Annotated in this window: 36 protein-coding genes; 29 read left to right on the top strand and 7 right to left on the bottom strand. The window is 61.2% G+C overall.

From position 1 onward, the window contains the following. The first annotated feature begins 137 nt into the window (after positions 1-137). Entirely contained in the window at positions 138-839 is a 702-nt protein-coding gene (locus BN423_RS08570) for a TetR/AcrR family transcriptional regulator (protein ID WP_043359952.1), read from the top strand. Positions 840-864: 25 nt separating this feature from the next. Further along, the gene (locus BN423_RS08565) at positions 865-5,577 is read left to right on the top strand and encodes a 2-hydroxyacyl-CoA dehydratase (RefSeq protein ID WP_019239840.1); all 4,713 of its coding nucleotides are present in this window, start codon (positions 865-867) and stop codon (positions 5,575-5,577) included. 9 nt (positions 5,578-5,586) lie between these two features. Here BN423_RS08565 and BN423_RS08560 read toward each other — a convergent pair whose 3' ends face one another. Further along, positions 5,587-6,381, bottom strand: coding sequence for a type III pantothenate kinase (locus BN423_RS08560; RefSeq protein ID WP_019239839.1), 795 nt, complete (start codon positions 6,379-6,381; stop codon positions 5,587-5,589). Positions 6,382-6,976: 595 nt separating this feature from the next. Here BN423_RS08560 and BN423_RS08555 point away from each other — a divergent pair. From BN423_RS08555 to BN423_RS08505, 11 genes are all read left to right on the top strand, one after another. Beyond that, the gene (locus BN423_RS08555) at positions 6,977-8,710 is read left to right on the top strand and encodes an OPT/YSL family transporter (RefSeq protein WP_019239838.1); all 1,734 of its coding nucleotides are present in this window, start codon (positions 6,977-6,979) and stop codon (positions 8,708-8,710) included. Positions 8,711-8,906: 196 nt separating this feature from the next. Next, positions 8,907-11,069, top strand: coding sequence for a DUF6020 family protein (locus BN423_RS08550; protein ID WP_019239837.1), 2,163 nt, complete (start codon positions 8,907-8,909; stop codon positions 11,067-11,069). Continuing rightward, entirely contained in the window at positions 11,062-12,051 is a 990-nt protein-coding gene (locus BN423_RS08545; protein WP_019239836.1) for a glycosyltransferase, read from the top strand. Before BN423_RS08550 ends, BN423_RS08545 begins: the two co-directional genes overlap by 8 nt. Positions 12,052-12,458: 407 nt before the next feature. Further along, positions 12,459-12,743, top strand: coding sequence for a NifU family protein (locus BN423_RS08540; RefSeq protein ID WP_019239835.1), 285 nt, complete (start codon positions 12,459-12,461; stop codon positions 12,741-12,743). Positions 12,744-12,767: 24 nt separating this feature from the next. After that, the gene (lgt, locus tag BN423_RS08535; RefSeq protein WP_019239834.1) at positions 12,768-13,586 is read left to right on the top strand and encodes a prolipoprotein diacylglyceryl transferase; all 819 of its coding nucleotides are present in this window, start codon (positions 12,768-12,770) and stop codon (positions 13,584-13,586) included. 232 nt (positions 13,587-13,818) lie between these two features. Beyond that, a complete protein-coding gene (gene glmM / locus BN423_RS08530; RefSeq protein ID WP_019239833.1) occupies positions 13,819-15,150 on the top strand; it encodes a phosphoglucosamine mutase in 1,332 nt (443 codons plus the stop codon). 102 nt (positions 15,151-15,252) lie between these two features. Beyond that, positions 15,253-16,365, top strand: coding sequence for an SIS domain-containing protein (locus tag BN423_RS08525; protein WP_019239832.1), 1,113 nt, complete (start codon positions 15,253-15,255; stop codon positions 16,363-16,365). 162 nt (positions 16,366-16,527) lie between these two features. Further along, positions 16,528-17,334 carry a YebC/PmpR family DNA-binding transcriptional regulator gene (locus tag BN423_RS08520; RefSeq protein ID WP_019239831.1) on the top strand — a complete coding sequence of 269 codons (807 nt, stop codon included), beginning with the start codon at positions 16,528-16,530 and terminating at the stop codon, positions 17,332-17,334. 327 nt (positions 17,335-17,661) lie between these two features. Then, positions 17,662-18,216 carry a hypothetical protein gene (locus BN423_RS08515; protein WP_019239830.1) on the top strand — a complete coding sequence of 185 codons (555 nt, stop codon included), beginning with the start codon at positions 17,662-17,664 and terminating at the stop codon, positions 18,214-18,216. Then, positions 18,203-18,631: a DUF2273 domain-containing protein gene (locus BN423_RS08510; RefSeq protein WP_019239829.1), complete on the top strand. Its 429-nt coding sequence runs from the start codon at positions 18,203-18,205 to the stop codon at positions 18,629-18,631. The genes BN423_RS08515 and BN423_RS08510 overlap by 14 nt, the downstream gene beginning before the upstream one ends. A 37-nt stretch (positions 18,632-18,668) precedes the next feature. Beyond that, complete coding sequence (locus tag BN423_RS08505) at positions 18,669-19,277, top strand: Asp23/Gls24 family envelope stress response protein (RefSeq protein WP_019239828.1); 609 nt, start codon at positions 18,669-18,671, stop codon at positions 19,275-19,277. A 150-nt stretch (positions 19,278-19,427) separates the two neighbouring features. Here BN423_RS08505 and BN423_RS11860 read toward each other — a convergent pair whose 3' ends face one another. Then, positions 19,428-19,550, bottom strand: coding sequence for a hypothetical protein (locus BN423_RS11860; protein ID WP_262358997.1), 123 nt, complete (start codon positions 19,548-19,550; stop codon positions 19,428-19,430). A gap of 139 nt (positions 19,551-19,689) precedes the next feature. Between BN423_RS11860 and BN423_RS08500 the strand changes: the two genes are divergently transcribed. The 3 genes from BN423_RS08500 (at position 19,690) to BN423_RS08490 (ending at position 22,073) form a co-directional block, all read left to right on the top strand. After that, positions 19,690-20,439, top strand: a complete 750-nt coding sequence (locus BN423_RS08500; RefSeq protein ID WP_019239827.1) for a methionine ABC transporter ATP-binding protein — start codon at positions 19,690-19,692, stop codon at positions 20,437-20,439. After that, the gene (locus tag BN423_RS08495; protein WP_019239826.1) at positions 20,432-21,121 is read left to right on the top strand and encodes a methionine ABC transporter permease; all 690 of its coding nucleotides are present in this window, start codon (positions 20,432-20,434) and stop codon (positions 21,119-21,121) included. The genes BN423_RS08500 and BN423_RS08495 overlap by 8 nt, the downstream gene beginning before the upstream one ends. Before the next feature lie 94 nt (positions 21,122-21,215). Further along, a complete protein-coding gene (locus BN423_RS08490) occupies positions 21,216-22,073 on the top strand; it encodes a MetQ/NlpA family ABC transporter substrate-binding protein (protein ID WP_019239825.1) in 858 nt (285 codons plus the stop codon). Between the two features lie 205 nt (positions 22,074-22,278). Here BN423_RS08490 and BN423_RS08485 read toward each other — a convergent pair whose 3' ends face one another. Then, a complete protein-coding gene (locus BN423_RS08485) occupies positions 22,279-23,094 on the bottom strand; it encodes an ABC transporter ATP-binding protein (protein WP_019239824.1) in 816 nt (271 codons plus the stop codon). 163 nt (positions 23,095-23,257) lie between these two features. Between BN423_RS08485 and ilvA the strand changes: the two genes are divergently transcribed. The 12 genes from ilvA (at position 23,258) to xerA (ending at position 38,076) form a co-directional block, all read left to right on the top strand. Beyond that, positions 23,258-24,478 (top strand): threonine ammonia-lyase, encoded by a 1,221-nt coding sequence (gene ilvA / locus BN423_RS08480; protein ID WP_019239823.1) that lies wholly within the window; start codon positions 23,258-23,260, stop codon positions 24,476-24,478. A 58-nt stretch (positions 24,479-24,536) separates the two neighbouring features. Beyond that, positions 24,537-25,760: an Mbeg1-like protein gene (locus BN423_RS08475; protein WP_019239822.1), complete on the top strand. Its 1,224-nt coding sequence runs from the start codon at positions 24,537-24,539 to the stop codon at positions 25,758-25,760. Between the two features lie 294 nt (positions 25,761-26,054). After that, positions 26,055-29,438, top strand: a complete 3,384-nt coding sequence (locus tag BN423_RS08470; protein WP_232385549.1) for a type I restriction endonuclease subunit R — start codon at positions 26,055-26,057, stop codon at positions 29,436-29,438. Between the two features lie 5 nt (positions 29,439-29,443). After that, the gene (locus BN423_RS11830; protein WP_232385548.1) at positions 29,444-30,088 is read left to right on the top strand and encodes a hypothetical protein; all 645 of its coding nucleotides are present in this window, start codon (positions 29,444-29,446) and stop codon (positions 30,086-30,088) included. Beyond that, positions 30,085-31,431 (top strand): P-loop NTPase family protein, encoded by a 1,347-nt coding sequence (locus tag BN423_RS11825; RefSeq protein WP_232385547.1) that lies wholly within the window; start codon positions 30,085-30,087, stop codon positions 31,429-31,431. Before BN423_RS11830 ends, BN423_RS11825 begins: the two co-directional genes overlap by 4 nt. Before the next feature lies 1 nt (position 31,432). Further along, on the top strand, positions 31,433-32,794 hold the full coding sequence (locus BN423_RS08450; RefSeq protein WP_019239817.1) for a vWA domain-containing protein: 1,362 nt from the start codon (positions 31,433-31,435) through the stop codon (positions 32,792-32,794). Beyond that, complete coding sequence (locus BN423_RS11705; RefSeq protein ID WP_187367778.1) at positions 32,791-33,438, top strand: HNH endonuclease; 648 nt, start codon at positions 32,791-32,793, stop codon at positions 33,436-33,438. Before BN423_RS08450 ends, BN423_RS11705 begins: the two co-directional genes overlap by 4 nt. Before the next feature lie 33 nt (positions 33,439-33,471). Next, positions 33,472-34,929: a type I restriction-modification system subunit M gene (locus BN423_RS08435; RefSeq protein WP_019239815.1), complete on the top strand. Its 1,458-nt coding sequence runs from the start codon at positions 33,472-33,474 to the stop codon at positions 34,927-34,929. Beyond that, entirely contained in the window at positions 34,929-35,405 is a 477-nt protein-coding gene (locus BN423_RS11700; RefSeq protein WP_332306272.1) for a helix-turn-helix domain-containing protein, read from the top strand. Before BN423_RS08435 ends, BN423_RS11700 begins: the two co-directional genes overlap by 1 nt. Then, entirely contained in the window at positions 35,398-36,534 is a 1,137-nt protein-coding gene (locus tag BN423_RS11240; protein ID WP_081588356.1) for a restriction endonuclease subunit S, read from the top strand. Before BN423_RS11700 ends, BN423_RS11240 begins: the two co-directional genes overlap by 8 nt. After that, positions 36,531-37,046, top strand: coding sequence for a DUF4365 domain-containing protein (locus tag BN423_RS08420; RefSeq protein ID WP_019239813.1), 516 nt, complete (start codon positions 36,531-36,533; stop codon positions 37,044-37,046). The genes BN423_RS11240 and BN423_RS08420 overlap by 4 nt, the downstream gene beginning before the upstream one ends. Positions 37,047-37,083: 37 nt before the next feature. Then, positions 37,084-38,076 carry a site-specific tyrosine recombinase/integron integrase gene (gene xerA / locus BN423_RS08415; RefSeq protein ID WP_019239812.1) on the top strand — a complete coding sequence of 331 codons (993 nt, stop codon included), beginning with the start codon at positions 37,084-37,086 and terminating at the stop codon, positions 38,074-38,076. 25 nt (positions 38,077-38,101) lie between these two features. Here the strand turns inward: xerA and BN423_RS10850 are convergent, their stop codons facing one another. Both BN423_RS10850 and BN423_RS11235 read right to left on the bottom strand, forming a co-directional pair. Then, positions 38,102-39,451 (bottom strand): ATP-binding protein, encoded by a 1,350-nt coding sequence (locus BN423_RS10850; RefSeq protein WP_019239811.1) that lies wholly within the window; start codon positions 39,449-39,451, stop codon positions 38,102-38,104. After that, entirely contained in the window at positions 39,354-40,583 is a 1,230-nt protein-coding gene (locus BN423_RS11235) for a restriction endonuclease subunit S (RefSeq protein WP_071784292.1), read from the bottom strand. The genes BN423_RS10850 and BN423_RS11235 overlap by 98 nt, the downstream gene beginning before the upstream one ends. 366 nt (positions 40,584-40,949) lie before the next feature. Between BN423_RS11235 and BN423_RS08395 the strand changes: the two genes are divergently transcribed. Then, a complete protein-coding gene (locus BN423_RS08395) occupies positions 40,950-41,138 on the top strand; it encodes a hypothetical protein (protein ID WP_019239810.1) in 189 nt (62 codons plus the stop codon). Between the two features lie 68 nt (positions 41,139-41,206). On the opposite strand, the gene BN423_RS08390 is transcribed toward BN423_RS08395, so the two are convergent. Further along, positions 41,207-42,040, bottom strand: coding sequence for a hypothetical protein (locus tag BN423_RS08390; protein ID WP_019239809.1), 834 nt, complete (start codon positions 42,038-42,040; stop codon positions 41,207-41,209). A gap of 172 nt (positions 42,041-42,212) precedes the next feature. After that, positions 42,213-42,854, bottom strand: a complete 642-nt coding sequence (locus tag BN423_RS08385; RefSeq protein ID WP_019239808.1) for a hypothetical protein — start codon at positions 42,852-42,854, stop codon at positions 42,213-42,215. Positions 42,855-43,023 lie beyond the last annotated feature (169 nt).

Below are 43,023 nucleotides of genomic sequence, written 5' to 3'. Positions count from 1 at the left end.
GTCCCCAATGACTCATGTGGACTCCTCGCGAGGGCGGCGGGGATTGGCCTTGCTATTTCACATGGTGTGCAATAATACTCACGAAGTGAAAGAGCGGGCGGTTGCTGCAGGGCGCCGCCGCATATGAGGGGCAGGGCATGCCAACAACCACCGTATGCACCCATGAACTGGGGAAATGCGATCGCCGCAGCCTGCGCTCGCAGCGGTTGCTGCGCCAGGCGCTCGCGGACGAGCTGAACAGCGGCCAGGATCTCTCCGGCGTGACCGTGGCGGCGCTCACGGAGCGCGCGGGTCTCACGCGCCGCACGTTCTACACGCACTACCGCGACATCCCCGATTTCATCGACCACGTCGAAGGCGAGATCCTCGATGAGCTGCGCACGCGCATCGCGCGCATCTCGGCGGCGGACCTGCCGTCGCTCTACCGCAATATCGACGCGCTCGAGCCCGCGCCCGGCTCGGTGGAGCTGCTCGCGTATCTCAAGCGCGACGGCGCGGTGATCGGTGCGCTGCTGAGCCCCCAGGGCGACGCGGCGTTCGTCCAGCGCATCCAGGCCATCGCCCGCGAGACGGTCGCCGAGCGCATGCGGAACGGCATCTTCCCCGGCGTGCTCGACACGTTCTTCGACTACTACCTGTCGTATGTGGTCGCCGCCGAGGTCGGCGTCGTGCAGCGCTGGTTCGCCGGTGGCCTGGCCGAGAGCCCGGAGACCATGGCGCGCATCATGACGGTCATCGCCTTCGTGCGCCCCGGCGACCTGTACGGCCAGCCGATCGACATCAACGTGCCCGCGTACGGCATGAAGCTTATGGGACTGAACGCGTGCGACCCCCGATAGGGGCCATGCGGTAAAGGAGGATTCGATGGTCAAGATTCCCGTGATGGGCGAGCAGGACATGCGCGCCGAGGATATGCAGAACGAGGCGGCTGCGCAGGCCGCCGCGCCCGAGGCACCCGCCGCCCCCGAGGCGACCGCCGTCGAGGGCGCGATCTGGAACCCCGAGGCCGCCACGGGTGCGCTGCACCTGGGCATCGACGTGGGCTCCACCACCGTCAAGCTCGCCGTGCTGAACGACGCCAACCAGATCGTCTACGCCAAGTACCAGCGCCACCACACCGACGTGCGCGCCTGCGCCCGCGACCTCTTCGTGCAGGCGGCCGCGGTGCTTCCCGAGGCGCAGATGACCTGCGCCATTACAGGCTCCGGCGGCTTGCTCCTTTCGCAGTGGCTCGGTCTTGAGTTCGTGCAGGAGGTCATCGCGAGCAAACGCGCCGTGGAGACGCTCATCCCCACCACGGACGTCGCGATCGAGCTCGGCGGCGAGGACGCGAAGATCATCTACTTCGACCAGGGCATCGAGCAGCGCATGAACGGCACGTGCGCCGGCGGCACAGGCGCGTTCATCGACCAGATGGCAACGCTTCTGCACACGGACGCGAGCGGCCTGAACGAGCTCGCGAAGGGCGCCACCACGATCTACCCCATCGCGAGCCGCTGCGGCGTGTTTGCGAAGTCCGACGTGCAGCCGCTGCTCAACGAGGGAGCGCGCCAGGAGGACGTCGCCGCCTCCATCTTCCAGGCCGTCGTGACGCAGACCATCTCCGGCCTTGCGTGTGGCCGTCCCATCCGCGGCAACGTCGCGTTCCTCGGCGGTCCCTTGCAGTACCTTTCTGAGCTGCGCGAGCGCTTCTACATCACGCTCGAGCTTGATGAGGCACATCGCATCGTGCCCCAGAACGCGCACCTGTTCGTGGCGAGCGGTGCCGCGATGGCGCACGAGTCGAACAAGCTCTCCACGTTCCCGCAGCTCATTGAGGCGATTGACGCGCTCGGCGACACGCAGGGCTCCGAGGTTGCCCGCCTCGAGCCGCTCTTCGCCACGCCCGAGGACTACCAGGAGTTCAAGACCCGCCACGACCGGGAAGTCGTGCCGCGCGGCGAGCTCGAGGGCTACGAGGGTCGCGTGTTCATCGGCCTGGACGCCGGTTCCACCACCATGAAAGCCGCAATGGTGGGCGAGGATGGCCAGCTCCTCTACACCTGGTATGGCAACAACAACGGTGACATCTTGGGCACGGCCAAGACCATCATGGCCGATTTCTACGCGCACATTCCCGCGGGCTGCACCATCGGCCATGTGACCACCACGGGTTACGGTGAGGCGCTCCTCATCGAGGCGCTCAAGGCCGACTCGGGCGAGATCGAGACCGTTGCTCACCTGCGCGGTGCGAAGGCCTTCCTGCCGGGCGTGCAGTTCATCTTGGACATCGGTGGTCAGGACATGAAGTGCCTGCGCGTGGCGGACGGCGTCATCGAGCACATCATGCTCAACGAAGCCTGCTCCTCGGGCTGCGGTTCCTTCATCGAGAGCTTCGCCGTGTCCATGGATATGGGTGTCGAGCAATTCGCTCGCGAAGCCATCGGCGCCCTGCAGCCCGTCGACCTGGGCAGCCGCTGCACCGTGTTCATGAACTCCCGCGTGAAGCAGGCGCAGAAGGAAGGCGCCACGGTAGGCGATATCGCCGCCGGCCTCTCGTACTCCGTTATCAAGAACGCGCTCTTCAAGGTTATCAAGCTGCGCGACTCCAAGGAGATCGGCGACCAGGTGATCGTCCAGGGCGGTACCTTCATGAGCGACGCCACCTTGCGCGCTTTCGAGCTCCTTACCGGCGTGAACGCTGTGCGCCCGGACATCGCCGGCTGCATGGGCGCCTATGGTGCGGCCCTGCTCGCGCGCGACCGTGCCGGCGCCGAGGGCACCTCGACCATCCTTTCCGCCGAAGAGATCGCCGCCCTTACCGTGACCCAGCGTCATGCACGCTGCGGTCGTTGCTCCAACAACTGCCAGCTCACCATCAACGACTTCGGTGGCGGCCGTCGTTTCATTACCGGCAACCGCTGCGAGAAGGGCGCGGGCAACCACGCCAAGAAGCAGGAGGTGCCGAACCTCTTCACCCGCAAGAACGAGCTCTTGTTCAACCGCCCCGTGCTCGCGGAGGAGGACGCGCCGCGCGGCACCGTCGGCATCCCGCGCGCGCTCAACATGTACGAGAACTACCCGTTCTGGCACGCGTTCTTCACCAAGCTCGGCTTCCGCGTGGTGCTCTCGGACAACTCGAGCAAGAAGACCTACGAGGCGGGCATCGAGTCCATGCCGAGCGAGAGCGTGTGCTACCCGGCCAAGCTCAGCCACGGGCACGTGATGAACCTCATCGACAAGGACGTCGACTTCATCTGGATGCCGTGCATCCGCTGGGAGCGCAAGGAGGACCCGGCGGCGGGCAACTGCTACAACTGCCCCATCGTCATGAGCTACCCCACGGCGCTCGGCCTGAACATCGACGAGATCGAGAGCAAGCACGTCGAGTTCATGTACCCGTTCGTGCCGTACCACGACAAGGTGGAGCTCAAGCGCCGCCTGTACGAGCTTATCGCCGTCGAGCGCGTGGCCGACGCCGAGGCCGGCCGCGGCCGCGTGCGCGGGCCCAAGATCACGCGCTCCGAGATCGACGTCGCCGTGAACGCGGCCTACGAGGAGGACGCGCGCTTCCACGAGCAGATCCAGACCATGGGCGAGGAGGCCCTCCACTGGATCGAGGAGCACGGTGGCCACGGCATCGTGCTCGCCGGCCGTCCCTACCACAACGACCCGGAGATCAACCACGCCCTGCCCGAGCTCATCACGAGCTTCGGCTTCGCGGTGCTCACGGAGGACTCGGTAGCGCACCTCGTGAAGCCCGACCGCCCCATCCGCGTCGTGGACCAGTGGATGTTCCACAGCCGCCTCTACCGCGCGGCGAAGCTCGTGACGCTCCGCAACGACCTCGACCTCATCCAGCTGAACTCCTTCGGCTGCGGCCTGGACGCGCTCACCACCGACCAGGTGCAGGAGATCCTCGAGGGCTCCGGCAAGATCTACACCGTGCTCAAGATCGACGAGGTGTCGAACCTGGGAGCGGCGCGCATCCGCGTGCGCTCGCTCATGGCCGCGCTCAAGGACCAGGAGGCCGAGCGCGCCGCCGAGGCCGCGGCCGCCGGCGAGGCGTACGAGCAGGGCGACGCCGCTCCCGTGGCGCCGAGCGCGGACGCGCCCGCCTTCGCCACGCATAAGTACGCGCTCGCGGCGCAGCGCCGGGCTGCCAGCGCGGCCTTCCCCAAGGTGCAGTTCACCGAGGAGATGCGCGACGCGGGCTACACCATCCTGTGCCCGCAGATGGCGCCCATCCACTTCGATCTGGTCAAGGAGGTCATGAAGGCGGCGGGCTACAACTTCGTGCTGCTGCCCTCCACCGACCGCGGCGCCGTCGAGGCCGGCCTGCGCTACGTGAACAACGACATCTGCTACCCGTCGATCCTCGTGACCGGCCAGATCATGGAGGCCATCGAGAGCGGCAAGTACGACCTCAACCGCACGGCCGTCATCATCTCGCAGACGGGCGGCGGCTGCCGCGCCACGAACTACATCGCGCTCATCCGCAAGGCGCTGCGCGAGAGCGGCAACCCCCAGGTGCCCGTCATCAGCCTCTCGGCCGTGAAGCTCGACGAGCAGAACCCCGGCTTCAAGCTCACCGTCCCGCTGCTCAAGGCCGCCGTGTACTGCGTGCTCTTCGGCGACGTCATGATGCAGATGCTCTACCGCACGCGTCCCTACGAGGCCGTCCCCGGCTCGGCGAACGCGCTCTTCGAGGAGTACATGGAGCGTGCCCGCGCACTCGCGCCCAACTTCACGCGCCGCTTGTTCACGAAGCTCTCGCGCGAGGCCATCAACGCGTTCGACACGCTGCCGCTCGAGGGCGAGGGCACGAAGCCGCGCGTGGGCGTGGTGGGCGAGATCCTCGTGAAGTTCCACCCCACGGCGAACAACCACGTGGTCGACGTCATCGAGGCCGAGGGCTGCGAGGCCGTGGTGCCGGGCCTTCTGGACTTCTTCCTTTACTCCATGAGCAACGCCAAGGTGCAAAAGGACGAGCTCGGCAGCTCGGCGGCGTCGCGCGGCGCGATGGACGCGGTGATCGGGCTCGTGGACTGGATGCGCAAGCCGGTGGACGAGCTCCTGGAGAAGAGCGCGCGCTTCGAGCGGCCCGAGCCCATCTCGGCCATGGCCGAGAAGGCCACGCGCGTGCTGAGCCTGTGCAACAACATGGGCGAGGGGTGGCTCCTCACGGCGGAGATGCTCGACCTCATCGATCACGGCGCGCCGAACATCATCTGCACGCAGCCGTTCGCGTGCCTGCCGAACCACGTGGTGGGCAAGGCCGTGATCAAGGAGCTGCGCCGCCAGCACCCGGAGAGCAACATCGTGGCCGTGGACTACGACCCGGGCGCGTCCGAGGTGAACCAGCTCAACCGCATCAAGCTCATGATCTCGGTGGCGAAGGAGAACCTGCGCGCCGGCAAGGGCTTCGTGATGGAGAGTGTGAAGCCGCTCGCGATGGATATGGACGACAGCAAGTTCCGCCCGTTCCACGGCGATGACGCGGCGAGCGCGGGCAGCGGTTCCTGCTCGGCCTGCGGCGCGGTGAGCGATGATGCCGTAGCGGCCGTCGCCGAGCGCCTCGGCCACAATGTAAAATAACCCCAGGGGTTATTTTACATTCGCGCGCCAGATGAGCGCGAGGCCGCGCAGCGTGAGCGTGTCGTCGACCGTGACGTCGTGGTGCAGGAGCGCCGCGAGGCTCGAGGCGCCGTCGCCGGTGAGTGCGATCGGCGCCTCATAGCCCAGCTCGGAGAAGATGGCGTCGATGAGCCCGTCGATGCGCACGGCCTCGCCGAGCACCACGCCGGACTGCATGGCGGCGCGCGTGCTGCGCCCGATGACGCGTCTCGGCGCGCGCAGCTCGATGACGGGCAGCCGTGCGGCAGCCTGCTCGAGCGCGCGGGCGCCGAGCGCCACGCCCGGGGCGATGATGCCGCCCGCGAACGCGCCCTGCTCGTCTATGACTTCGAAGTTCGTCGTGGTTCCGAGGTCGATGGCCACGACGGGCGCGCCGTACGTAGCCCGCGCCGCCACCGCGTCGGCGATGCGGTCCGGCCCCACTTCGGCGGGGTCGTCGTAGCTCATGCGGATGCCGGTCTTGATGCCCGGTCCCACGACGAGCACGCGCACGTCGCAGGCGGTTCCGAGCGCGGCGCGCCATGCGCTGGTGAGCGTGGGCACCACGCAGGAGAGCACAACGCCGTCGGGCTCGACGCGCGGCATGAGGGAGCGCGCCTGATTGAGCTGGATGCGCGCCTCGTCGGCCGTGATGCGCTCGCGCGTCGTGAGCGCGCAGGATCCGAGGAGTTCGACGGTGCCGGCTTGGGTCCCCGTGCCCTCGACCGAGAACAGGCCGATATGCGTCATGGTGTTGCCGACGTCGACGGTGAGAACGTGGGACATGGGGGCTCCTTCGCATCGTGTGATGGGGACACTGTACCACGGTCGTTCTGGGTGGCTGGCTGCGCGATGGGGGGCGTCAGGGGAGCGGATGGGGGTGCCAACCGTTCGCGATGGCGCCTTCGGCCGTGCTTCGAGGGGAATTTCACGGCGATCATCGAAAAATGGTGGTGTAGTTCAGATATGCACGATTGCGCGGCGCGATGGCGGGCTACGCGGCCGCATTTCGCATGCCTTCGGCACGTCACATGCTCATTTTCCCAGGATTTCCTCGTCCGATAGGGTTCGAGGGGACGCAGACGGACGCGCAGGGCGTGCCCCCATCGTGCATATCTGAATTTCATCACCACATTTTCGGTTCCGCGCGTGAAAAACGAGGCGGCGCGCGTTTCGTTGGACGTTCGAAGCATGTGCGCGGCTCTGCTGCACCGCCGCCGGAGCACGTTTCATGCATCGTGCATATCTGAACTAACGTGCTAGAAAACGCGTCAGCTTGAGAAAAACGCCTTCGCAGGGCATGCCGCGGGCTATAATCGACCGCATCCGGTCCGTAACCCGACTCCCCGCCGAGGGGGAGCGGATATACGAAGGGACGCATATGAGCGAAACGGGTACCCGCGCGGGGCTGCGCGGGCAGCTGAGCGCTGCCGGCATCGTTATCGGCTGCGTCGGCTGCGTCATCATCACGGCGTCGTCGGTTTACACCGCCCTCAAGATGGGCGCGCTGCCGTGGCCGACCATCTTCACATCCATCACCGCGCTCGTGCTGCTGCGCGCGATGGGGCGAACAAGCCTGAATGAAGCGAATATCACGCAGGTCATCATGTCCGCGGGCTCCATGGTGGCGGGGGGCATCGCGTTCACGGTGCCGGGCATCTGGATCTTGGGGCTCGGCGTGGAGGTGAGCTGGTGGGAGCTGCTCGCGGTGGCGCTTGTGGGCACGCTGCTGGGGCTCGTGTGCACGGCGCTCATACGCAGGCGCTTCGTGGAGGAGAGCGACCTGGAGTACCCCATCGGCACCGCTGCCGCCGAGACCCTGCTCGCGAGCACGGCGGGCGGCTCCACCGGTCGCAAGCTGTTCGGTTCCATGGCGTTCGCGGGCGCGTGGTGCGTGGCGCGCGACGTGCTCGGGTGGATTCCGGCGTTGGTGGCCACGCTGCCGATCCCCGGCGTGAGCTTCGGCATCCAGGCGTCGCCCATGCGCCTCTCCGTGGGGTTCCTCGTGGGCGGCCGCTCCGTTGCCTGGTGGATGGCGGGCGCGGTGCTCGCGGCGTTCGGGATCACCGTGGGCGGAACCGCGCTGGGGCTGTGGGACGTCGCGACGGCGCAGGGCATCGTGAGTAGCCTGGGCATGGGGCTCATGATGGGTTCCGGCCTCGGTGTGGTGGCGAAGGACATCGTTTGGCCGCTTGTGCGCGGCGCGCGGGATCGCGGCGGTCGCGCGGGCGACGCGGCGGAGGGCGCAACCGGGCGTGCGGCGGCGGACGCAACCAGGTGCACGGGCATGCTCGCCGGCGCCCTGCGGCACCTCTCGCGCCTCGATGCGGGCGCGCTCGCGTGTTTCGTCGCCGCAGCTGCGCTCATCTGCTGCATGGGGCTCGGGCTCTCGCCCCTTGTCTCCGTGGCGATCGTTGCGCTCTCGTTCGTGACGGCCATCATGAGCGCGCAGTCCGTGGGCCAGTCCGGCATCGACCCCATGGAGATCTTCGGCCTCATCGTGCTGCTGTTCGTAGCGGCATTCTCGCGAACCACCCAGGTGCAGCTCTTCTTCGTCGCGGGCATTATCGCCGTGGCGTGCGGCCTCGCGGGCGACGTGATGAGCGATTTCAAGACCGGGCAGATCATCGGGACCGACCCGCGCACGCTGTGGATCGGCCAGGCCATCGGCGCGCTCCTGGGCGCCGTGGTGGCGGTCGCGGTGATGCTCGCCATCGTGGCGGCGTACGGCACGGACGCGTTCGGCGCCGATGCGGAGTTCATCGCGGCGCAGGCGAACGTCGTGGCCACGATGGTCGCCGGTATCCCGAGCGTGCCCGCGTTCGTGATCGGCTTGGTGGGAGGGACGCTCCTGTACTGCGCGGGGATTCCCGCCATGATGCTCGGCCTGGGCGTGTACCTGCCGTTTTACATGTCGCTCACCACCGCGGTGGGAGCGCTCGTCCGCGTGGCGTTCGACCGCGTGCGCGCGGCGCGGGCGCAGCGCGCGGGTGCCGCGGCGGCGAAGGAGCTCGACGAGACCGGCGCGGTCGTGGCTTCCGGCGTGCTCGGCGGCGAGTCCATCGTCGGCGTCATCATCGCGTTCGCGAGCGTGGCGAGCGGGCTCGCAGGGTAGGTGTGCGCGCGGGCGCGCTCGGGCGTACCAATGTAAAAATACCCCTGGGGTTATTTTACATGTGGACGTTTCATCGGATGCGCCATCGCGTGGTACCCTAACGCGGTTGCTCCTGTTGCTGCACGGGGGCGTCGGTCTGGCTTGATTCCGTTCTGGTGGTCTTTCCAAGGGGGGAGGATCGACCGGGGGGGGGGTTATGTCAAAAGGGTATTCCGCCCGGGAGCTCCTGCTTCCCGGCGTGCTTGCGGCGTTCTGCGCGCTCGGGGTCTTCACCGACCTCGCGGGCGCGTCATCCTTGGAGATTCGCAACCTGTTCGGTGACGTCCACGGCGCGGCGCGCGTCGTCGCGGAGGTGCTGTGCTCGCTGCCCTCCCGTGACGAGGCGCTCGTCACCGTGCTCTTCGCTGCCCTGCTGTTCATGCCGCTGCGCGCGGTGCATGGCGCGCGCGATGCTGCCGCGCGGCGTGCCGGCGGGCGCGCGGCGTGGGTCGTGGCAGCGCTCTTCGCGGCTGCCATGCTCTTCGGCCGGAGTTTCGACGAAGTGGGTTCGAGTGCCTACGTCACCGGCGGCGTCGCGGAGGCGCTTCGGTCGGCCATCTTCTTCCTGGGCTGGCTCGTGCTGGCGCATGCCGGGATCTGCCTGCTGTTTTCCTGGCTCGATCGCGTGCGGGGGAGCGTCGCTGCCGCCCGGGGGAGCGTTGCGCCCGCACGGGGGAGCGTTGCGCCCGCAGCGGACGCGCAGTCCACGCCGGCCCCGTCCTCCCGCCGCGGCATATGCGCCCGCATCCTCGCCGCCCTCGACCGGCACCCCTTCGCCGTTCCCGTGGCCGTGCTCGCCGCGGCCTGGCTACCGGTGCTCATCGGGTACGCGCCCGCGCTCTTCATGTGGGACACGAACACCCAGATCCTCCAATGGTTCGGCCTGCCCAACCATATCAGCGAATCGGTCGCGCTCATCGACCCCGCCGTCCTCCTCACCCAGCACCATCCGCCGCTGCACACCGCGATGGTCGGCCTCTGCGTGCAGGCGGGGATGGCGCTCTTCGGCAACGAGAACGCAGGCATCTTCCTCTACGCCCTGCTCCAATGGGCGCTCGACATCGCCGCCATCGCGTGGGCGCTCCGCCTGCTCGCGCTCATGGGCGTCCGCTCGCGCGTGCGCCTTGTCGTGCTCGCGTTCATCGCGCTCGTCCCGGCGTTCTCGAACTACAGCGTGATCGTGACGAAGGACGTGTCCTTCGCGGCCGTCCTACTCGTGTTCGCGATGGAGCTCGCGTACCTCGTGTGGCGCGCGCGGGCGTGTGCCGGCCGGTCGGACGGGCAGCAAGGGGAGCCGGCAGGGGAGATGCCCGCGCCCGCAAGCTCGCCTGCGCGAGCCGCCGCATCGTGCCCGCCGCCCTTCGCGCTCCCGCCCCACCACGTCACGCTGCTTCTGCTCTCCGCCCTCGGCACGGCGCTGCTGCGGAGCGGCATGCTCGTGACGGTCGCCCTCGCGTGCCTGGTGGCACTGGTGCTGGTGCGGAGGCAGCCGGGTGCGCGGCGCTACCCGGCGGTCGCCCTCATGGTCGCGGTGCTCGTGTCGCTCGCGCTCTCGAACGTGGTCTACCCGGCGCTCGGCATCTCGCCCTCGAGCAAGCGCGAGGTGCTCTCGATCCCCTTCCAGCAGGTCGCCCGCTTCATGCGCGACCACCCCGGAAGCGTCTCGGCCGAGGAGTTCCGCACGGTCGACGCGGTGCTCGACGCGAACGAGCTCGCCGCCATCTACACCCCCTCGAAGTCCGATCCCGTGAAGGCGACCTTCCGCGAGGATGCGACGCCGGAGGACCTCGCTCGGTTCATGCGGCTCTGGGCACAGTGGTTCGCCGAGGAGCCCGGCTGCTTCCTCGAGGCGCTCGCCGAGAACTACTACGGGTACTTCTACGCGGGGAGGGCGATGGGCTGGATCTACACGCCCGCTTCCAGCGCGGAGGTGATGGCGAGCACCAAGATCGACTGGTTCAGCTCGGGCATCGCACCCTACTTCGATTTCGCCCCCGCGGCGAACCCCGTCTCGCGCGTCCTGAGCGGCGCGTGCGAAGGGTATCGCCTGCTCTTCCAGAGCATCCCCTTCACCACGCTCACCATGCAGGCGGCGCTCTACGACTGGGTGCTCGCGCTCGCGACGGCCTACGCCGCGACGCGCCGGGTGCGCCCGCTCGCCCCGGTGCTCGCCGCCGCGTGGGTGGTGCTCGCGGTGGCGCTCGTGGGGCCGTGCAACGCGACGACCTATTTCCGCTACGCGTATCCGGTGGCGCTTCTGGTGCCGTTCATGTGCGCGCTGCTGTTCACCCGAAGCAACAAGGAGGCCATCGATGCCTGAATGTGCTGCCAACCCCGCCGCGGCCGCCGGGGGCTCCGCTGCCTGCCCGCGCGTCGCGGTGCTCATACCCTGCTATAACGAGGCCGTCACCATCGGGAAGGTCGTGGACGATTTCCGCCGCGTGCTGCCCGATGCCGCGATCTGGGTCTACGACAACAACTCCACGGACGACACCGCGCGCATCGCCCGCGAGCACGGCGCGCTCGTGCGCTTCGAGCCGCGTCAGGGCAAGGGCGTGACGGTGCGCCAGATGCTGCGCGACATCGACGCGGACTGCTACCTGCTCGTGGACGGCGACGACACGTACCCCGCCGAGGCCGCGCCCGCGCTCATCGAGCCCGTGCTCGCCAGCGAAGCGGACATGACCGTGGGCGACCGCCTCTCGAACGGCAGCTACGCGCACGAGAACGACCGCGCCTTCCACGGCTTCGGCAACGACCTGGTGCGCTGGCTCATCCGCCTCATCTACGGCTACGGGTTCCACGACGTCATGAGCGGCTACCGCGCGTTCAGTCGGGTGTTCGCCCGCAGCTTCCCCGTGGTATCGCGCGGTTTCCAGCTCGAATGCGAGATCTCGATCCATGCGGTCGACATGGACTGGCGCATCCGCGAGGTGCCCATCACCTACCGCGACCGCCCCGCGGGCTCGACGTCGAAGCTCTCGACGGTCTCGGACGGCCTGCGCGTGCTCATGGCCATCGGCGCGCTGTTCAAGGACTGCCATCCGTTCAAGTTTTTCTCGCTCGCGGCGCTCGTGTTCATCGTGCTCGGCATCGCCGTGGGCGTGCCGGTGGTGGCCGAGTTCGCCGCCACGGGGTTCGTCTCGAAGCTGCCGTCGGCCGTGCTCGCCACGGGGCTCGTCTTCTGCGGCGCGCTTTCGTTCTGCACAGGCTGCATCCTGGACACGGTGGCGAAGAACCGGCGCAAGCAGTGGGAGCTCGAGGTCTACCGCATCGAGGACGAGAGCCGGCACGACCGCTGACCGGGTGCGGCGCGGGCGAGCAGGGGGTGCGCGGCGGCGTGCGAGGGGGCATTTCGCCGTCGGAGGCGCGTGCCGGGAAGTTCGAGCCTCGATACTGTGTGGGATTTTGAAACAGGCGAGTAGACAAGGCGTTTGCCTCTCGAAATCCTGCGCTTTTGCTGCCGCTCGGGCGCCGCTACTCGAGGCGTCGCGATTCCCACACAGTATCGAGGCTCGAACCCCCGCGCCACGCGCCTCCAGCCCGGTTTTCCCGTGCGCAGCGGCAGCGTACGGCCGTCCGACCCCAGCCCGCGCCGTGCGGCCGCCACATCGCTCGTGCTTGGAGCGGAAAATGCGGGTATACTTCGTGCAGTCAACGCAACGAATGCGAGCCCGCCGCGCGCCGTGCGGGCGTGAAGGGAATCCTCATGGCAGTGAATGAAGACCTCTTGAAGCAGGTGCTCGAGCAGATCCGCCCGAACCTGCAGGCCGATGGCGGCGACATGGAGTACGTGGGCGTCGACGACGACGGCGTCGTCTCGCTCGAGCTGCTCGGCCACTGCGCCGGCTGCCCCATGAGCCAGCTCACCCTCTCCATGGGCATCGAGCGCATCCTGAAGGAGCACGTCCCTGGCGTGACGCGCGTCGTGGCGGTGAACGAGCTGGGCGGCGACGGCATGTCCGACCTGTTCGACGAGTACACCCCGTTCTAACGGCCCGTCTGCTAGCGAGACCCTATGCTCACGGAACTCTATCAAAGCCTCGACCCCGTCGCGCTCTCGGTGGGCCCCATCACCATCTATTGGTACGGTATCGCCTACGTGGTTGGCGCGCTCATCTGCGGCGTCATGATGTGGCGCACGCAGCGGCGCTGGGGGCTCAACATCTCCCAGGACGACCTCATGATGGTCGTGTTCGGCGCGGTGATCGGCCTCGTGGTGGGCGCGCGCCTGTTCTACGTCGTCTTTTATGGCGACGGGTACTACTGGGCGCACCCGCTCGAGATCTTCATGACGAACCACGGCGGCATGAGCTTCCACGGCGGGCTCGTGGGCGGGCTGCTCGGCGGCTACATCGTGTGCCGCATCTACAAGCTCTCCGCGTGGACGATGGCAGACCTCGCGATCATCGGGGTGCCCATCGCGCTCTGCCTGGGGCGCTGCGCGAACTTCGTGAACGGCGAGCTGTGGGGCAAGCCGACCGACCTGCCCTGGGGCGTGGTCTTCGGCGGCGCGGCGGGCGACATGCCGCGGCACCCCTCGCAGCTCTACGAGGCCTTCCTCGAGGGCGTCGTGCTCTTCGCAGTGCTCTACGTGCTGAGCCGCCGCAAGCCGCCGCTGTCGCAGGGCGCCTACCTGGGCGTCTTCGTGCTCGGGTACGGCATCGTGCGCTTCCTCGTGGAGTTCGTGCGCGTGCCGGACGCGCAGCTGGGCTACATTTTCGGCGGTGTCATCACCATGGGCCAGCTGCTGTCGCTACCGCTCATCTTCATCGGCGCGGGGCTCATCGCCTACGCCCTGCATGCCAAGCGCCCGCAGCGCGACTACGTGCGCTAGGTAAAATCATGTAAAAATACCCCAGCGACTTTTTTACATGCCATGCCGAAAAAAGCTATTGAGCTGGAGGGCTGTCAAAGCATGTAAAAAAGTCGCTGGGGTATTTTTACATGGGGTAATTTTGCATGCGCGCGGCGCTGTCCGTAGTTCTCGTGTAAGACGGCCGACTGGTATGGCGCGAGCGTACCATGGTCATGGAACGACACCCGGTTTCTTCCGCAAAGGAGCGACGATGAAATACTTCGGCACCGACGGCTTCCGCGGTGAGGCGAACGTCGGCCTCACGGTCGACCACGCGTTCAAGATCGGCAAGTTCGTGGGCTGGTACTACGGCCTGCGCCAGGGTCGCAAGGCCAAGGCGGTCATCGGCAAGGACACGCGGCGCTCGAGCTACATGTACGAGAACGCCCTGGTCGCCGGCCTCGTGTCGAGCGGCGCGGACGCGTACGTGCTGCGCGTGACTACCACACCGTCGGTGAGCTACGTGGTGCGCCACGGCGATTTCGACTGCGGCATCATGATCACCGCGAGCCACAACCCCTACTGCGACAACGGCATCAAGCTCATCGACTCGGGTGGCTACAAGATGAACCCGGAGGTGCTCCAGAAGGTCGAGGACTACATCGACGGCAAGATCGACGTGCCGCTCGCCACGGGCGAGCACATCGGCCGCGCGGTGGACTACGTTGAGGGGCGCAACCGCTACATCGCCTCGCTCATCGGCTCCGCGAAGTTCTCGCTCAAGGGCTACCGCATCGCGCTCGACTGCGCGAACGGCGCCTCCACGCCCGTCGCGCCCGGCGTGTTCAACGCGCTCGGCGCCGAGGCGCACGTGATCTCGGACGAGCCGGACGGCTTCAACATCAACAAGGGCTGCGGCTCCACGCACATCGAGCGCCTGCAGGCGTACGTGCGCGAGGAGGGGCTCGACGTGGGCTTCGCCTTCGACGGCGACGCGGACCGCTGCATCGCGGTGGACGAGTACGGCAACGTGTGCGACGGCGACACCATCATGTACGTGTGCGGCGCGCACCTGGCCCGCCAGGGCAAGCTCGCCGGCAACACCGTCGTCGCGACCGTCATGAGCAACCTCGGCCTGTTCAAGGCCCTCGACAAGCTGGGCATCTCCTACGAGAAGACCGATGTGGGTGACAAGTACGTGAGCGCGTGCATGACCGAGCACGGCTACTCGCTCGGCGGCGAGCAAAGCGGCCACATCATCTTCTCCGAGTACAGCGCCACGGGCGACGGCGTGAACACGAGCCTGCGCATCATGCAGACCATGATCGAGACGGGCAAGACCCTCGCCGAGCTGGCCGAGCCGCTCACCATCTACCCGCAGCTGCTCAAGAACGTGCGCGTCGAGGACAAGCACGCCGTCATGGAGAACGAGGCCGTGAAGGCCGCGGCGGAAAGCGTCGAGGCGGCGCTCGAGGGCGACGGCCGCGCGCTCATCCGCGCGAGCGGTACCGAGCCGCTCGTGCGCGTGATGGTCGAGGCGCCCACCATGGAGCAGTGCGAGCACTACGTGGACGAGGTCGTGCGCGTCATCGAGTCCCTGTAGCGGCGGCGACCGGGCAGGCTGGTTTCATAGCTCGCGCGGCGGAGGGCGACGTTCGCGGCCGCGGGCGGTATGCTGTAGGTGCTGTCGTTCAAGGGAGGGGCCATGTCAGATACCAAGCCCACGATGCTCACCTATATCGAGCAGACGCCGGAGCAGCTCAAGCGCAACGTCGAGCGCGCCGAGGAGCTGACGGGTGCGCTCGTCGACCTGTACGCCCTAAAGCCGCGCCACGCCATCTGGATCGTGGCGTGCGGCTCGAGCTTCAACGGTGCCCTTTGCGCGCGCTACTTCATGATGAAGTACCTCAAGCGCGAGGTGAAGATCGTGCCGTCCGCCACGTTCATCTTCGGCGAGCACGACCTGCGCGAGGACGACTTCGTGTTCGTGATCTCGCAGAGCGGCTGTTCCACGAACTCGATCCAGGCGCTCGACCTGCTCCGCGAGCTCGGCATCACGGCGATCGGCCTCACGGGCAACGTCGAGTCCGACTTCAAAGACCACGCCGACCTCGTGGTCGATTACGGCGTGGGCGAGGAGACGGTCGGCTACGTCACGAAGGGCGTGGCCACGCTCGCGCAGTTCCTGATGCTCTTCGCCATCGAGGTCGGCGTGCGCACCGGCACCGTCACGCCCGAGCAGCGCACCGCGCTCCTGGACGAGATGGCGGACGCGCCGCGCCGTCACGAGGCCGTCCAGCAGGCAACCTGGGACCTCTACCGCCGCCACATCGCGGACTTTACCTCGATGAGCGTGGTGAACCACGTCGGCTTCCTCCAGGCCTACGGCATCGCCAGTGAGGGCGCGCTCAAGTTCGGCGAGACGATCCAGATCCCGAGCTTCGCGTACGAGGGCGAGGAGTGGATCCACGGCCCGAACCTGCAGCTCACGCCCAGCTACACGGTGGTGTGCGTCGACGACTTCGGCCCCGGCTCCGAGCGCGCCGTCGACATCTACCTGGCCGCGCGCACGGTGACCGACCATGCGTTCATCATCTCGAACTCCGACCGCGTGGACGACGACCACGCCGTCCGCCTGCCGTTCGACATCGCCGAGCCGCTCATGATGCCGCTCTACGTGCTGCCGTTCTACCAGATCATCGCGCACCAGGCGACGACCGACCTGCATCGCTGGGAGAAGCATCCGCTGTTCGAGGAGCGCTTCCGCAAGGCGATCAGCACGAAGACGGACGCGATTGACAAGATCATGCCCAACTAGGTGAAGCCCGGCGCGGGCGAGCCGGCCCGGCGGGTTTCTATCATTTTTACGAGCTCTGTACCGGCGAGCTGCGACGGTATATCATATTGTCGTTTATGGGAACGTGGGCTGATGCGGCGGGACGCTCCGCTGCCGGCCAGAAGCACATAGAAGGGGTCTCGCATGTCCGGACATTCTAAATGGGCAACAACCAAGCATCGCAAGGGCGCGCAGGACGCGAAGCGCTCGGCGCTCTTCTCGAAGCTCAGCCGTAACATCACCGTCGCCGCCCGCCTGGGCAACGACCCGAATCCCGACAACAACGCGTCGCTCGCCGCCGCGGTCGCGAAGGCCAAGGCGCAGTCCATGCCGAAGGACAAGATCAAGAGCGCCATCGACAAGGCGTTCGGCGCCGGTGCCGACGCCGCCGTGTACGAGAACATCGTCTACGAGGGCTACGGCCCGGCGGGCGTGGCCGTGTACGTCGAGTGCCTCACCGACAACCGCAACCGCACCGCGGCCGACGTGCGCTCCGCCTTCAGCCACTCCGGCGGCAGCCTGGGCACCACCGGCTCCGTGTCCTTCCAGTTCGAGCGCAAGGGCCAGATCGTCGTGGCCAAGCAGATCGTCGACCCGAACGACAAGAAGGAGAACCTCATGGCCAACGGCGCTGCCGGCGATGAGGAGGAGTTCATGATGGCCGTGGCCGAGGCCGGCGGCGAGGACTACGAGGACGCCGGCGAGGAGTGGGTCGTGTGGACGAACCCCACCGAGCTCATGGCCGTCTCCAAGGGCCTCGAGGAGCAGGGCATCGAGGTCAAGGGCTCGGAGCTCACCATGGTTCCCACCACGCCGACGGCCGTCTCCGCCGCCGACGCCAAGAAGGTGCAGCGCCTCATCGACCGCCTCGAGGAGCTCGACGACGTGCAGGACGTGTACCACACCATGGACATGACCGACGAGGTGCTCGCCGCCCTCGAGGAGGAGTAGCGCCCGGCACAACCCGGCGTGTTGCCGAATAGTTGCTTTTGGAAGGAGCTCGCAGGTGCGGGCTCCTTTTTTCGTGCGCAGCGGGTGCGGCCGCTGTTGCCCCGCTGCTGCGGCGGAAGCATGGCGAAACCCGGGCAGGCGGGCTGGTTTTCGTTATGCCGGGCTCGGGCGGAACATATGGCGAACTCCTTAAGCCGCCCGCGCGGGGCGCCCGCGCCGCTGCATACGCCGTATAATCTTGCAGAAGCACGCGCCGGCGGCGCTGCGCGCTTGCGGCGCGCGGTGCGGAGGCGTGTGGGACGAGGCAAGGAAGGCGAGGAGGCGAGGATGCGGCTGTTCAAGAAATGCTGCGCGGTGCTCTACCTGGTCGCCGCCGTCGTGGTGGCGGGCGGGTTCGCGGCGCAGGAGTTCGGCAACCCGGGCCTCCGCCTGCGCGTGGGGCAGCTGCTCGATCATCCCGCGGGGCGCATCTCCCTCGTCATCTCGCTCGCGATCCTTGCCCTCGGCACGCTCATCGTGGTGGCTCGGGTGCTCCTCGAGCGCCGCCCGCCCGCGAGCGTCCACCCCGCCGGCAACCCGCACATCGAGGTCAGGCTCGCAGCGGTCTCGTCCGTGGCGCGCGCGGCGGTATCCGGCGAGGACGTGATGATCGAGCGCGTGCGGAGCCGCGTGGCCGGGCACGACGCATCCCAGGTGCGGATCGCGCTCGAGCTCATCGCCTTCACCGACATCGGCCTCGAGAGCCTGGGCAAGCGCATCCAGCTGCGGGTCCAGGAGGCATGCGAGCGCATGCTCGGCGTGCCCGGCGTGACCGTGCAGGTCACGTTCCTTCCCAGCACGACGACAACGGTGACCAAGGAGGTTCCCCGTGAGCAAGCATAGCGGGAGCGGATCGGCTCCGAAGTTGACCATCGAGCAAGACGACCAGCAGGCGCCCGACGCCGTCGTGGACGAGGCGGCCGCCGAGCAGTCCGCTTCGGGCGAGGCATCTGGCGGCGCGTCCACCAAGCGCGGCCGTCGCAAGAAGCGCCTGGACCACGAGGACCTCGAGGAGGCGGTCGGCTTCATCCAGGGGCTCGGCGCCGCCGCGTGGGCGTACGCGCGGAGCCATCCCTACACGGTGGGGTACGGCTTCACGGGGTTCGTGCTCGCGGTCCTCGTGCTCACCATCGGCCTGTGGAGCACCATCATCATCGCCGTCTTCGTGGTGGTGGGCGCCATGATCGGCCAGATCCGCGACGGCGACAACGGCATCGTGAACTTCTTCAGCGGGCTCATCGGCAGCCGCCGTTCCTAAGCCCACCACGCAACCCGGTAACGAAAGGGGATTGACCATGGCAAAGGCAAGCGACAAGCCCATGTCCGAGACAGTCGAGGTTGTGCAGGATGCAGCGCCGGCGGCGACCGAGGTCGCTCCGGAGACGGACGCTGTGGAGGCTGCGCAGGGCGACGCGGTTGAGCCCGTGGCTGCGCCTGCTGCGACCGACGCGCCTGCGCCCGCCGACGACGCCGACGGGGACGAGGCGTACGACGACGAGCTCGAGACCGACGACTCGCTCACCTATTCCAACGGCGTGATCGAGAAGATCGTCGCCATGGCCACGCGCGAGGTGCCGCACGTGCTGGGCATGAAGGGCAACATCGTCCACTTCTTCCAGGAGCAGCTCGGCGCGGAGAACCTCACCAAGGGCGTGACGGTCGAGGTCACCGACGACAACCGCATGATCATCAACATCTCGGTCATCATCGAGTACGGCTGCTACGCGCCGGACATCTTCGAGGACGTGAAGGAGCGCGTGACGGCGCGCCTGGACGAGATGACCGGGCTCGAGGTCGCGGGCATCAACCTGCGCATCGAGGACGTCCTGACGCGCGAGGAGTACGAGGCGAGCCGCAAAAAGCTCATCGACAACCTGAAGCACGACGACGCAGACGAAGCGTAAGCCTCGGCCGCGGGATGTAAAATAACCCCAGGGGTTTTTTAACATGATGTAAAATTACCCCGATGTAAAATAACCCCAGGGGTTTTTTAACATGACCCTTGGGGTTGTTATGTAACCTGGCTCGTCGGTCATGTTAAAAAACCCCTGGGGTTATTTTACATCCCGCGGCTCCTTGCGTTTCGGCTTGATTGCAGGCTTGCCATGCCGCGCGCACGCTGCTACGCTAAAGCACATGAATAGCGCCGTTGCACATATCGCGATGATGATGGTCATGGAGATGCCCTCGCCCGGGCACTTTGCCATGCCGCGCTTCCGTCGCGCGCATGGGGAGACCGGGCGCCTTCGTTAAGTCGTCCCCGGCGGGGGACGGCTCGCCTTCCTTCCAGACCAGAACATCGAGCGGAGCTTTCCCGTGATCGAAATCCAACATCTCACCAAGACCTTCAGCACGGCTGCCGGCCAGGCGCACGCGCTCGACGATGTGTCGCTCACCATCGAGGACGGCGACATCATGGGCATCATCGGCATGAGCGGCGCCGGCAAGTCGACGCTCGTGCGGTGCATCAACCTGCTGGAGCGCCCCACGTCGGGCAAGATCGTCGTCGACGGCCAGGACGTGACCGGCCTCACCGGCGCGGCGCTGCGCGCGTACCGCCGCCGCGTGGCCATGATCTTCCAGAACTTCGGCCTGCTCGCGCAGAAGACCGTGCTCGACAACGTGTGCTTCCCCTACAAGGCGGCATCCGGTCGCGTGACGGCCGAGAACCGCAAGCGCGCGCTCGAGCTGCTCGAGATGGTCGGTCTGGCCGAGAAGGCATCGTCGTATCCGTCCCAGCTCTCGGGCGGCCAGCAGCAGCGCGTGGCCATCGCCCGCGCGCTCGCCTGCGACCCGGAGTACATCCTGTGCGACGAGGCCACGAGCGCGCTCGACCCGGCGAGCACGAACTCGGTGCTCAAGCTGCTGCGCGACATCAACCGCACCACGGGCGTGACGATCATCGTGATCACGCACGCCATGGGCGTGGTCGAGAAGATCTGCCGCAACGTGGCCGTGCTCGAGCACGGGCGCGTCGTGGAGCAGGGGAGCGTGGCGGACGTGTTCGCCGCGCCGCAGAGCCAGGCGGCCAAGGTGCTGCTCGAAAGGGTTGATTGGGATGCCTAGCGTCGTGACCGAATTCATCGAGGAGTACGGCGAGCTGCTCGGCCAGGGCGTCGTCGACACCCTCGTCATGCTCATCGTCTCCACCGCCATCGCGTACGTGATCGGCACGGTGCTCGGCGTGGTGCTCTACCTCACCGCGCCGGGGTCGCTGCGCCCCATGCGCGCGCTCAACGCGGTGCTGGGGTGGGTGGTGAACATCGGCCGGTCGCTGCCGTTCATCATCCTGCTCATCTCGATCATGCCGTTTACCGACGCACTCGTGGGCACCACCTCGGGCGTGCGCGGCGTCATCCCGCCGCTCGTGGTCTCGACGGCGCCCTTCGTGGCGCGCATGATCGAGCAGTCGCTCGCTGAGGTTCCGCGCGCGAGCGTCGAGGCGGCCGAGGCCTGCGGCGCGAGCATCCCGCGCGTCGTCATCTCGGCGCTTTTGCCCGAGGCGCTGCCCTCCATCGTGCGCGGCGTGTCCATCACGCTCATCGCGGAGCTCGGCTATACGGCCATCGCGGGCGCGGTGGGCGCGGGCGGCCTGGGCGACATCGCCATCCGCTACGGTTATTACCGCTATGAGGATGAGGTGATGATCGTCACCGTGGTGCTGCTCATCGTGCTCGTCCAGATCATCCAGAGCGCGTGCGATTTCATCGCGCGCAAGATCGACCATCGTTCGCAGGCCGAGGCGTAAGGGCTGTGCCCGAGGCCCGCGGCTTGCCTGTCCCGTAACCAACCATCCCGCGCGGGGCCGTCCCGCCGGGAACCGAACAAACGAGGAGTTCATCATGTCTCAGGTATTCATTTCCCGTCGTTCCGTCCTTGCCGGTGCCGCCGCACTCGCGGCGACCGCCTCGCTTGCCGCATGCAGCGGCGGCTCCGATGCCGGTGAGGGTTCCGCCGCTGCCGCCACGCAGACGCTCACCGTGGGCGCGAGCCCGAGCCCGCACGCGGTGATCCTGAACGACTATGCGGTGCCGCTGCTGGCCGAACAGGGCATTGAGCTCGAGGTGAAGGAGTACACCGACTACATCCTTCCCAACAAGGACACCTCGAACGGCACGGTGGACGCGAACTACTTCCAGCACATCAACTACCTCAACAACTACAACGAGGAGAACGGCACCGACCTCGTGAACGTGGGCGAGATCCACTTCGAGCCCATGGGCGTGTTCGCGGGCAACTCGGACGACATCGATAACGTCGCCGACGGCGCCACCTTCGCCGTGCCGAACGATCCCACCAACGAGGGGCGCGCACTGCTGCTTCTGCAGAGCCTGGGGCTCATCACGCTCGCCGACGACGCCGGCATCACCGCGACGCCGAACGACATTGTGGATAACCCCAAAAACTTGCAGTTCTCCGAACAAGATGCCGCAGCGGTCGCCCGCACGCTGGGCGATGTGGACTTCGGGGTCATCAACGGCAACTACGCCATCGACGCCGGCCTCAAGCTCGAGGACGCCGTGGCGCAGGAGGACGCGAACTCCGACATCATTCAGAACGAGTACGCGAACGTCATCGTGACGACGCCCGAGCTCGAGGACGACGAGCGCATCGTCGCGCTCGTGGGTGTGCTGCAGACCGATGAGTTCAAGCAGTACCTCGCCGACACCTTCGGCGACGCCGTCCAGGCCGCCTTCTAATGGGTTGATTGGGGACGTGTTCCTTTCAACCCCTTTTTGCTAGCTGAACGCGCGCAGGAGCGCAGCGAGGCACCGATTCCCCAGGTAATCCTCGGGAATCGGCGCCTCGTTTTTTTGCATGGGTCATTTGGGGACGTGTTCCGTTCAACCCATTTTTGAGCGGAATGGGTTGAAAGGAACACGTCCCCAACCAACCCATTTTGGATCAGTACCGTCCTTGGAGGGCGTACCAGCCGTTGCGCTCGCTCACCTCGAGCGGCACGCCGAAGAGCTCGCTCATCGCGTCGCTCGTGAGCAGCTCCTCCTTGGGGCCGTCGGCAAAGACCTGCGCGTCCTTGATGAGTAGCACGCGCTCGATGGCGGGGATGATGTCTTCGGGGTAGTGCGTCACGAGCACCACGGAGCGGCCCTCGGCGGCGAGCAGGCTCATGGTGCTCCGCACGTGGTACATGCCCTCCGGGTCGAGGCCGGTGCACGGCTCGTCGAAGATGAGGACGCGCGGGTCGCTCATGAGCTCGCGCGCCACGAGCACGCGCCGCACCTGGCCGGTGGAGAGCGTCATGACGTCGCGGTCCGCGAGGTCGGCGATGCCCAGCCGCTCGAGGGCGTCGAGGGCCTGCGCACGCTGGTCGGGCGTCGCCTCCACGTGGTTCGGCAGCCCCAGCGTGCCGAAGATGCCGCCGCACACGATGTCGCTCACGGGCAGGTGCACGCGCACCTGGTCGTGCATGGTGGCCGACACGATGCCGAGCGCCTGCTTGATGTCGGTGAGGAGCGGCCGCGCCTGGCCGCGGAAGCGCACGGGCGGCTCGTCGCGGTGCAGGGGGAAGATCTCGCGCGTGAGTAGCTGGATAAACGTCGACTTGCCCGCGCCGTTGGGGCCGAGGAGCGCCACGTGCTCGCCTTCGGCCAGGTCGAACCGGTCGACGGAGAGGATCGTGCGCCCGGCGCGCACCACCTGCGCGTCGCGGAGCGAGAACAGCGGCGGGGCGGGCGTGGCGGATGAGACGGTATCGGGCATGGGGGCCTCGCTTCCACACGGATGATGCTCTGGTGTCGAACGCCATGTTACCACCCGGGGAGCGGCCGGGCTGGCGCTCCGCGCCCGAACACCGCGGTGATACCATGATGACTTATACCAGAGTATCATCGCAGTCCAGATGCCCGTACGGAAAGGATCGCCCATGCCCGACATGCTCACCCTCGACGCCTTCGAGTTGGCGTCCGAGAAGGTCAAGGAGGTCACGCAGAAGACCGAGCTCGTGGAGAGCCCGTATTTCAGCCAGGCGACGGGCAACCGGGTGTTCCTCAAACCGGAGAACATGCAGCGCACGGGCGCGTACAAGGTGCGCGGCGCGTACTTCAAGATCTCGACGCTCTCGGCCGAGGAGCTCGATCGCGGCCTCATCACCGCGAGCGCGGGAAACCACGCGCAGGGAGTGGCGTACGCGGCGAGCCGCGCGGGCGCGCGCTCCATCGTGGTCATGCCCACCACGACGCCGCTCATCAAGGTGGAGCGCACGAAGGGCTACGGCGCGGAGGTCGTGCTGCACGGCGACGTGTACGACGAGGCCTGCGACTACGCCCTCGAGCTCGCCGCGGAGCACGGCTACACCTTCGTCCATCCGTTCAACGACCCCGTGCTCGCCACGGGGCAGGGCACCATCGCGATGGAGATCGTGCAGGAGCTGCCGCTCGTGGACACGATCCTCGTCCCGGTGGGCGGCGGTGGCCTGGCCTGCGGCGTTTCGACCTTCGCGAAGCTCTACAATCCCAAGATCCGCGTGATCGGCGTGGAGCCCGCGGGCGCGCCGAGCCTCACGGCCGCGCTCGAGGCCGGGCACCCCGTGCGCCTGCCCGCGGCGAACACCATCGCCGACGGCACCGCCGTGCTCGAGGTGGGCGACCGCGTCTTCCCGTACCTGCGCGAGAACCTCGACGACGTCATCACCGTGCCGGACGAGGAGCTCATCGTGGCCTTCCTCGACATGGTGGAGAACCACAAGATGATCGTCGAGAACTCCGGGCTGCTCACGGTGGCGGCGCTCAAGCACCTGCCGGCCGAGAACCGGCGCGTGGCGGCGATCCTCTCCGGCGGCAACATGGACGTCATCACCATGAGCTCCGTGGTGCAGCACGGCCTCATCATGCGCGACCGCATCTTCACGGTGAGCGTGCTTCTGCCCGACCGCCCGGGCATGCTCGTGCGCGTGGCGCAGGTGATCGCCGAGCAGAACGGCAACGTCATCAAGCTCGAGCACAACCAGTTCGTGAGCACCAACCGCAACGCCGCCGTGGAGCTGCGCGTGACCATCGAGGCGTACGGCACCGAGCACAAGGAGCAGATCGTGGGCGCGCTCGAGGCGGCGGGGCTCTCGCCGAGCATCGTGCAGACGTCGCTCTAGGCGCAGGGCAGCGCGGGCGCGGGATGGGTATAAGCGACCCGACGACGAAGGGAGACCCATGCCGTACCTGTTCGAATATGTGGAACGCGAGCTCGCGACGTTCGACCAGAAACCGTTCGGGTCGGTCGACGCGGCGGTGCTTTCGCAGGCGTGCATGATCGACGGCGCGCGCGTGGTGCCCGAGCCGCCCACGCGCCCGGCGCTGCTCGACCGCGTGCTCGCCCGGCTTGCGCCCGACGCGCGCGGGGTGACGTTCGCCGAGCTCGCGCGGACGGAGTTCTTCGACGGCATGTTCACCGGGCTCGTGCCGGGCGACATCCAGCGGCTGCTTTTGCTGCTCGCGGCGAGTCCGCGCTACCGCAACCTGCGCATCCACGGGTACCAGGCGGTGTTCGACGAGGCCGTGCCCACGCAGTTCGCGGCGATGACGTTCAGCTGGAAGCGCGCGTTCTCGTTTGTGGGGTTCCGCGGCACGGACATCTCGGCGACCGGCTGGCGCGAGAACTTCGACATGGCCTATGAGGACGAGGTGCCGTCGCAGCGGCTTGCGCGGGAGTACCTGGAGCGCATGATGCCGCGGCTGAGCGGCGCGGTGCACGTGGGCGGCCATTCCAAGGGCGGGAACCTCGCGCTCTACGCGGCGCTCACGTGCCACGAGGACGTGCGCGAGCGTATCGAGCTCGTGTGGTGCCTCGATGCGCCGGGGTTCCGCGCGGGACGGTTCGGGACGGAGGCGTACGCGCACCTGGGCTGGCATGCGGACGCGGGCGGCGCGGGCGCGGGTGACGCTGCGGCGGCCGGAGCCGGGGTGCAGGGCGCGTGCAAGATCGAGCGGTTCGTGCCGCAGGATTCCATCGTGGGCATGCTGCTCGAGTGCCCGGTGCAGCCGCGCGTCGTGCGCAGCAGCGCGCAGGGGGCGATGCAGCACTCCCTGTTCAGCTGGGAGATAGCGGAGGATCGCGACGACTTCGTCACCGTCGAGCATCTGGGCGAAGGATCGCGGGCGCTCCATGACATCCTGATGGAATGGCTCGCCAGCATGGATCCTGAGCGCTGCGCGAAGGTGGTGGACGCGCTCTTCGCGGCGCTCGGCGCAAGCGGTGCGCGCGATGCCCGGGACGTGTTCCTCGGCGGGAAGCCGTTCCCGCAGCTCGTGAGCGATGCCATGCGGAACCTGGACGAGGGCTCGCGTGCCGTGCTCGGGGCTGCCCTCGGCGAGCTCGCCGCCATCACCGCCCGCCGCGTCGGCCGCGACCTCGCCGCCGCGGTGTTCGGCGGGTGAGCGACGGGCACGTGGCGCCCGGAATTGCCCCCGGCGAGACGTTCGGGCCTCGATACTGAGTGGGGTTTCAAATCCTCCGAGTAGACCCCTCGTTGCGTTCAGTGAATCCTGCGGTTTTGTTCGCTGAATCACCCGGCTACTCGGCGGGTCGGCAATCCCACACAGTATCGAGGCTCGAGTGTTTGGGCGAGGGTGCGGGAGCGCGCGAAGCCATCAGGCTCCATTGAACAGCATCTGAATATAGCGGCAATTGCCATATAATTTAAATGTTGACTCTCTGTCGATGGAGTAGACATGAATTTCGATTTTCTCAAAGAGGCCCCCGAACTCGAAGCGTTATTTGAGCGCTGCAATAAGGCAGAGCAGCTTGCCGTTCCATTTCCAGATATGAGCTGCGCGGCAGCTCGAACTGCGCTCGAATACATAGTGGCTCTTGTTTATAAATCCGTAGTCCGTCAAGACGCTTCATCGCAAACGCTGTTCGAAAGGGTCACTGATCCCGCTTTTGTTGAATACATCAACGATGAGACGATAATATCCGCGATTCACACGGTTAGGATAAACGGCAATTGTGGAGCGCATGGCAACGCGGTAACTCCGGCGGTTGCCTGCAAGACGTTGGAACAGCTCCAATATGTCGTTGGCGAAATATGCATGAATTTAAAGGTCATCAAGGATTATCCCGTATTTGTTTCCCCGCTGAAAAAGGCTGCTAAAACGCCAAATAAGTCTTGCGGAGGGCAAGGCGCTTCTGACATTAAACAAACATCTAGTAACGCGCCTATGCCTAAAACAGCTGCTCCGAAGCAGCCAGAACCGTCGATTACTCCAACTGAAGAGGTTGTTTCCCACTTCGCTCCAACCTTGCGTCGAACCAGGTTCAACGTTTTCCGTCGGAGAAACGAAGAAGAAAACAAGCGCTTATTTGTAGAGGCATCCCTTCGCGAGGCGCATTGGCTTATTGCTAACTCAGACAATCAAGCTTATCCTTCGACCGCCTCAATAAACATGACCTTGGGCGATGGCTCGACAATCGACTATGTCCTCTATGGCAAAGACGGTCGTCCTCTCGCCGTGATTGACTTTACGCATTCCGGTAGCAGCCCAATCGAGGGACGTGCAGCGGCGCAACACGCCGCTGAAGTGCTTAAACAGCAATACGGGTATACTCCGACCGCATACTATGTCTTCGGGTACCACATCTTCTGCCTGGATTGCTTGGGCTTCCCCGTTCGTCGCGTCTTCGGGTTCCACTCGCTCGATGAGCTCGAGCTACTTAAGCAACGCGCTGCGTCTCGCAAGCCGATCTTGCATCCCAACATCAGCGATGAAATAACCAACCGCGAGTATCAGAAAAAAGCAATCTCGGCAGTTTGCCAGGCATTTTCGAATAACCGCCGTCGTAGCCTTGTGGTTATGGCAACAGGAACTGGCAAGACGCGTGTCGCAATCTCCACGGTCGACGTTTTGATGCAGGCCGGTTGGGTCAAAAACGTTCTTTTCCTTGCCGATCGTACGAGCCTCGCCCGACAAGCCCATAAGAACTTTAATAAGCTGCTTCCTAATATCACCACATCCATATTCACTGGAACGAGCGACGGTAGGGATAAAAACGCCCGTATTATTTTTGCAACGTATCAAACTATGATTCGCCTTGTTGACGGCGACACAAGAGAGTTCGGAATCGGACGATTCGATCTGATTGTTGTCGACGAGGCGCACCGATCGCTCTTTTCAAAGTATGGAAGACTGTTCCACTACTTCGACGCGCTCATGATCGGTCTTACGGCAACGCCTCGTAGCGATCAGGATAAAAGCACCTATGATGTGTTTCAGCTTCCGAGCGGCGAGCCCGATTTCGCATATGAGCTCGAAGAGGCAATTCAAGATAAGTACCTCGTTGGTTTTGAAGTCTGCGATCGAACAACCGAAGCGCTTCGACGGGGAATCAACTATGACGACCTCTCTGATGAAGAGAAGGCGGCGGTCGAAGAGGAATTTGGAGAGGATCTCGACACGGCCCTCACGGCATCCGATGAGACAAGAAACATCGTTATCAAACCGGGTAGCAACATCATAAATGTGCGCACCATCGATCTCATGCTCGCGGACCTTATGCAAGAGGGGCTTAAGATCAATGCAAACGACACCTTAGGCAAAACCATAATCTTTGCTAAGAATCACAGAGAAGCTGAGATCATCACTAATCGTTTTCAGGCGCTCTATCCAAATCTTGGAACAGATTTCTGCAAGCTCATCGATAGCCAGGTAGAAGATGCGTTGCGACTTGTTGACGTCTTTGGCGAGCGGGGCAAGATGCCGCAAATCGCTGTGAGTGTTGATATGCTCGATACAGGAATAGACGTTCCCGATATTCTCAACCTCGTCTTTTTCAAAACGGTACGTTCTAAAATCAAATTCTTGCAAATGGTTGGCCGAGGCACGCGGTTATCAGAGGGAATCTTTGGTCCCGACGGTGATAAACAAGGGTTTCTTGCTTTTGATTATTTCGACAACTTCCGCTATTTCGGAGCGCGCGATACGTGGTCTACCGTGATGGGGAGCGGCAATGTCGGGAAGACCTCGTCGCAGAACCTTCTTCGAGATAAGCTCAGGCTAGAGATGCTTGTGCAGCTGCAAGAAAAGAAAACCCCCACTACATTTGAAGTTAAATATCGCGACGCCCTTAAACAATATTTTGAGGTGGGAGTTAGCTCGCTCAACAATGATGCGATCGAAGTTGACCGCAACATCGCTTTTGTCAACAAGTATCGGACGGAAGGGGCTTGGAATCGGCTAAATGAGGATAACGTCGCGGAGATTGAAGGCCGTATCCTGCCGCTTTTTTCCCATAGCCCAGAACCTGCCAAAGTCAAAAGTTTCGATATCCTCATGCTTACGGTAGAAGTCAAATGTGACGAGTACCTCGAAAGCGGTAAAGATCCTCGAGCTATTAAGCATGGTTTCAAGCGAGCCGGGGATGACTTTACCTGCCGTATGGAAGCGCTGCTCAAGCTCAAGAGCATCCCAGCTATTCAGAAGAAAGAGAAGCTCCTCATCGATATGATGGATGGTTCGTATCTCTTTGATTGCTACTCTCTTGAACGTGCAGAGTACGTTAGGAACGAGCTTCGAGACTTGATGCAGTACATTCCAGATCGGCAGGAGTACTACGTTGTTGATCTTCCGGATGTCCTGATCAAAGGCGAGGAGGTATACGGGCTTCAAGGAAAGACCTATGCAGACCGCTACGAAGAATACTTGAGGGATGACGATAACATCGCGCTCTCAAAACTGCGCTCGCTCGAGCCCCTTACCGAAGATGAAAAGAAAGAGCTCAAAGACACTTTCACCAAAAGGCTGGGTAGCGAAGCGGAGTATGCGGCATGGTCCAACAATGCGCCCCTCTTTGCGTTTCTAAGGAAAAAGACGGGCATATCCGACGAGGCCATTAAGGCAAAGCTGGGTCACATCCTCAATGCGCCAGAACTGAACGATGAGCAGCGCGCGTTCATGCGACAAGTTGTTGACTACGCTTGCGCCAACGGAGATGTCGAGGCTAGAACACTCTTGAACGAAAGCCCCTTCAATAACTATGATCTTAATGCGCTCTTTGGAGATAGGTTTCCCATGCTAAAAGAGTTGCTGGATTCACTTCATAAGCCGGTAGTTGGCTGATAATCATGGATGTCAAAGGCCTTCTTGAAAAACAGGGCTCCCAGCTCCTTGATATCGATTTAGATGTGCTTGAAGAAGAGCTTTGCACGGGCGAGTATGACTCCTCTTATGCTGGGGACTGCCTGGAGAGGATTTCTGATCTTAGGGCGGCGCGCAAGGCGGCTCGCGAAATGTCATCGAAGCCCTCTTCGACCATAATTCCGCAGCACGACATACCCCCTTGTAAAATAAGGCAAGCATCATCAACGGAAAGCCTTCCCGAAACGCAGCGCTCAGCATTCGCACGCAGGCTTCTGGCAGTAAGAGATGGCGGCAGCTCCGTGAAATCGCTCCGCGATCTACTGGCCATTTGTCCCTATGCCGATGAGAAGTTTATCGATGAAAACATTGATCTTTTTACGCCAGATGAACTCGACACACTCCTTAAAATAAAGCCTTTCAGCGAGGCGTTTCTAGAAAAGTACTTCACGACCCTAGATCATGAAACGCTCGCCAAAAGTCAGAAATTTTCCGAGGAGTTCTTCATCGCGCACTACGCTGATCTTGATGCTCAAACGGTTCTGCGCAAGGGAATTAACGAATGGCGTGACAGGGAGAAAAGATCCACCAAGCTTGACGTGTTTCTGCGCATCAAGGGGGTTCGGCTTTGATTTCGATTAATACCGCAAAGCGACTCGTTAAGAGAGCCCTGCTTGCCAACATAACTACAAATAAGAGCGGTCTTGCCATTACGCCGCTTATTTCGGGTAAGCACGGTATCGGCAAATCCGCCATAGTAAAAAGCATCGCTCAAGAACTAGGCGGCGTTTGTCTCACCATAGAGGGCGGAACGCTCAAAGAAGGGGAGATAACAGGGCTTCCCTATCAGTATGATGATGGCGAAGGCAATGTTGCTTTCCGCTTCCTGCCTTACTACGCAGTTGAGCGCATTCAAGAGGTCGAAAAAAGGCTTTTCGAACAGTCGCATCGCATCCCTCCTGCGGGCGATTCGAACACTCCGCTCGACGAAGCTCTTGCTGGTGATGTAAATCGATATGCCATGAATGACATTTTGCCTGAGGATAAGATACGGCTTCTATCTTCAGGTGAAATTACACCTGTTATTGTTTTTATTGATGAGATAAATCGTACGGAAAATACCGTCTATAAAGAGCTCATGAACATCCTGCTCACCAGAACGGTCAATGGCTATCGTTTTCCTTGGTGGGTGTTTTTCGTAGGTGCCATGAACCCGAGCACGCAGAACAGCATTTACGCAACTAATGAGATGGATCCTGCGCAACTCGACCGTTTTCTTAAGCTCAAGGTGACGAGCAGCGTGAGCGAATGGCTCCGCTACGGTAAACAGGAGGGTGTTTCCCCCTCCATCCTCCGCTTCATCAAAGAGCATCCCAAATGCTTATCGGAAACGTCCGCCGAACTTGAGGATGAAGAAAAGCCAACCCCGTCGCCCCGCGGCTGGGATATGGTCGACACCATCCTCTCAAGCGAGCCATTGCTCAGACCTTTCTTTACTGATGCAGAGAATTCAGAGAAGGTTGTCGCGAAGGACATGAAGACGCTCGTCGCATCGAAGCTCGGCTCCACCGTTGCCACCATGTACTTTGCAAGCCTTGTCGAAGAGGTTCCAGCTCTATCTGCGGAGCAGGTTCTTGGGATCGACAAGAAGCACCTCGATATTGCAGACAAAGTAAAGGGAATGTCTGTGGCGAAGCGCGTTCAGTCCTGTGATTCCGTCCTAACATATTTGACGGATAACATTGAGTTCCTCATGCTCAATAAATCGGGCTTTGAGAAGATGAGGTCGCGGCTTTCCACTTTTGTCGCAGCGCTTGATCCTTCAACAAAATTACTCTTTGCTCAAAAAATCGCCGCAACGACCACCTCAGATGGAAACAACCTAATTGAGTTCATCTTTGATATCTTCGAACAGGACCTCATTGAAATGCTTGACCTATCTGACGAGATTAGAGCGCAAATCGAGGCAAGCTAATATGACGAACAGCGAGGGAATCGTCGAGCTTCACCGTGAAATACGTGAAGCCGTTATCCGGTATGAAAAGACCTCCGACGAGGCGGTTTTAGCCTACATCAACGATGGATTTCGGCGTTTTGCCCAGCTTGTTACGTTGTTTCTCGTTTCGGAACGGGATACCTATTATGGATACTTCTTTATGGCTATGGTGTTTAGGCCAAACCCCAGCATGGATGCCATAGCAGGCATTCTCCTCGACGCTTATCCACCCATTTTTGAGGCGAACCCACTCCGTCTATTCAAGTTCTCGCTCAAAGAGATACTGTATGTGTTCTGCCACGAAGTTGACCATGTTGTCTTTAATCATCCAGCAGAAATGGTTCGATCTAACCCGGAAAAGCGTCCTGATCTATTTAGGCTTTTCAACTACGCTGCCGATGCGTCGGTGAACGACCAACTCAATTACGAGGCGGACCGTGGGAAAAAGTTCCTTTCACCTCCCAGGGGGATAATCACATCTCAATTCATTTCCGAGCAATTCGGCATTGCCCATGTAGCGCCGCGTCAGGACTATTTCTACTACTTCAATCTCATCAAAAATGTCACCCTTCCGGAAAAGGGGAGCGATGACGATGCGTCAGGATCTGAAAGAGGGCTTCTCATAGGTAAGCACAGCTGGGAATCTTCGAATGATGAGGACGAAGAGGCGGTCGACATGTCTGATGAGATGTTCGAATCCGCCACCAAGGCGTTTCTGAATAGCGTTAGCGAGCTTATGGGTGCCGAAACGCGAAGCATGATGCCAGCCCGCTTTACCGAGCGACTTGAACAAATCAATGCGCCGGCCAGGCTTAATTGGAAGCAGCTTCTTAAAAAATATGTCGGTACCATTTCTGCGGAGAAGACCAAAACGAAAACGCGGCTCAATCGTCGACAGCCGCTCCGTTTTGACTTATCCGGCACAAAGGAGAGTAAGACGCTCAAAATCGCTATCGCGATAGACACTTCCGCTTCAATGGATTGTGAGCAACTTCGTCAGATCTTTGCCGAAGTCTTCGCTATCGTTGCCCAACGCCGATGTGAAATCACGGTTATCGAATGCGATACAGAGGTACGAGATGTATACCGCATTACATCGCCTGATGATGCAAGTCTGGAAGTGTCGGGAAGAGGTGGCACGTGTTTTACTCCGGCGATTCGCTACATCAACGAGCACCGTTATTTTAGGGATGCCTTACTAATCTACTTTACGGATGGGTATGGCGAAAGGAGCATTCCTCGACCTCGCACCTATCGCAACCTATGGGTCATCTTAGGCGCTGCGACTCATTTATCTGTGGAACAGCCTTATGGCCTTGTACTTCCCCTGGAGGATGCATGACGGCAGGTAAGTCTCGAAACTATATCGAAAGAAAGCTGTATGTGACCGCAGCGAGAGAATGGTGTCATGAACGCGCTTCGGCCAACAAAGATGTTTCGTATGACGGATCTCAAGATGAGGGAGATCATCTGGTTCGCTGTCTTGTTCGCCCCTTGGGATGGCTGGATATTCAGGTTGGCTTTGATGGCGTGGTTGCTGCTTGCGGGGATGAAGCCTCAGCCATTGCTAACTACAGCTCTGAACGCTTTGATCAACTCGAGTTTCAGGCACGGCTCGATGCGTTTCTTGCCGGCATACTGAGTGGTAACTTCCAAAGCGTCGTTCAACATGAGCTTAGGGAAGGGTCGAGCTGCGAGGTCACGCTCGACCGCTATGAGCGAAGCGAAGTGGCCCGGAAAGCCTGCATAGCTGCCCATGGTGCTACCTGCGCTATTTGCGGCTTCGACTTTTCCCATACCTACGGGGCCGCCTTTGCTGGCATCATTCAAGTCCATCACATAGTTCCCCTACACGTCATCGGCGAAGAACATGAAGTCGATCCCGTGCGCGACCTCATCCCGGTTTGTCCAAATTGCCACGTGGCGCTTCATTCAAAACCGGGTGGCACATATCTTCCTGATGAGCTTCGGGCTCTCATGCAATAATTGGAACGCAAGGCGAAAACGAACGGAGCCCCCATGATCACTGGTGAACTCAAGACAAAGGTCGACGGTATCTGGGACATTTTCTGGTCCAATGGTGTAAGCAACCCCCTCACGGTGATCGAGCAGCTCACCTACCTTATGTTTATCAAGATCCTCGATGATAACGAGACACGCCGCGAGAGAAACGCGGAGCTTCTGGGTGAATCTGTTGCCGATCCCATCTTCGATGCCGACCACCAAAATTGTCGTTGGCACATCTTCCGCAACTACGAACCTGACGCTATGTACGAGAACATGGTTCAAAACGTGTTCCCCTTCATCAAGGACGGAATCGGCTCCAGCAAGGACACTGCCTTCGCAAAGTATATGAAGGACGCCATTCTCGTGGTGAGCAACGCGCGCACGCTTACCCGAATCGTGGACAAGCTCGAAGAGATCGACCTCTCCAACAAGGACATCATGGGTGACGTCTACGAGTACCTTCTTTCCAAGCTCGCCACCAGCGGGCAGAATGGCCAGTTCCGCACACCGCGCCACATCATCAAGATGATGGTCGAGCTCATGCAGCCCACCCCCGATGATGCTATTTGTGACCCGGCGATGGGCAGTGCCGGCTTCATTTGCATGGCAGCCCAATTCATCAAGGACAATTACGCGGCAGAGCTCATGCGCGCCGATGTCCAGGATCGCTTCCAAACGACCATGTTCACCGGGCACGACACGGATTCCACCATGATGCGCATCGGCGCCATGAACATGATGCTGCACGGCGTCGAGGCCCCCAATATCTCCCAACTAGATTCGCTCTCCGAAGACAACGAAGAGCGTGACGCCTACACGCTCATCATGGCCAACCCACCGTTCAAGGGCAGCCTCGATAAGGAAACCATTGCCAAGGACCTGCGCAATACGGTTTCAACAACCAAGACCGAGCTCCTGTTCCTCGCGCTCTTCCTTAAGAGCCTCGAGGTCGGAGGTCGCTGCGCCTCCATCGTCCCCGACGGCGTGCTCTTTGGTTCCCAGAAGGCCCACAAGGCAATCAGGAAGGAGCTCATCGAGAACAACCGTCTCGTTGCAGTGATTTCCATGCCCTCCGGCGTGTTCAAGCCCTATGCTGGCGTTTCCACCGCCATCCTTATCTTCACCCGAACCGACAACGGCGGGACGGACAACGTCTGGTTCTACGATATGCATGCGGATGGTTTTAGCCTGGACGATAAGCGCGAGCCCATCAAAGACAACGACATCCCCGACATCATCGAGCGTTTCCGCAACCTCGAGGCTGAGAAGGATCGTGCTCGTACTGAGAAGAGCTTCATGGTGCCGGTGCGGGAGATCATCGACAACGACTATGACCTCTCAATCAATAAGTACAAAGAGATTGTTTATGAGAAGATCGAGTATCCGCCCACCAGCGAGCTGATCGCGGAAATCAAAGATCTCAACGTGCAGATTGCCCAGGGCATTGCCGAGCTGGAGGCGATGCTGTGATGGCAACCACAAAAGAGATGGCAAGAAAATGGGGCTGCTCAGAAAGTACGGTAAGGAATTACTGCGCATCTGGAATAATCCCGCCAGCAGAGAAAAGCGCCTTTCCATCGAAATGGATTATTCCAGATGACTGGCCCAAGCCGCCAATGGGGCGCCATGGACTTTGCTTTCTACTGGATACGATATGCCAGCTCAACAACGGAGTGGAATATGAATCGATTAGATGGGGCTACAAGCCGAGCGACATACAAAAGGCGTATGCATATCTAATATCGGCAGCATTTATGTCGACAATCGATACGAATCATCTATCAACCGAGCTGCAGAAATCGATAATTACTCCTCGTGGTGCCGAGTTAATTGAGCGCGAAAATCGAGAAGGCAAAAGCAGCACGAAGTTCAGGGCAAATTTTAAGGTCGCTGGAGATGTCGGTGTTGCATCATTTGAAGTGGGCGGAGAGATGTTAAATGCCTGAGACTAGCAGTGCGCACACAACGCATCCAACATCAGCTTCCTCTGCAGGCCGCGTACCATTTTCTGAGGCTTTCAAGGACGTTTCTAAGGGCGTCGCTAAAATCAAAATGGGTGATTACCTTACCTCCGGCACGCATCCAATAATTGATCAGGGCAGGCAGCAAGTTGCTGGATATTCCAATAATGAAGATGGCCTCTTTAACGATGTTCCAGCAATCGTTTTCGGCGATCATACGAGATGCGTTAAGTATGTTAAAGACCCGTTCTTTGCAGGAGCGGACGGCGTGAAGATCCTTAAGCCTTGTTTGTCCAACAATGTTCGTTACTGGTATTACGCACTTAAGAGCCTGAAATTGGAGAACCTCGGATATAGCAGACATTTCAAATTGCTGAAGCAGTTCACTTTTATGCTTCCAGACAGTAATCGACAGAACTATATCTGTGGCGTGCTCGATTCTCTTGAGAACCTGTCAAGGCTTTCTCAGCGCTGTCTTGTTCGCCTTGATGATCTGGTCAAATCCCGGTTTATCGAGATGTTTGGAGACCTGTCTGTTAATGATAAAAACTGGCAGATGACGAAGCTTTCAGAGATTTGCGATGTTCGCGATGGAACCCATGCTTCTCCAAAGTATTGCAAAACTGGCTATCCGCTAATGACTTCTAAGAATTTCTCGCAGGGATTCGCTGACTTTTCTAGCGCTAGGCTTATTTCACAAGATGACTTTGAGGAAATAGATAGACGTTCGCGAGTTGATACGGGTGATATAGTTATGCCAATGATTGGCACCATTGGCCATCCCGTTATCATAAGATCCAATAGGAAATTCGCAATTAAGAACGTAGCGCTATTTAAAATGGAAAAATCACAAATTAATGCAGCATGTTTGAAGGCGCTGCTTGAATCCGATTATTTTTCTCGGGCTGTTAAGTCGGGCAACAGAGGTGCTACCCAAAAATTTATATCATTGGGAAATATAAGGGCTTTGCCTGTTCCGATTATTCCTGAGCATATTCAAGGTGCATTTGCTGAACTTGTGGCTCACGTCGACAAACTGAGGTTTGACGTCCAGCAGCAAATTGAAAAGCTTGAAACTTTAAAGGACTCTTTGATGCAGGAGTATTTCGGATGAGCATCCAGCTCCCTAAAGACACCAAGTCGCGTGTGACCGGCGCTAAAGCGAGGGCGGCCGTTCACAAGCTGTTTGATGCAGAATATTGGGAATACCACGAGGCGACCGGACAAGATGTTGGGATTGACTGCTACTTTGATCTGGTAGAAAACGACGAGGTAACACCTTATGGCATTGATTGCCAGGTAAAAGGTCGAACCAATCCCATGCTTGTAGAAAATGGAACAAGCATCTCAGTCTCTTTGAAGACTGGAACTGTCGGCTATGCCATCAAGCGACCGAGGCCATTCTTGCTCCTGCTCGTTCAAATAGAGCCTGAAACTATATACTATCTTGAGCTGCATGAGTATTTCTCCACTCACGAAGGTTTGATTAAGAAGCTCAAGGGACAGACAACAATCACTCTGAGAATACCCACCGGTAACGTCATCAGAGATAATGGTCGGGAACTAATTCACCTCGCAAAGAGGCAATTTAAGTACTCAAAGGACGTTATTACAATCGTAGACTAGCGTGCTACAGCTTGCAGTTCTCGCCAAAGGAGCTCATATGTGCACGATAGATACTCTTATCATTCAGGCCATGCTGCCCCATCTGGATAATGCGCAGATGAGGCAGCTTTCTTTTGTGTTGGATAGGGTGCTGGCCGAATACGACATTCAGCCAAGAAATCCAGAAAACGAAGTCGCCCTCGGGCCATCAAATCCCGAACTTATGGAGACGTTCCTTTCCGCAAAGCGACTTGAAGGTTGTAGCGAGAACACCCTCAGGTACTACAAAGCCGTCCTCTCTCGTATGATCAGCACCACAAATAAGCACGTAACCCATATGCGTACCGAGGATTTGCGACAGCACCTCTCCGATTACGAGCTACGCTCTCGCTGCAGCAAGGGGAACATCGACAACATCCGCCGCATCCTCTCAAGCTTCTTCTCGTGGCTTGAGGATGAGGACTACATTCTCAAGAGTCCCATTCGTCGCATCAAGAAAATCCGATCGACCAGAACCGTCAAGGACACTTACTCTGACGAGTCACTCGAGAAGATGCGCGACGGGGCGAAGACGCTCAGAGACCTAGCTATTATCGACCTCCTTGCCTCAACCGGCATGCGCGTCGGTGAGTTGGTCAACCTTGATATTGCCGATGTTGATTTTGAACGCCGCGAATGTGTTGTTCTTGGCAAGGGCAATAAGGAACGACCAGTTTATTTCGATGCACGCACGAAGATTCATCTTTGGAACTATGTCAAATCTAGAACCGATAACTCTCCCGCTTTGTTCGTCTCGCTAAGCAGTCCACACCGCAGGCTGCATATCAGCGGCGTAGAAAGTCGCCTGAGGGGGCTTGGCAGGGAGCTCGGAATGGATCGAGCGCATCCACACAAGTTCAGGCGCACTCTGGCAACTCGCGCCATAGACAAGGGGATGCCTATCGAGCAGGTACAGCGATTGCTTGGGCATGCCAAGATTGACACCACGCTTATGTACGCAATGGTCGATCAAAGCAACGTCCGGTCATCACACAGGAGATATATTGCGTGATGCGAGCAGCATCACAGATTGTGAATTAGAGGAAGCGAGCCATATACGTAGGTATGCAGGTTACTTCCCCATCTTTCCTCATGTCCTTGGTGTAAACGAGATACTGCTTTCCAACTCGAGAGGAGAACTTCTTACAAAAGGCGTCAAGCGATGCATGGGTTTTATACCTTGAAGCCTTCACCTCGATGGGGCAAATCTTCTTACCGTCCGGGAGAATGAAGTCAATCTCATAGTTATGGTTCGACCTTTCCTTCGGCCAAGTATGGTAAAAGAGGCCGTATCCCTTTGCGGTCAGCTCCTGGGCGACCACATTTTCATAGACCATTCCGAGATTAACAGGCAGCTTATCAGCAAGGAGCTTCTCATACACGAGATTATCGGTAAAGTTTGCGTCTTTGAACATAAGTGTGACGAAGAGCCCGGTATCTGCCAGATAGAGCTTGAACTTCTCCAAATCGACGCTCGAAGACATGCCGACATTGGGATCATTTGCATGATACGCCATCAATACCGTTTTAGACTCCCGGAGCTCGGCCAGTTCCTCCAGGATGTCTGAGGCTTGGCGATTGGCGAGCACGCTTGATACATGAAAGCGCGACGACTTGTTCGCGAGCTGGGCGGGGATGGCGTCAAATAGCATGGAGAGGGCGCCTGAAGGATTGAGCTTGTAGAAATCCTCCTCATAGAGATTGATGATCGTTCGCTTGACGTCATCGACTGCCTGCAAATTGTTCGTATTCAGATAGGCATTGACCGCTTGTGGCATCCCGCCGACAAGCATGTAAAGCCTGAAATCACGCATCAGCTTTCTATTGAGGTCGTCACCGAGCTTGGCGCCCGTCGCAAATGCGGATTGGAGAAGCGGGATGGTCGCCTCGTCTCCGCAAGCCCAGCGGAACTCTTCGAAGTCCATCGGTTGCATCTGCACGTGTTGCTCTTCGCTCGGTATGAGAATGCCTGCGGTATTCTTTCGGATTGAAATGAGCGAACCCGTCTCGATATAGTCGTAGCGTCCGTCCTTCACGAGTGTCTTTATCGCTTGCCTGGCAAGCGGGCACAGTTGAACCTCGTCAAAGATAATGAGCGACTCGCGTTCGTGGAGTTGCTGTTGGTATCGCAGCTGGAGTTGCAGGAACAGGTAATTGAGGTCGGACACGTCATCAAAGAGACGGTGTACATCGAGCGGAGCCTCCGCGAAATCGATGAGGATGTAGCTGCGGTACTCTTTCTTGGCGAACTCTTCGACTGTGGTCGACTTGCCTACTCGGCGGGCCCCTTCAACAAGTAGGGCGGTGCTGCCGCGGGATTGCTTTTTCCATGTGAGGAGCTTGTCGTAGATTTTTCTCCTGAACACCCCGTCCTCCGAAATCCGCACTTTTTATTTCATTCATTCTACCGATTTCCGCGTATTTTATTTTTATCAGTTTAGGGAATTCCCCACATTTTGTGAGTATAGCTGAAACGGATTCATGCTGACGCAGCGCGTCAAACCTCAGTTTGTCGATCTTAACAACGAAACTTTCAAACTGCTCCCGTTCGAACTGTTCGGGGAATGCGAACGGAATCTTTCGGAGCTGAGCCTGTGTCAACTTGGGGCGTGTTGTTCCGGAGATGAAACGGTTGATATCGAGGAGCTGAAAGTACGCTTGCGTATACTGAAGTGCGTGAACTGTTTTTGGAACGAGCAGATGCGCATGGTTGTTCACCCAGGCTCTTCCAGTAATGATGTATGCAGAACTTTCACCAGCGCCATATGATCCGCAGTCTTCAGCCAGACAAACGGCAGGGCAATCGGTCAGAAACTGATCAATGCGATCGACTACGCCGTTCGCTCCGTAATATGGATATTGCATTCCAGAATGCATCAGAGCACGCTCTTTGCTGCTGAGAGGTCTCCTTAAATCGTCCCTTATATCAAAAGCATCCTCAATACGCCCCGCCGTCCGTGTTTGGTTCGGGTCCCCGAACATCTCGATAAACCGGGATTTGACCAGGTTATCAAGCATAGTAAATTGCTTGTGAGACGTACGGATGCTTTCCGATAGGACATCGAGACGTCGACTCATCTCAAGCTGATCCCCGAGGCTATAAAGCCTGACTTCCAGTTTCGAGAGAGTTTTCTTTCCGATGGCGGTGAAGGTGCTGCCCGTACCCAACCGCTCAAGCTCCGGCCTCCTCGCAATTAAGTAGTACCTGAGAAACGCTGAGTCTAGCAAGCTTCTGTCTGGGCGTATCGCTGCCACCCCGCGGCCAATGCAGCACTCTTCGGTTGAGATATTCACAGCTCCAATAGGTGCTCTAACCGAGATGAGGATGTCCCCTCTCATCGCTTTCTTCTTTGGCTTCGAGCACCACGTGGACGGAGTTGGGTGTTCTTCACCGAAGTCGGCGTTTCCCTGAAAAAACGGCAGTCCGATTCTATCGGTGTTGTACGTGTCGGACGAGGGAGACTGACCCATTATCAGCTCGCAAGCGCTGCCCAGGTCAATTGTTGTATAGGTATTCACGCCGCCACCGCCGTTCGTGGAAACCGGGATTTGATCAGATCGTTGAGAGGGAAGCGACTGAATGGGGAATCGGTCTTCGTAATATCATCGCCGACCGTGCGCAATCCGATGGAATAGTTCGTGGGAGGATTGCTTTCGCACTTCGCGCGCTGGTGACGTTCGCTGTTGGCTGTTGTGCCCAACGGCTTAAATTGTCACGTAACAACGATTTTTCGACTAGCTGCCCGATGACTACCCGTGCATCTCAAGGGTTTCGGTTTCAATGGAACCCAGTAAGGTGCCCCGCATTATTAGGCGATATCGGCGGGAACTTACATGAGACTAGCTAAATCATCTTCGTAGCGCGACGAGCTATCGGAGGCACCCATGGACGAGCATATCGAAATCGATGTCGACCAGCTGCGCGAGGCGCTCATCGACGAGACGGGGCCGGCAGCGTTCGTCGGCTCGCCGTGGGCGATGGCGGATGTCGTGGCGCTCGAGGAGGCCGACCCGGAGGAGCTCGTTCGCGAGGCCGAGCGCCGCGGCTGGGATCTGCGCCGCTTCGAGGCCTGAGTCAATAGGGACGGGTTCAAATGACTCACTGAGTCAAACGAACCCGTCCCCAATGACTCGACGCCGCACTACTGTCGCGCGCCGCAGCTGCAGTACTGGTAGTCCACGTAGGACTCGGTCTCGTAATGACCCTGGTCCTCCTGGTGCGAGCCGACCTGCACCTGGACGGTCTTCGAGACGTTCTGGTAGTTGGCGTAGTACACGCCGTTGTACAGGCCGTTCTCGTCGGCGTTCTTGATGCCGGTGCGGATGATGTCCTGCAGGTCGGCTGTGGTGAAGCCGTTCTCGAACCAGTAGGTGGGGCCGTTCGCCACATAGGTGCCGTCGCCGCTCATCGTGTAGAAGCGCGCGCCGTAGACGGTCTGCGTCTCGTAGTCGGGGACGGTGACCATGTTGGAGACCCATACCTGGCGGGTGGCGGTGTGGTTCTTCCAGCTATGGGTATGCGAAGCGGACGAGCCGGAGCCCGCGGCGGAGGAGTCGGAGCTGTTGGAGCCGGTGCCGGCAGAGCCGGACGCGCCCGCGCTCGAGGATGAGCCGGATCCGGCAGTGGAGCTGCCCGCAGCAGAGGAGTCCCGCCCGTCGGAGGCTTTCGCCGAGGAATCGCCCTTGCCGGCCCCGTCGCTGGATCTGGCATTCCCGCTCGTGGGAGCGCTGCCGTTGGCGTCGGCCTTCGCGGCATCGTCGGCAAGGTCGCCCTGCGGCGTCTCAGCCGTGCTACTGGTGCGTGCGGCTTCGGTCGGGGCGGGCAGCGTGGCAGTGCCCGCCACCGTGAGCACGACAACGAGCGCTAGTACGGCCACGATGGCTCCGCCGGCGATGAGCTGTGCGCGATGGCACCTCACCCACGAACCGAGCTCGCGCGCCGTGGCGGTGAACCAGCTCTTGAATCGATTGAACATAGAAGGTCTCCTTTCATTACCTGCGCGAGACATGCGCGTCCCGCTGCACGCGCCCTTTGCGCGTCCTGAAAGGATCCGATCGATATTCGGTTTTCCGACGGTGAGCCCTCCGTGCCGGCGGGGATGCCGGGACTTCAACCATCCGATTCCAGCATCCCCGCGTGGCGGGGTTTTAGCGCTTGCGGAAGTTCGCGGCCGCCCGGTCGACGAGCGTGGGCTTGCCGGCCTTTGCGAGTTCGTCGTTCGCGCGACGGAGCTTCTGCACCTTGCCGTCGACCCGGTGGAAGACGAAGAGTGCGAGACCTGGCATGGCCCAGCAGGAAAGCGCGACGTTGAGGTCGGCCGCGACGAGCATGTCCGGCGTTGCGGCGCCGGAGGCGAGACCCTCGACCCCGCCGCATTGCAGCAGCGCGTAGGGGATGAACAGGATGAGGTAGCAGACGAGCAGCTTGAGCGCGTAGCCGCGGTGCCGCGCGAACGTGAGCACCAGCGCGATCAGCAGCGCGGCGAGGGAGAGCAGCATCGGGGCGGCGATGAGCAGCGTCTCTGGCGTGATGCCGAACTGGTCGAACAGCTGGGGCAGGAAGGTGTACGCGCGGCCCCAGGTGAACGCCACGGCGAAGGGAAGCGCCACGAGGCACGCGATGAACGCGACCTTGGTGAGCAGGCCCAGGCCGAAGAAGAACATGAGGAAGAACAGGATGGGCGTGAAGAGGTGCACCAGATGCACCCCAGCGGCAGCGCCGACGGCTCCACCCAGGAAGGTGGCGCAGAGATCGGCGAAGAAGGATTCATCGTTCCAGTTGTTCTGCATAAAAAGCTCCTTTCATCCGGCGTCGAGACATGCGAAACGTCTCGACCATGAAAATCCTGACGATGAAAGGGCGATATACGATTCCGCGGAGCGTCCCGCGTCTGTGCGAGCACAGTGTAGCCCCATTCAATCGCGCTGTCCACACCCTTTTTCATGAGTCATTGGGGAC

Source organism: Enorma timonensis, from assembly GCF_000321165.1.
GTDB lineage: Bacteria > Actinomycetota > Coriobacteriia > Coriobacteriales > Coriobacteriaceae > Enorma.
Note: the sequence above shows the minus strand (reverse complement) of the source record. Positions and strands in the feature narration are given on the sequence as shown.

What these genes read in the sequence shown, in the direction of transcription:
- BN423_RS08570 (WP_043359952.1), top strand. Translation starts at nt 138, where the DNA reads ATGCCAACAACCACCGTATGCACCCATGAACTGGGGAAATGCGATCGC.
- BN423_RS08565 (WP_019239840.1), top strand. Translation starts at nt 865, where the DNA reads ATGGTCAAGATTCCCGTGATGGGCGAGCAGGACATGCGCGCCGAGGAT.
- BN423_RS08560 (WP_019239839.1), bottom strand. Translation starts at nt 6,381, where the DNA reads ATGTCCCACGTTCTCACCGTCGACGTCGGCAACACCATGACGCATATC.
- BN423_RS08555 (WP_019239838.1), top strand. Translation starts at nt 6,977, where the DNA reads ATGAGCGAAACGGGTACCCGCGCGGGGCTGCGCGGGCAGCTGAGCGCT.
- BN423_RS08550 (WP_019239837.1), top strand. Translation starts at nt 8,907, where the DNA reads ATGTCAAAAGGGTATTCCGCCCGGGAGCTCCTGCTTCCCGGCGTGCTT.
- BN423_RS08545 (WP_019239836.1), top strand. Translation starts at nt 11,062, where the DNA reads ATGCCTGAATGTGCTGCCAACCCCGCCGCGGCCGCCGGGGGCTCCGCT.
- BN423_RS08540 (WP_019239835.1), top strand. Translation starts at nt 12,459, where the DNA reads ATGGCAGTGAATGAAGACCTCTTGAAGCAGGTGCTCGAGCAGATCCGC.
- lgt (WP_019239834.1), top strand. Translation starts at nt 12,768, where the DNA reads ATGCTCACGGAACTCTATCAAAGCCTCGACCCCGTCGCGCTCTCGGTG.
- glmM (WP_019239833.1), top strand. Translation starts at nt 13,819, where the DNA reads ATGAAATACTTCGGCACCGACGGCTTCCGCGGTGAGGCGAACGTCGGC.
- BN423_RS08525 (WP_019239832.1), top strand. Translation starts at nt 15,253, where the DNA reads ATGTCAGATACCAAGCCCACGATGCTCACCTATATCGAGCAGACGCCG.
- BN423_RS08520 (WP_019239831.1), top strand. Translation starts at nt 16,528, where the DNA reads ATGTCCGGACATTCTAAATGGGCAACAACCAAGCATCGCAAGGGCGCG.
- BN423_RS08515 (WP_019239830.1), top strand. Translation starts at nt 17,662, where the DNA reads ATGCGGCTGTTCAAGAAATGCTGCGCGGTGCTCTACCTGGTCGCCGCC.
- BN423_RS08505 (WP_019239828.1), top strand. Translation starts at nt 18,669, where the DNA reads ATGGCAAAGGCAAGCGACAAGCCCATGTCCGAGACAGTCGAGGTTGTG.
- BN423_RS11860 (WP_262358997.1), bottom strand. Translation starts at nt 19,550, where the DNA reads ATGACCATCATCATCGCGATATGTGCAACGGCGCTATTCATGTGCTTT.
- BN423_RS08495 (WP_019239826.1), top strand. Translation starts at nt 20,432, where the DNA reads ATGCCTAGCGTCGTGACCGAATTCATCGAGGAGTACGGCGAGCTGCTC.
- BN423_RS08490 (WP_019239825.1), top strand. Translation starts at nt 21,216, where the DNA reads ATGTCTCAGGTATTCATTTCCCGTCGTTCCGTCCTTGCCGGTGCCGCC.
- BN423_RS08485 (WP_019239824.1), bottom strand. Translation starts at nt 23,094, where the DNA reads ATGCCCGATACCGTCTCATCCGCCACGCCCGCCCCGCCGCTGTTCTCG.
- ilvA (WP_019239823.1), top strand. Translation starts at nt 23,258, where the DNA reads ATGCCCGACATGCTCACCCTCGACGCCTTCGAGTTGGCGTCCGAGAAG.
- BN423_RS08475 (WP_019239822.1), top strand. Translation starts at nt 24,537, where the DNA reads ATGCCGTACCTGTTCGAATATGTGGAACGCGAGCTCGCGACGTTCGAC.
- BN423_RS08470 (WP_232385549.1), top strand. Translation starts at nt 26,055, where the DNA reads ATGAATTTCGATTTTCTCAAAGAGGCCCCCGAACTCGAAGCGTTATTT.
- BN423_RS11830 (WP_232385548.1), top strand. Translation starts at nt 29,444, where the DNA reads ATGGATGTCAAAGGCCTTCTTGAAAAACAGGGCTCCCAGCTCCTTGAT.
- BN423_RS08450 (WP_019239817.1), top strand. Translation starts at nt 31,433, where the DNA reads ATGACGAACAGCGAGGGAATCGTCGAGCTTCACCGTGAAATACGTGAA.
- BN423_RS11705 (WP_187367778.1), top strand. Translation starts at nt 32,791, where the DNA reads ATGACGGCAGGTAAGTCTCGAAACTATATCGAAAGAAAGCTGTATGTG.
- BN423_RS08435 (WP_019239815.1), top strand. Translation starts at nt 33,472, where the DNA reads ATGATCACTGGTGAACTCAAGACAAAGGTCGACGGTATCTGGGACATT.
- BN423_RS11700 (WP_332306272.1), top strand. Translation starts at nt 34,929, where the DNA reads ATGGCAACCACAAAAGAGATGGCAAGAAAATGGGGCTGCTCAGAAAGT.
- BN423_RS11240 (WP_081588356.1), top strand. Translation starts at nt 35,398, where the DNA reads ATGCCTGAGACTAGCAGTGCGCACACAACGCATCCAACATCAGCTTCC.
- BN423_RS08420 (WP_019239813.1), top strand. Translation starts at nt 36,531, where the DNA reads ATGAGCATCCAGCTCCCTAAAGACACCAAGTCGCGTGTGACCGGCGCT.
- xerA (WP_019239812.1), top strand. Translation starts at nt 37,084, where the DNA reads ATGTGCACGATAGATACTCTTATCATTCAGGCCATGCTGCCCCATCTG.
- BN423_RS08395 (WP_019239810.1), top strand. Translation starts at nt 40,950, where the DNA reads ATGGACGAGCATATCGAAATCGATGTCGACCAGCTGCGCGAGGCGCTC.
- BN423_RS08390 (WP_019239809.1), bottom strand. Translation starts at nt 42,040, where the DNA reads ATGTTCAATCGATTCAAGAGCTGGTTCACCGCCACGGCGCGCGAGCTC.
- BN423_RS08385 (WP_019239808.1), bottom strand. Translation starts at nt 42,854, where the DNA reads ATGCAGAACAACTGGAACGATGAATCCTTCTTCGCCGATCTCTGCGCC.